At 41.4% G+C, this 57671-nt stretch carries 44 protein-coding genes (1 of these 44 running past the window's edge); 22 read left to right on the top strand and 22 right to left on the bottom strand.

The window, feature by feature from the left end:
- Positions 1–495: the start of an anthranilate synthase component 1 gene (locus KO534_RS19300; protein ID WP_215932294.1), read on the bottom strand. 1110 nt of this gene lie to the left of the window's left edge; only the first 495 of its 1605 coding nucleotides appear in the window; its start codon is at positions 493–495; the stop codon falls past the left edge of the window.
- 360 nt (positions 496–855) lie between these two features.
- Here KO534_RS19300 and rnm point away from each other — a divergent pair, with 360 nt between their 5' ends.
- From rnm to KO534_RS19265, 7 genes are all read left to right on the top strand, one after another.
- Positions 856–1695 (top strand): RNase RNM, encoded by an 840-nt coding sequence (gene rnm, locus KO534_RS19295; RefSeq protein WP_215932292.1) that lies wholly within the window; start codon positions 856–858, stop codon positions 1693–1695.
- Positions 1696–1780: 85 nt separating this feature from the next.
- A complete protein-coding gene (locus tag KO534_RS19290; protein WP_215932289.1) occupies positions 1781–2401 on the top strand; it encodes an L-threonylcarbamoyladenylate synthase in 621 nt (206 codons plus the stop codon).
- An 18-nt stretch (positions 2402–2419) separates the two neighbouring features.
- Positions 2420–3286, top strand: coding sequence for a segregation and condensation protein A (locus KO534_RS19285; protein WP_215932286.1), 867 nt, complete (start codon positions 2420–2422; stop codon positions 3284–3286).
- Entirely contained in the window at positions 3279–3950 is a 672-nt protein-coding gene (gene scpB / locus KO534_RS19280; protein WP_215932283.1) for an SMC-Scp complex subunit ScpB, read from the top strand. Before KO534_RS19285 ends, scpB begins: the two co-directional genes overlap by 8 nt.
- Positions 3950–4807 (top strand): 23S rRNA pseudouridine(2605) synthase RluB, encoded by an 858-nt coding sequence (rluB, locus tag KO534_RS19275; protein ID WP_215932281.1) that lies wholly within the window; start codon positions 3950–3952, stop codon positions 4805–4807. The genes scpB and rluB overlap by 1 nt, the downstream gene beginning before the upstream one ends.
- A 289-nt stretch (positions 4808–5096) precedes the next feature.
- Complete coding sequence (locus KO534_RS19270) at positions 5097–6734, top strand: methyl-accepting chemotaxis protein (protein WP_215932279.1); 1638 nt, start codon at positions 5097–5099, stop codon at positions 6732–6734.
- Positions 6735–6789: 55 nt separating this feature from the next.
- The gene (locus tag KO534_RS19265) at positions 6790–7350 is read left to right on the top strand and encodes an NUDIX hydrolase (protein WP_215932277.1); all 561 of its coding nucleotides are present in this window, start codon (positions 6790–6792) and stop codon (positions 7348–7350) included.
- A 139-nt stretch (positions 7351–7489) separates the two neighbouring features.
- Here KO534_RS19265 and KO534_RS19260 read toward each other — a convergent pair whose 3' ends face one another.
- Complete coding sequence (locus tag KO534_RS19260) at positions 7490–8182, bottom strand: DUF4097 family beta strand repeat-containing protein (protein ID WP_215932275.1); 693 nt, start codon at positions 8180–8182, stop codon at positions 7490–7492.
- A gap of 353 nt (positions 8183–8535) precedes the next feature.
- Between KO534_RS19260 and KO534_RS19255 the strand changes: the two genes are divergently transcribed.
- On the top strand, positions 8536–9363 hold the full coding sequence (locus tag KO534_RS19255; RefSeq protein WP_215932273.1) for a phytanoyl-CoA dioxygenase family protein: 828 nt from the start codon (positions 8536–8538) through the stop codon (positions 9361–9363).
- 6 nt (positions 9364–9369) lie between these two features.
- Here the strand turns inward: KO534_RS19255 and KO534_RS19250 are convergent, their stop codons facing one another.
- On the bottom strand, positions 9370–10476 hold the full coding sequence (locus KO534_RS19250) for a Gfo/Idh/MocA family protein (protein ID WP_215932271.1): 1107 nt from the start codon (positions 10474–10476) through the stop codon (positions 9370–9372).
- Positions 10477–10624: 148 nt separating this feature from the next.
- On the opposite strand from KO534_RS19250, the gene KO534_RS19245 reads away from it, so the two are divergent.
- Positions 10625–11392, top strand: a complete 768-nt coding sequence (locus KO534_RS19245; protein WP_215932269.1) for a class II aldolase/adducin family protein — start codon at positions 10625–10627, stop codon at positions 11390–11392.
- A 1365-nt stretch (positions 11393–12757) separates the two neighbouring features.
- Complete coding sequence (locus KO534_RS19240) at positions 12758–13933, top strand: mandelate racemase/muconate lactonizing enzyme family protein (RefSeq protein ID WP_215932267.1); 1176 nt, start codon at positions 12758–12760, stop codon at positions 13931–13933.
- Positions 13934–14027: 94 nt separating this feature from the next.
- On the opposite strand, the gene KO534_RS19235 is transcribed toward KO534_RS19240, so the two are convergent.
- The gene (locus KO534_RS19235; RefSeq protein ID WP_215932265.1) at positions 14028–16283 is read right to left on the bottom strand and encodes an acyl-CoA dehydrogenase; all 2256 of its coding nucleotides are present in this window, start codon (positions 16281–16283) and stop codon (positions 14028–14030) included.
- A 364-nt stretch (positions 16284–16647) separates the two neighbouring features.
- On the opposite strand from KO534_RS19235, the gene KO534_RS19230 reads away from it, so the two are divergent.
- Genes KO534_RS19230 through KO534_RS19220 form a run of 3 tightly spaced genes read left to right on the top strand, consistent with a single transcriptional unit; the run spans position 16648 to position 20985 of the window.
- Positions 16648–18945, top strand: coding sequence for an efflux RND transporter permease subunit (locus KO534_RS19230; RefSeq protein ID WP_215932263.1), 2298 nt, complete (start codon positions 16648–16650; stop codon positions 18943–18945).
- A 3-nt stretch (positions 18946–18948) separates the two neighbouring features.
- The gene (locus KO534_RS19225; RefSeq protein WP_215932261.1) at positions 18949–19752 is read left to right on the top strand and encodes an outer membrane lipoprotein-sorting protein; all 804 of its coding nucleotides are present in this window, start codon (positions 18949–18951) and stop codon (positions 19750–19752) included.
- Positions 19753–19803: 51 nt separating this feature from the next.
- Positions 19804–20985: a hypothetical protein gene (locus KO534_RS19220; protein ID WP_215932259.1), complete on the top strand. Its 1182-nt coding sequence runs from the start codon at positions 19804–19806 to the stop codon at positions 20983–20985.
- Positions 20986–21000: 15 nt separating this feature from the next.
- Here KO534_RS19220 and KO534_RS19215 read toward each other — a convergent pair whose 3' ends face one another.
- Genes KO534_RS19215 through KO534_RS19195 form a run of 5 tightly spaced genes read right to left on the bottom strand, consistent with a single transcriptional unit; the run spans position 21001 to position 27804 of the window.
- Positions 21001–21987: a response regulator gene (locus tag KO534_RS19215; RefSeq protein WP_215932257.1), complete on the bottom strand. Its 987-nt coding sequence runs from the start codon at positions 21985–21987 to the stop codon at positions 21001–21003.
- 24 nt (positions 21988–22011) lie between these two features.
- Complete coding sequence (locus KO534_RS19210; protein WP_215932255.1) at positions 22012–25353, bottom strand: MHYT domain-containing protein; 3342 nt, start codon at positions 25351–25353, stop codon at positions 22012–22014.
- Complete coding sequence (fghA, locus tag KO534_RS19205; RefSeq protein WP_215932253.1) at positions 25350–26225, bottom strand: S-formylglutathione hydrolase; 876 nt, start codon at positions 26223–26225, stop codon at positions 25350–25352. The genes KO534_RS19210 and fghA overlap by 4 nt, the downstream gene beginning before the upstream one ends.
- A complete protein-coding gene (locus KO534_RS19200; protein WP_215932251.1) occupies positions 26225–27343 on the bottom strand; it encodes an S-(hydroxymethyl)glutathione dehydrogenase/class III alcohol dehydrogenase in 1119 nt (372 codons plus the stop codon). The genes fghA and KO534_RS19200 overlap by 1 nt, the downstream gene beginning before the upstream one ends.
- A gap of 50 nt (positions 27344–27393) precedes the next feature.
- A complete protein-coding gene (locus tag KO534_RS19195; protein WP_215932249.1) occupies positions 27394–27804 on the bottom strand; it encodes a hypothetical protein in 411 nt (136 codons plus the stop codon).
- Positions 27805–28083: 279 nt separating this feature from the next.
- On the opposite strand from KO534_RS19195, the gene KO534_RS19190 reads away from it, so the two are divergent.
- Positions 28084–28701 carry an outer membrane beta-barrel protein gene (locus KO534_RS19190; RefSeq protein WP_215932246.1) on the top strand — a complete coding sequence of 206 codons (618 nt, stop codon included), beginning with the start codon at positions 28084–28086 and terminating at the stop codon, positions 28699–28701.
- A 193-nt stretch (positions 28702–28894) separates the two neighbouring features.
- Positions 28895–29191: a YkgJ family cysteine cluster protein gene (locus KO534_RS19185; RefSeq protein WP_215932777.1), complete on the top strand. Its 297-nt coding sequence runs from the start codon at positions 28895–28897 to the stop codon at positions 29189–29191.
- Between the two features lie 10 nt (positions 29192–29201).
- Here KO534_RS19185 and KO534_RS19180 read toward each other — a convergent pair whose 3' ends face one another.
- Entirely contained in the window at positions 29202–30071 is an 870-nt protein-coding gene (locus tag KO534_RS19180) for an amidohydrolase family protein (RefSeq protein ID WP_215932244.1), read from the bottom strand.
- Between the two features lie 12 nt (positions 30072–30083).
- A complete protein-coding gene (locus tag KO534_RS19175) occupies positions 30084–30854 on the bottom strand; it encodes an SDR family NAD(P)-dependent oxidoreductase (protein WP_215932242.1) in 771 nt (256 codons plus the stop codon).
- A gap of 312 nt (positions 30855–31166) precedes the next feature.
- On the opposite strand from KO534_RS19175, the gene KO534_RS19170 reads away from it, so the two are divergent.
- Genes KO534_RS19170 through KO534_RS19160 form a run of 3 tightly spaced genes read left to right on the top strand, consistent with a single transcriptional unit; the run spans position 31167 to position 37772 of the window.
- On the top strand, positions 31167–32912 hold the full coding sequence (locus KO534_RS19170) for an autotransporter assembly complex protein TamA (RefSeq protein ID WP_252732281.1): 1746 nt from the start codon (positions 31167–31169) through the stop codon (positions 32910–32912).
- On the top strand, positions 32909–36802 hold the full coding sequence (gene tamB / locus KO534_RS19165) for an autotransporter assembly complex protein TamB (RefSeq protein ID WP_215932240.1): 3894 nt from the start codon (positions 32909–32911) through the stop codon (positions 36800–36802). The genes KO534_RS19170 and tamB overlap by 4 nt, the downstream gene beginning before the upstream one ends.
- A gap of 34 nt (positions 36803–36836) precedes the next feature.
- Complete coding sequence (locus KO534_RS19160) at positions 36837–37772, top strand: AEC family transporter (protein ID WP_215932238.1); 936 nt, start codon at positions 36837–36839, stop codon at positions 37770–37772.
- Between the two features lie 23 nt (positions 37773–37795).
- Here KO534_RS19160 and KO534_RS19155 read toward each other — a convergent pair whose 3' ends face one another.
- The 10 genes from KO534_RS19155 to KO534_RS19110 form a co-directional block, all read right to left on the bottom strand.
- Positions 37796–38245: a DUF2721 domain-containing protein gene (locus KO534_RS19155; protein WP_215932236.1), complete on the bottom strand. Its 450-nt coding sequence runs from the start codon at positions 38243–38245 to the stop codon at positions 37796–37798.
- Positions 38246–38260: 15 nt separating this feature from the next.
- Positions 38261–39697, bottom strand: a complete 1437-nt coding sequence (rimO, locus tag KO534_RS19150) for a 30S ribosomal protein S12 methylthiotransferase RimO (protein WP_215932234.1) — start codon at positions 39695–39697, stop codon at positions 38261–38263.
- 102 nt (positions 39698–39799) lie between these two features.
- Positions 39800–41128: a sensor histidine kinase gene (locus tag KO534_RS23790; protein ID WP_215932232.1), complete on the bottom strand. Its 1329-nt coding sequence runs from the start codon at positions 41126–41128 to the stop codon at positions 39800–39802.
- Between the two features lie 15 nt (positions 41129–41143).
- On the bottom strand, positions 41144–42484 hold the full coding sequence (locus KO534_RS19140) for a sigma-54-dependent transcriptional regulator (protein WP_215932773.1): 1341 nt from the start codon (positions 42482–42484) through the stop codon (positions 41144–41146).
- A 16-nt stretch (positions 42485–42500) separates the two neighbouring features.
- Positions 42501–43718: an ABC transporter permease gene (locus KO534_RS19135; protein ID WP_215932229.1), complete on the bottom strand. Its 1218-nt coding sequence runs from the start codon at positions 43716–43718 to the stop codon at positions 42501–42503.
- A gap of 79 nt (positions 43719–43797) precedes the next feature.
- A complete protein-coding gene (locus tag KO534_RS19130) occupies positions 43798–45153 on the bottom strand; it encodes an ABC transporter permease (RefSeq protein ID WP_215932227.1) in 1356 nt (451 codons plus the stop codon).
- 9 nt (positions 45154–45162) lie between these two features.
- On the bottom strand, positions 45163–45864 hold the full coding sequence (locus KO534_RS19125; RefSeq protein ID WP_215932225.1) for an ABC transporter ATP-binding protein: 702 nt from the start codon (positions 45862–45864) through the stop codon (positions 45163–45165).
- Between the two features lie 25 nt (positions 45865–45889).
- Positions 45890–47161, bottom strand: a complete 1272-nt coding sequence (locus tag KO534_RS19120; protein WP_252732295.1) for an efflux RND transporter periplasmic adaptor subunit — start codon at positions 47159–47161, stop codon at positions 45890–45892.
- Between the two features lie 395 nt (positions 47162–47556).
- Positions 47557–50067, bottom strand: coding sequence for a TonB-dependent receptor (locus KO534_RS19115; protein ID WP_215932220.1), 2511 nt, complete (start codon positions 50065–50067; stop codon positions 47557–47559).
- A gap of 279 nt (positions 50068–50346) precedes the next feature.
- Positions 50347–52938, bottom strand: coding sequence for a TonB-dependent receptor (locus KO534_RS19110; RefSeq protein ID WP_215932217.1), 2592 nt, complete (start codon positions 52936–52938; stop codon positions 50347–50349).
- A 394-nt stretch (positions 52939–53332) separates the two neighbouring features.
- On the opposite strand from KO534_RS19110, the gene KO534_RS19105 reads away from it, so the two are divergent.
- Genes KO534_RS19105 through KO534_RS19090 form a run of 4 tightly spaced genes read left to right on the top strand, consistent with a single transcriptional unit; the run spans position 53333 to position 57329 of the window.
- Entirely contained in the window at positions 53333–54010 is a 678-nt protein-coding gene (locus KO534_RS19105; protein ID WP_215932215.1) for a histidine phosphatase family protein, read from the top strand.
- A 13-nt stretch (positions 54011–54023) separates the two neighbouring features.
- Positions 54024–55238 carry an acyl-CoA dehydrogenase family protein gene (locus KO534_RS19100; RefSeq protein WP_215932213.1) on the top strand — a complete coding sequence of 405 codons (1215 nt, stop codon included), beginning with the start codon at positions 54024–54026 and terminating at the stop codon, positions 55236–55238.
- Between the two features lie 27 nt (positions 55239–55265).
- Positions 55266–56300 carry a phosphotransferase gene (locus KO534_RS19095; RefSeq protein WP_215932211.1) on the top strand — a complete coding sequence of 345 codons (1035 nt, stop codon included), beginning with the start codon at positions 55266–55268 and terminating at the stop codon, positions 56298–56300.
- Between the two features lie 54 nt (positions 56301–56354).
- On the top strand, positions 56355–57329 hold the full coding sequence (locus KO534_RS19090; RefSeq protein WP_215932208.1) for an NADPH:quinone oxidoreductase family protein: 975 nt from the start codon (positions 56355–56357) through the stop codon (positions 57327–57329).
- Positions 57330–57465: 136 nt separating this feature from the next.
- Here KO534_RS19090 and KO534_RS19085 read toward each other — a convergent pair.
- The coding region (locus KO534_RS19085) for a DUF3718 domain-containing protein (protein WP_215932206.1) at positions 57466–57671 on the bottom strand (206 nt) is incomplete at its 5' end.

Here is a 57671-nt window from a genome sequence, read left to right as displayed (position 1 = left end):
AAAACTGGCCAACAAATCATAGGCTAACGCGCCCCCTAAAAACACTGCGTGAGGATGTTGGCGTATAGCGGTGATTTTATTGGTTATCAAGCGTAACGCGTCAAATACGGCAGGTGCTTTTAAACGGCTGTCTTCATCGAGATCGGCATCAGGTGCAGGAAAAGTCAGGGTCACTAGCCCTTTAGATTGGTCATACTTATGGGTTACGCCAACCGGGCAGTATTCATCAAACATCGGTAATACAGCATGACCATTATCTGATAATGCACGGCAAAATACTTGCTGACCATGGCATTCAATCTTGATGGCTGAATCTACCAACAGCAAACTTTTAAGGTTGTCTTTGCTATCTATTTCGGCAGATTCTAACAGCAAATTGTTGCTTCGGCCTTGGCACAAGTATTGATACGCATGTAATGGGTCGGCGACGTAATCTGCCGATACAACTAATGTTTCTACTTTGCCAAACTGCTCTGTTAACTGGGCTAAACTCATTTTTTGATTCTCTAATACAATTTATCTTGAAGAGCAGGCGTAAAAAAGCCCGCATTATACGGGCTTTTTTGAAATTTATTTGCGAATTTAAAATTCAAACACAAACACTCACAGCCCGTTAGTTCAGGATGTGCCACCACCAAATGTTGCGTGTTTGAATATTTTTCATTATTTATATAACTCGTTATCAGTTTAAATCGGTAATTTGGCTGTTATTCACACGGGGATCGGTATAATAGCGCCAAACAACAGTAATTTCGTGTGTATAGAAGAAAACAAATTTAGCTCTATGTCAACACTCAAATTGTTCTTATCCAGAAATAATAATAATTAATAACGAATTAAGAAAAGTATCATTCAATGAAAATCGATCTACATAGCCACACTCATTACTCTGATGGACACCTGTCACCAAAGGAGTTGGTTGATCGTGCGCACAATATGCAAGTTGATGTTTTAGCAATTACCGATCATGACACCATTGATGGTATTCAAACGGCTATGGATTATCAGTCGCAGCAAAAACGCGCCATGCAGATTCTTTCGGGAGTTGAAATATCAACGTCTTGGCATAACTTCGATATCCATATTTTGGGTCTCAATGTTGATCATACTAACCCACAGTTTTTAGCTCGCTTAGACGATCAAAGCCAAGAGCGTGACAGACGTGCCCAGCAGATGTCGGATAAACTAGCTAAAGTAGGCATTCTAAACGTTTTTGAAGACGCAAAAGAGTTAGCGGGGGTAGGGCAAATAACTCGAGCACATTTTGCAAGAGTACTAGTACATCGCCAAGTCGTAAGAGATTTTGATTCGGTGTTTAAAAAATACTTAGGTAAAGGCAAAAAAGCCCATGTAAAACCTAAGTGGATAAGCATTGAACAGGCCATTACGTGGATCCATGACGCCGGAGGTAAAGCGGTATTAGCGCATCCAGGCCACTATGATATGACAACCAAATGGTTAAAGCGTTTGGTTACTGAGTTTGCTAATGCGGGGGGAGATGGAATGGAGGTGATTCATTCGCACCTTAGCCCAGAGCGCAAAAAAATGTTGGCAGATTTAGCCACGGAGCATAACTTGCAAGCGTCCAGTGGATCTGATTTTCATTATCCTAACCGCTGGACCGAATTGGGCAAAAACCTTACGCTTCCTGAACAACTTGTGCCAATATGGCATGACTGGGCGTTAGTTGATTAATTTATCGTTAGTTAATGTAAATTTGGGTAACCGATAACAATACTCTACGAGCAATACTGCTGTGATAGTAGAATAGGAAACATTTATGAGTCAGTTTTTTTATATCCACCCAGATAACCCACAAGCACGTTTGATTAAACAGGCTTGTGAGCTTATTCACCAAGGTGCTGTGGTGGTGTACCCGACAGATTCGGGTTATTCCATTGGATGTCATATGAATGACAAAGCTGCCTTAGATCAACTTTGCCGCATTCGACAGATTGGTAAAGACCATAATTTCACATTGATGTGTCGTGATATGTCGGAGCTATCGGAATATGCAAGAGTCGACAACACAGCCTTTAGAATGATCAAAAATAATACTCCAGGGCCCTATACCTTTATTCTAAAGGCTACCAAAGAAGTGCCTAAGAGATTACAAAATCCTAAAAGAAGAACGATTGGTATTAGAGTGCCTGACAACAAAATTGCATTGGCACTATTAGAAGAGTTAGGTGAGCCCTTAATGTCGACCACACTCATTTTACCGGGTGCATTGGTGGCAGAGTCTAATCCTGATGACATTCGTGACGAATTAGAAAAACAAGTGGGCTTGATTATTCATGGTGGCTTTTTGGGTGAACAACCTACCACTGTGATTGATATGTCTGAGGGAGAGAATACTATTATCAGAGAAGGCAGTGGCGACACTAGCCCTTTCGTTTAGCTAAATAAGATATGCTCAATGTCTGCAGATAATCGCTCTTTTTCAGCCTCTTCCCTAGCCAGTGAACCTGTTCAACAGCCGCTACCTCTGGCATTTGTTAATGGTGAAGCCTTAGTTGAAAAACCCGAAGATTTGTATATTCCCCCTGATGCACTAGAACTGATTTTAGAAGCATTCGAAGGTCCTTTGGACTTATTATTGTATTTAATTCGTAAGCAAAAATTCGATATTGTTAACTTACCTGTATATCAAGTTACCCAGCAATACATGGAATATGTGGAGTTGATGAAAGACATTAAGCTTGAACTTGCTGGGGAATATTTATTAATGGCGGCGATTTTAGCTGAGGTTAAATCTCGACTATTATTACCTAAAAGGGCGGATGCAGAGGAAGATGAGGATGATCCACGAGCCGAACTTATTCGCCGCTTAAAAGAGTATGAACGCATCAAAAAAGCCGCCCAAGAGCTTGATAATATTCCTAGACAAGAAAGGGATGTTTTTACTGTCACTGTGGATACCGCAGACTCAGTCGAACCACTACGAATTTTACCGGTAGTGAGTTTGCAAGAACTGGTTTTAGGGTTTCAAACTGCGATGAACAGAGCACAAGCATTCGAACATCACCATATAGAAAAAGAAACCTTATCTACTCGCGAACGAATGAGTTTGATTTTAGAGCAAATTTCGTCGCAGCATTTTACCGGCTTTGATGAACTGTTTCATGCAAGCGAAGGCAAGCCCGGAGTAGTCGTTACTTTCTTAGCTATTTTAGAATTGGCCAAAGAAAGTTTAATTGAGTTAGTACAAGCTCAGCCCTATGCCAACATTCACATCAAAATGAGTGGACCGCTAAAGTATACTGAGGCTGAATTAGATGGCTAAGATATCAAGAGTACAGCTTAAACAACTAGTCGAAGCGGCAATCTTTGTGGCTGACCAACCGGTTTCAGCGGAGCAACTGCAACTTACTGTATTGGAAGGTTTGGGTGTTAGTAAAACCTTGCTCAGAGACACGCTAAAGGAGTTGCAGTTAGATTATCAAGCGAGAGGCATACAGCTAGTCGAAGTGGCATCAGGATATCGTTTTCAATCGGTTGACAGTTTAAGTCCGTGGTTGGGTAAACTGTGGCAAGAAAATGCTCCCCGCTACTCAAGGGCGATGTTGGAAACCTTATCATTAGTCGCATACAGACAACCTATAACCCGTGGCGAAATAGAGGATGTGCGGGGTGTGTCGGTAAGTAGTCAAATAATGAAAACCTTGAGTGAAAGAGGCTGGATCAAAATCATAGGCCACAAAGAAGTGCCAGGGCGTCCTTCGTTGTATGCCACAACTAAGGTGTTTCTAGATTATTTTGGGTTAAAGAGCTTAGGCGAATTACCCAGCAGTGAAGATTTTATTGGGTCTGAAGTGTCAGACGAAACAACAAACATTCTTTTAAGCGATGCCACACAAGATGTCGCAACAAAAGGTCAACCAACAGAACCTGTAGCAGGAGAGGCAACCTTGCACACTCCTCCAGATGAACCAGAGCAATTACATTAATGAGTGACAAATTACAAAAAGTACTGGCCAATGCCGGAGTCGGATCGCGCCGCGAGATGGAAAGATGGATAGAAGCCGGACGCATATCTGTTAACGGAAAGTTGGCTACCTTAGGTGACAGGGTCGAGCCAGCAGATAAAATTCGTGTTGACGGCAACCCAATTAGTACCCCAAATGACGCCCCGACTTGTCGAGTGCTGATGTACAACAAACCCGAAGGAGAATTGTGCAGCCGTAAAGATCCCGAAGGCCGACCAACTGTCTTTGATCGCTTGCCGGCGATTAAAAATGGCCGCTGGATAGCAGTAGGTCGTTTGGATATTAATACCAGTGGTTTATTATTATTCACTAATGATGGCGAGCTAGCTAATCGTTTGATGCATCCCAAGCACGAAGTAGAACGCGAATACTCGGTGCGAGTATTTGGCACCGTAGAAGATATGATGCTGAAACGTTTAACAGACGGCGTAAAACTTGAAGACGGCGAAGCTAAATTTAATGAAATAGTCAAGAAACCGGGTGATGAAGAAAGCTTAAACACTTGGTATAACGTCAGTTTGTCTGAGGGACGTAACCGCGAAGTGAGACGATTGTGGGAATCCCAAGGTTTGCAAGTTAGTCGCTTAATTAGGGTGCGTTACGGGGCGCTTGAGTTACAAAAACGTTTACCTCAAGGTGGTTGGATTGAGCTAGGGTTACCTGATTTAAATACACTACGAAAGAGTGTGCAATTACCTGCCGAAACTGAGACTTTGATTAAAATTGACCCAGGTAAATTGGATCATGTAAAGATTAGTCGTATGCGTCGTTCGGTTAAAAAACACAGAGTTAGACAAGCAAATAGTAAAAGAGATTAACAAATGAGCAAACACTTAGTTGTCTAAGTGTTTGCTCTGAATCTTTAGGCCTTTCTGGTTTACCCTAAAAAATTATCGATTACTGTTTCCGTGACATCAGTAATTTGATCACTGTATTCCCCTTCGCAATCAATAAGTTACTCTCAACAATAATTTACAACTAAACACTAAGTTATATTACTTTTTAGGGAGAAAAATGAACTGATACGCTTTATTTGTAATAAAGGTGTCATGAATTAACTGCATACTCCGCGCGGTTCGCCCCAGAGAAACCCTTAGGAGTCTAAGCTTGAAAATTATTCGCCATAACATAAGAAACAAGTTGTTATTACTTCTTTGTTCGTCATTGTTGCTATTGGTTGTTGCGTTTTGTATCGGGTTTTCTTCATTGCGGGCAGTCATCGAAGACTATAGCCATACCATTAAACAAGATGTGCATTACATGACTGAAGTGGGCGAACTGAATGTTCTGTTTAAAACTCAAGTTCAAGAGTGGAAAAACACGCTGATTAGAGGTGAGAACCCTAAACAATTAACTAAATATTGGGGCAGTTTCAATAAACACGCCGAGTTGATTCAAGAAAAGTATCGATACCTACTGTCGGTGATGCCTAAGCAGCAACCAGGGTATCAACACCTTCAGGTTTTTGCCGATGGTTATCCTCCTATGGTGGCAGCTTACCGTAAAGGTTACGATGCATTTATAGCCTCTAATATGGATATCCAATTGGCAGATGCCAGCGTAAAAGGCATTGACCGAGCGCCAACCCAAAATTTAAATCAAGCGGTGATGGCCATGAATAAACAAATAGACACAAAAAAGATCGTTATGGATGAACGTGGCTCCTCTGCCTTCACTATCACTATCATTGTGGTTTTTTTGGCAATTTTACTAACCATGGCCCTGATCACTTGGTTTTTAGATACCCGAATCCTGAAACCTCTGAATCGAGTTAATCGTGTTTCTAAAAATATTGCTCACGGCGATTTTACGGGGGCAATAAGGGCTACGACTTATGATCAAATAGGACAGGTTTCTAGTAATTTTAACTTAATACAAGATGGTTTAAGTCATGCGTTAAGTGGTATTCGAGGGGACGTCAAAACTCTTGGAGGTACCATAGAGGAGCTGATGCTTGCTTTTGGCGACGTGACCCGTGGTTTGGAATTACAGAACGACGAAACCAAAAAACTGAGTACTACTATGCATGAAATGACTCAGTCAAATGATTCGGTCAATGATGCCATTCATCAAGCTAATACTTTTGTATCTGAGTCTAATGAGTTGGCAGACGAAGGGCAGCTAATGTTCGATGAGAATGTCAAAACCAGTCAAGGCATGCTTGAGGCCACACTTTACGCTTCTGATATTATTACCGATCTAAAAAATGACTCCGATAACATTGGCAATGTAGTGAACGTTATTAATGGCATCGCCGATCAAACTAATTTGTTGGCTTTAAATGCCGCTATTGAGGCCGCAAGAGCAGGGGAAACAGGACGTGGTTTTGCAGTAGTCGCGGATGAAGTGCGCACGTTGGCCAACAAGACTCAATTGTCTACGCAACAAATTTCTCAAAATATTGCCAAGTTACAAAGTGAAGCAGACAAGGCAGTGAAGGCCATGAGCCAAGGTAAAGACCAAGCGGAAATTAGTTTAGAGCAAGCAAAACGATCCCAAGAATTTGTGGATAAATTACATGCCGCCTTTAATAAAATCAGTAGTCTTAACGTAACGATAGAAAAAGAAATGCAGGTACAAAAGCAACAAACTGACCAAATTAACCAATTCTTAAACACCCTAGATTTACAAAGTACTCAGTCGCGTCAACAAACACAAATCATGCAGCAAGCATCCAACGTATTGACTAACATATACGGCAGCATTGCATCATCTATCAAGGGGTTTAGACTTAAGCAAATATGAGGTTTGTCAGCCTCAACGATGTTAAAGTATTGCGATAGTCTCTTGGCAATCAATAATGCAACTTATAAAAACCGCTTTTCATCCCAACGTGTGTGCAGAGGATATTTTACCTTCAAGTAGCCTACAACTGATTAAGCGTCATGCTGCGCGAGCCATTGTGATCAAGGGTGATGACATTTTACTGTTATATACGCGTCGGTATCACGATTACAGTCTCCCTGGAGGAGGAATTGATAAGGGAGAGGACGCCGTGTCGGGCTTAATTCGTGAACTTCGCGAAGAAACGGGGGCGAAGGGCGTGCGAAATATTAAGCCTTTTGCACGTTATGTTGAGTACCGCCCTTGGCATAAAGATGATGCAGGTATTATTGAAATGATTTCCCATTGCTATCTATGCGATATTGATGCCGACTTAGGCGACACTGCCTTTGAATTACATGAAGTAAATAATGGAATGCGTCCCGAGTGGATAAACATTTATGAGGCGATTGCCCATAACGAAAATGTCATTTTGCATAGCGACAAAAAAGGTCTGTCGATTGAGCGGGAAACCTTTTTATTAAAATACATAGTCGAAAATATTTTGAAAGTAAATGCACCAGTAGATGTGATTTAAATGCCATTAATGAACGTTCTATTCACTTAACTATACAGCGAATATCAGCGAGTAATTTTAGGTTGCGTTTTTAGCTGCAGTGACGCGAAACCTAGGTCCAGTTTATTTTAGACACAGGTTTCACGATTTCTAAAGTGGATTATTGTTGGGCGTCGTAGCGGCGTTCTACCTTAGATAATAACGCCGGATTTTCAATTTCTAAAATCACCACTTGACGTAAAATGATTCTACCTTTGACATCGGATGATGCGTCTATAGTGAGGGTAGGGGGACTATGTTCACGAGATTTTTCACTCCACCAACCTTGGTTTTCTTGAGATTCAAATTCTATATCGCCTGTTACAACTGATGCGTCTCTTAGGGTGATACTACCGTTTTGGGTTTTGATGTCATCGCTAACAAAAGTCTGGGTTAGGTGTATGTCTCCGTTTACAGTAGCAATGTCTTTACCCACCATAGAGCCTGTACCTAAGGTGATATTGCCATTAACCGTACTAACATCATGTTTCACAGATAAATAGGATTGTGCCTTAATGTCGCCATTAACAGTTGATAATTCATAGACTTGGACGTTATCAGCAATCTCTATATTGCCATTTACCGCGTCCACATCACGAGCGCTTGCGTTATCTTCAAAAGTAATATTGCCATTAACTGAAGAAACGTTACCTACACTTTGGTTTTCGGCAACGTCTACACCACCAAATACACTGCTGTATTCGTTATCATCGCTGTGATTTTCATCGTGGCCACCTACATGGATAATGCAGCCAGAGGTGCTTAGGGTTAAAGCTGCAAGCAAGGCTGCGGTTGTTAGTTTAGAAAATCTCATAATTGCCCTTAGTGTGTAGTGAATTATTTTTTTGTTGTGTCGTTACTTTTTACAGGTACAGCAGAATGTGTGCCAAATAGGTAAGTACATGATAAATATACGTACTTTTGTTTTTATTAATAGTTAGTCGCTGATAGATCACTCAAAGTTGGTTAATTTAGCAAATAATTGGTTAATTAGATTGATTGCACTTCAGTGCATTTATTTAGTTTCCCGTAAATGTGCAGATATTGTTGCTGTGGCTAAGGACAACAAAGTTTGGATTAATCACAAAGGTACTTGTATTTGTGTATCACTTAGGCCATCTTGTTTAGCTTGCTAAAATTCACTCCTTAGGAACTCGAGACACGTAAATGCTTACAACAGAACAAAAAAAATCTTATCAACAAAATGGCTATTTGGTCCTTGAAGAGTGCTTTTCTGCCGAGCAGATGGGCGTATTAAAAAACTCGGCTAACAACATAGTGGCTGAGTTCGATCCTAATTCAACTCGCACTGTATTTTCGACTGAAGATCAAACCAAAACGCGGGATGACTATTTTTTATCCTCAGGGGACAAAGTACGTTGCTTTTTTGAAGAAGATGCCTTTGATGATAAAGGCCAACTTAAACAAGACAAGTCTTTGAGTATTAATAAGATTGGTCATGCCTTGCATCAACTAGTGCCAGAATTTAAGGGTTTTAGTCATAACGATAAAATTCGCGATATCGCATTAGATTTGGGTTTAGCTAAACCACAAATTCACCAATCTATGTACATATTCAAACAACCCAAAATTGGCGGTGTGATACGTTGGCATCAAGACGCCAGTTACTTTTTAACTACACCTATCTCTGTGGTGACTTTTTGGTTGGCCGTAGAAGATGCCACTCTTGAAAATGGTTGTTTACAGGTAGGAAAAGGCTGTGCAGAAATGCCTTTAAAAGAGCAATTTAAACGTTTTGAAGACGACACCACAGAATTAACGCAATTACATGATTTTCCTTGGCCAGATGACGATACGGCTCTTCCTTTAGAGGTAAAGGCTGGTACTTTAGTGGTGTTTAACGGTTTGCTGCCGCACTTTAGTGCCCCTAATGTATCCGACAAATCACGCCACGCTTTTACACTACATATTACTTGTGGCAATACTCTATATGCGCAGGAAAACTGGTTGCAAGCGCCGCCAAGCAAGTTGTAGACGTTATTAGAGTGAAATTGTTTTACCACTGGCCGCTGACTTAAACGCGGCCTCAACCACATGTATGTCTCGCAACCCTTCTTCGCCAGGCACTAAGATTGGTCCTTTGTTTAAAACGGCTAGCGCGTCATGGTCCATTTGTATCGCTTGTTGAAGGCCGTTAATAGCAGGGAAACGTTTGCCGTCACTTGTTATGCCTGTGACTCCGTTATATTGCGACATGGGATCCAACTGGTACCAACCTTTTTCGCAATCGATTTTTATCTGGTTGAAGCCTTTCACAACACTGGTGGCACATTCTGCGATTAATCCTTTCGGAAACTCCAGAGTAAAATAGGTGGTTTCGTCGACTTCTTTGAATATATGTGGATGAGACTTGTCATGTTTGGCTGTAATTGCAATGGGTTCAAGTCCCGTTAGAAACCTTGCTCCATTGAGTGGATAGACGCCCATGTCATACATGGCTCCACCACCCATTGCTTTTTTCATGCGCCAATTGTCTGCAGCCATACCGTTACCTGCGTAACCTGCTTGGCTAACGATATTTTGTATTTTTCCATAAGGCTGAGAATGCTTAAATTCCATTAACTTTCGAGTGTTTGGTTCATGTTGCATCCGATAACCCACAGTGAGTTGTACTTTATTTTTGTTGCAAACATCGATAATTTGTTGGCATTGGTTTGTGTTCATCGCCATGGGTTTTTCACACCAAACATGTTTGCCTGCATTGGCAGCTATTTCACAATATTTGAGGTGTAATGAGGTAGGAACAACCACGTAAACAACGTCAATATCAGGGTTGTTGGCGATTTCATGCATGTTATCGTAGGAATACACGTTTTTGTCTGGTATCTGATAACGATGCTGCCATTGGGGGATTTTGCTTGGCGTGCCAGTAACTATGCCCCGTAATTCACAGTGCTGAGTGAGCTCTAACGCTGGAGCTAATAAACCTTTGCTGTAGTTTCCTAGCCCTACTAGCGCTACACCAATCTTGCTGTTGTTTTGGCCTTGAGTATTAAAAGCCCAACTAGTGGATAAACTCGAAGCGATACCCGCACCGGCAATCTGAAGAAAGTGCCTTCTCGATAATTTAGAGGATAATTTGGACATAGTGACACCTTTAGTTTGCGGTTTTCACTTTAGGCATATGAAATATCCTTATGCCCTATGTTTTGTTTCAGGTATCAGTGTTATTTAATGTAGTATTTGAGTCAAATGTTATAACCCTGCAATTTTAAGTCAGTTGAGTAGAAGGCCAGTGTTTCAATTAGAAAAATTTAGTTTAAAAGACCAAGTGTCGAAGCAAGAGTGGCAAACTCGAGTCGATTTAGCGGCGTGTTACCGTTTGGTTGCAGCGCACGGTTGGGGGGATTTAATTTACACTCATATTTCGGCGCGTGTCCCAGGTACGGATTATTATTTGGTGAACGCCTTTGGATTAACCTTCGAGGAAGTCACCGCGTCTAACTTAGTTAAAGTAGACTTAGAGGGTAACGTGTTAGATGGCTCCCCTTACCACATTAATCCGGCTGGTTTTACGATTCACAGTGCAATTCATGCGGTGCGTCATGACGCCCAGTGTGTTATTCATTTACACACCAAAGCCACTATAAGTGTAGCCACTATTCAAGGGGGACTGAAGCCTTGGAGTCAATACGCAATGTTTTCGTTGTCGTCATTGAGTTATCACGGTTACGAAGGCTTAGCTGTTAACGATGACGAAAAAGCGCGATTGCAAAGTGACCTTGGTCAAAACAATCACATGTTATTACACAACCACGGCGGCCTAACTTTAGGTCCAAGTGTCGGTGATGCCTTTATGCGTTTTTACGACTTACAGCGTGCCTGCGAAATTCAAATGGAATTGTTACAAAGTGGCCAACCAATAATTGAAATTGAACAAGCTATAGTGGATGGCATATATCAGCAAGCCAACATAGTGCATAGTGGCGAAACTGGTGGACAAAAAGCTTGGCCTGCCATGCTTAGAAAAGCTTATAAACTGGATCCCAGTTTTTGTGAATAAAGGTTAGATTAAGGTTGTTTTCTTTTGTGGGTTGAGGGATTAGCAGACATTGAGTAAATAGATTAAAAAGGTCTGCTAATCCGACAAATCGGTTATAAGCACTAGGGATTTTATTAGAGTATTTGGCTACCAAAGCCCATCTTTAGGAACATCTTTTATTCGTCGGCCATATGCCACTAACTGCGGTTGGTGAACCACTCACTTAACGATCACAAATAGCAGAAATCAGACGGTGAGGATTTTTAAGATACTACACCTCGCTGACGGCGCAGATATTGAAGATATTACACGTCATTCCCTCGGAGGAGGGAACCCACTAACATTAACCGTGCAGCCAATTTAAATCGTTTAAATACAGTATGAAATGAGTGTATTTTAATCAATTTTATCTTTGGAAAAAAGACTTTATTGCCATCTACAGATGTTGTTGGAGGTTCCTTCCTCCGAAGGAATGACGAGGATAAACGAGTGGATGTCACCTTCTGCTTTCTCAGTATACGTTTAAATTCATTACCATCGGTATATGAATTTACAAAGTCACCCATTATAAATAGTTAGACCAAACGCGGCTCAGATATCCATTTTTATTATGGCTGTCTTCGTAAAGTGGTCCGTCTTCGTAAAGTGGTCCTACAGTGTTTTAAGTATCGCTTTTTTATGCACTTTAATAGAGCGCAAAGTTGGCTTTTGGTATGTGCTTCTTATTTGGTTTTTTGCTGGATCGTTAGGAACATTTTTTACCACGCAATTTGGTGCAGCTCCATGGAATACGGGTACAGGAGCTTCACAAGCTGCACTCGGCTTTTCTGGTTTTGGGTTATTGCTGTACCTCTTCAGGTTCAAACGAAACTATTTACTCTTAATTTGTTTACTGTTTGCTATCATTCCTGCAATGTACCTTGATTTCAAAACTGCGGGATACCCAAAATTAGGACACGCGTTAAGTTTTGTAGCTGGTATTTCATTGGCAGTATATTTTCTCTTCGGCCAACCAAGCAGAGTTCAGAGTATTGAAAGAAGTTAACAAACAATTTATGTTACTCGCTGCCGCTCGCTGGGACACAAACACGTACGCGGCTTCGCCATTATTGCACACGTGTTTGCGGCCCTTAGTAATCTAGAAACCAATGTCGAAAATGGCAAAAACCACTCCTTCGAATAAACCTGTAATTATACTGATAGCATCCATTTTATATTTTCTTGTCATTGATCCGGCAGCGACTATGCGGCACCATCAACTTTAATAAAATCTGCATTCGTCAGTTAAAAATCATCTAGTTGTACAAAAAATTGAACGACAAACGTGTTGCCCAACGACTAACGCTACATTAAACCAATTTAAAATAAGTAACAGGATCACCAAACATGAAAATTACCCGTGTTGAAATATTCGACATTCATTGTCCAAAACGGCCACCTTGGAACCCAGTATTTGTGCGTATTCACACAGATGAGGGCATTTCTGGTGTGGGTGAAGCAGGGCTTGCCTATGACTTAGGTCACAGTGCCGCTGCGCATATGGTCAAAGAAATTGCCGAAGCCATGTTGATTGGTTTTGACCCAATGAATACCGAATTGTTATGGTCGCGTATGTTACGGGAAAGTTTTTGGGGGTTAGGCGGCGGTCCAGTGTTATACGCGGCAATGAGCGCCATAGATACTGCGTTGTGGGATATAAAAGGTAAAACTTTTGGTGTGCCGGTGTACCAGTTATTAGGTGGTAAAACTAACGGTAAATTAAGAACTTATGCTAGCCAGTTACAATTTGATTGGGATAAAGAGTGTACTAAGTTGACCCAACCAGAGCAGTACGCAGAAGCCGCACTTAAAGCTGTAGCTGAAGGTTATGATGCGGTTAAGGTTGATCCAATAGTATACGACGCAGAGGGAAATTCCTCTTTTGATCGCACTAGGTTATTTACTAAACCACAAATGCGCTTATTTGGAGACAGATTACGGGCTATTCGTAGCGCAGTTGGTGAAGATGTAGATATTATATTTGAATCACATTCGTTAATGGGCGCAGCTTCAGCGATTCAGATGGGTGAAATAATTGAAGAAGTAGGCTGCATGATGTACGAAGAGCCAGTGAATTATTTAAATTCAGCGGTGCATAAAAAAGTCGCGGAAAATGTACGCGTACCTATTGCAGGTGGTGAACGCCTTTATCATCGTTGGGATGTGCGCCCTTACTTTGAAGATCAGAGTATTGATGTTTTACAACCAGACGTAGGTTTATGCGGCGGCTTTACTGAAACCAAAAAAGTCTGTGATTATGCCGATGTATATGACATCCGAATACAGGCTCATGTGTGCGGCGGGCCTGTCGCCACTGCAGCCAGTTTGCACTTAGAAACCGCTATCCCGAATTTTCTAATTCATGAGCATCATACCTATGCGATAAAAGAGTGGAATAGAGAATTATGTATGCAAGATCCTCAACCCGTTAACGGTTTTTTTGAAGTCTCGGAAGAGCCTGGTATTGGTATAGAATTGAATGACGAAATCGTTTACCGCTCACCTAATATGGAGGTGAAGTAGTTTCTACATGAATTAGCGTTTTAGATAGAAACGCTAATAAATAAAAAGGCCGTTGATGTTTTACATCAACGGCCTTTTCTATTTTTCAAACACACTAAGCAGCGTCAGCGTGTGTTGCTTCTTTCTCGTTCACTAACTCTAGATTTTCATCTAATAAATCCATATCAAAAGTAAACTCGTCAACACGGATAGCCAATTTACGTTTATCGTTGTATTCGATAACTAGCGCGACTTCTTGCGCGGTTAATTCACCGGCTTGTTGTAATTTAGCCACAGCATTTTCAAAAGAAACGTAAGGTACCACTGGGGTTTTACGCAATGCCTTTTGAATTTTCTTAAGCTGTGGCATCACAGCATGTTTCGCTTTGAATGCTTGCTCATTTATGTCGTTGCCGTCCCCAGGGATGACTTTCACTAAATGTGTTAACTGAGCTTTGATGCTGGTGTCTTGCATAGATGCTTCAGATAAGGTGCGTTTTAAATCGTCAGAAATGCCTTTCACCGCAGTGGTATAAGTATTGGTTAATACCCGCATTAAGCCTCGTACCGCTGTGTTAGGGAAATTCCCAATAAATTCGTTTAGCGCGGTTTCGCCTTTATTTAAACACCACTGAATAGCGTACTCGAAGTAAGGTAAGGCTTCGTTACGGCTTTCAACACGTTGCTCGTAAAAACGCACCACGGCCATAGCGGCATACATGTAGCTCATAACGTCACCTAGGCGTGCTGATAACATTTCCGCTTTCTTCAAGTCGCCACCTAACACTAATAATGATAAATCAGCCATTGGCGCAAGTTTCGCAGCAAGGGCGTTCATACGCTTTTCGTATTTACGGACCTCTGGTAACGCTGATTCGGCGCCACGTGTCAAAGGTAAGTAACTCTTAGACAAACTGCGGAACGCATTTTTCACGCTAAAAGCAACGGTTTTACCTAACACTTTATTGAATCGAGAGTCAGCGTCTTTTTCGCCGCTATGGATTAAATCTACCATTTCTTTTAAATGAGGATGACAACGCATAGTGCCTTGACCAAAAATCATCAAACTACGGGTGAGAATATTGGCGCCTTCTACAGTAATAGCGATAGGTAAGGAAACATAAGCACTGGCTAAGGTGTTTTGTGGTCCTCTTTGTATTGCTTTACCCGCTTGAATATCCATGGCTGTATTCACCACATCACGACCTAGTTCAGTCATATGATATTTAGCCATTGCTGTTACTACGCCTGGTTTGAGACCAAGATTAAGACCTTCGGTGGTTAATACACGCATGGCTTCTAGAATGAAGGTTTTACCCGCAATATCAGCCATTTCTTCTTGAATACCTTCAAAGCGACCAATAGGTACACCAAACTGTTCACGTACAAATGAATATTCAGCGGTAGACTTAAATGAGGTTTGTGCAGACGCCACACCCATAGCTGGCAATGAAATACCACGGCCTGCACCTAAACAAGCCACCAACATTTGCCAACCACGACCGATATTGTCTTGGCCTCCGATAATGAAGTCCATTGGAATAAATACATCCTGACCACGTGTAGTACCGTTATAAAACTTAACACCCATAGGATCATGACGATTACCCAGTTCAACACCTGGGTGCGACTTAGGAATAAGCGCACAGGTAATTCCGAGTTCTACTTGGTCACCTAATAAGCCGTCTAGGTCGAATACTTTAAAGGCCAAACCTAAAACTGTAGCGATAGGGGCTAGGGTGATATAACGCTTATCCCATGAAACTTTGAGGCCGATTACTTCTTTACCTTCCCAGATGTCTTTTGTGACTATGGCTGCATCTGGAATAGCGCCGGCATCTGAACCCGCTTCAGGGCTAGTTAAAGCGAAGCATGGAATATCTTTGCCTACTGCTAGGCGAGGTAAATAGTGATTTTGCTGCTCGGCAGTACCGTAGTGCATTAACAACTCACCCGGCCCCAATGAATTAGGTACCATTACTGTTACAGCTAAGGCACCACTTTTGGCGGCTAGTGTTGCTACTATGGTGGAGTTGGCATAAGGAGTAAATTCTAAACCGCCAAACTTTTTAGGAATGATTAACGCAAAAAATTTGTTAACAGACAAGAAATCCAAAATATCTTGTGGAAGATGTTTGGCTGTTTGTAAATCAAAGTCATCCACCATTGCCAGTACTTGTGCTACTGGACCGTCCAAAAACGCTTGTTCTTCTGAACTAAGTTTAGCGCTAGGTACATTACGTAAAGCATGCATGTCAGGTTTACCCTGATAAATAGAGGACTCTAACCATACATCGCCAGCTTCTAAGGCTTCTTGCTCAGTAATTGAAATAGGGGGTAATACTTTTTTAAGACTTGTTCTAATACTCATTTTTAGCTCATCCGCTCATCTGACCAGTTGGTGTTTATAATACTGATTTTCACAAAAAGATCAAAATTCTTTGGTATGTTGCCGCATTGATTGTTACGTAAATGTATTCGTTTACGGAATAAAAACCAGATTTATCAATGGTATAGTTAGTAATCTCAATTATTAGTTAAAACCTAATAATTTTTAAAAATAGTTGAAAAGAATTCGTTTTGAGGTGGTTGAAAAGTAATCTTTATAAGGCCGATATGCGTAATTAGGCATTGAGTTTATGGCTAACATGCTATCCTCACAGTGGTGAATTTTGTGTGCAATAACCATAAAAGCTGTAGATTATTAAATTGGAAAAATGAGGTTGGATGAATAAGTGAAAAACACTTGGCTAGACTTTGCGATTAACCGACCAAAAACGGTTCTTATTATTGGATTTTTGCTTATTTTCGCCACTGCCTTTGGTGCCAAAAATTTGTATTTTCGTGGTGACTATAAAGTGTTCTTTGAAGAGTCCAATCCGCAAAGAATGGCCTTCGAGCAGATGCAAAACACTTTTAGCAAAAATGACGGTGCTAGCATTATTATTGCCCCTAAATCAGGGGATGTTTTCAATTTGCAAACCTTATCTTTGGTCCATGAAATGACCAAAGAAGCGGAACAAACTCCTTTGTCTATTCGCGTGGATTCGTTAACCAACTTCCAGCATACCTGGGCTGAAGACGACGACATGATAGTGGAGGATTTAGTATACGACTTGGCGGATCTTGATGAACAAAAGTTTGCTGATGTTCGGAATATAGCGTTAAGTGAGCCGAATTTAGTCAATCGTATTGTTTCACCTAATGGCGATGTCACGGTAATTAACGTGTCAGTTAACCTTCCTGATGGGGACCAAACCGCGGATGTTAATTTGGTCACCCAGTCAGTTAAAGCGTTAACTGATGAGTTCAAAGTTAAATATCCAGAACATGATTTTTATCATACTGGCGTAGTATTGATGAATTACTCTTTCGCAACATTTGCTGAGCGAGATTTTGTCACTATTGTTCCTCTGATGTTTTTGACTGTTATTATCATCATGTGGTTATTGTTAAAAACAGCGGTTGGGACGTTTTCTACTATTGTGGTAATCGCGACCAGCATAGCCGCAACTATGGGAGTCGCTGGTTGGTTTGGCATGTTTATGAGCACTGCTACTGTGAATGTACCTACTATGGTTATGACACTTGCTGTTGCTGACTGTATTCATGTGATTTCGACTATGTTGTACGAAATGCGCCAAGGTAAAGATAAAAAACAAGCGTTGCTCTACAGTATTTCACTTAACAAAATGCCTATTTTCATTACCAGCGCTACAACCGGAGTTGGCTTCTTAACCCTCAACTTTTCAGCTGTGCCAATTTTGGCAGATTTGGGTAATTTAACTGCATTAGGAGTTATATTTGCCTGTATCTTTTCGCTAACGATATTGCCAGCGTTAGTGATGGTTCTCCCTATAAAAGCTCCACCTATACAGCTCTCCAACACTCAGTTGAGTTTTACCGAGAAGTTTGGTGAATGGGTGATCACGCACTATAAGAGAATTTTACCTTATACGTTATTGGTTACGGTAATCGCGATTGGTTTCTCATTCAAAAACCACTTAAATGATGTGCCAACCGCTTATTTTGATAAAAGCACAGAATTTAGACAGTCCACCGATTTTCAACAACAACACCTCAGCGGTATGACTAATTTGGATTTCACGGTATTTACTGGTGAAGATTCTGGTATTAACAAACCACAAACGCTGCAGCGCATAGAAGCGTTCAGCCAATGGCTTAGAGCACAACCTGAAATTGACCACGTTTCAACTATTACTGATACCTTTAAACGTCTGAACAAAAATATGCATGCTGATGATGCTAAGTATTATCGGATTCCAGACGATAGAGAACTGGCAGCGCAATATTTACTGTTGTACGAAATGTCGCTGCCATACGGTTTGGATTTGACAAACCAACTCGACATGAACAAATCGGCAACCCGTGTTATGACTATGGTCAAAAATGTGGGTAGTAAAGAACTCACCGCCCTTGAAAGCAAAGCGCAACAATGGTTTAAAACAAATGCGCCTGATTTAAAATTGACCGCGGCAAGCCCTGGTTTAATGTTTGCTCACATAGGTGAGGCGAACATGGCGAGCATGTTAGAAGGAACAGTGGTGGCATTGGTGCTGATATCTGGCCTTTTGGTCTTTGCTCTTAGATCTTTTAAGATGGGTGTAATAAGCCTGTTGCCTAACTTATTACCTGCTGGTATTGGTTTTGGAATTTGGGGGATTTATTCTGGCGAAGTCAATCTCGGGCTTTCTATCGTACTTAGCATGACATTAGGGATTATTGTCGATGATACTGTGCATTTTCTGAGTAAATACCGTCATGCTCGAGTAAACGGTAAAGACGCAGAACAAAGTGTACGATATGCCTTTGCAAGTGTAGGCAGGGCGTTATGGATAACTACTTTAGTGTTAGCGACTGGATTTTCCATTCTGATGCTGTCACCATTTGCGTTAAATTCAGAAATGGGCATGTTAACCAGTATTATTATTGTGGTTGCCTTGGCGGTCGATTTCTTGTTTTTACCGCCATTTTTAATGACCTTTGATAGAAAAAATATCTCCAGGAGTTGACCCATGAATAAAAATCTTCTTTCTTCCTCTACAATATTTACATTAGTTTTCGCACTTTTAACCTATTCTGTGAGTAGTTATGCCCAGTCTCCGCAAGAAAAGGGCTTAGAAATAGCAAAAGAACGTAAATTAAGAGATCAGGGCTGGGGAGACAGTACCGGTAATATGAGTATGATTTTACGCAATGCTCAAGGAGATGAAGTTGAGCGTAAAATGCGCTTGAAATCTTTAGAGTTAGTCGATGATGGTGACAAAGGTATGACTATCTTTGACCAGCCATTAGATGTAAAAGGCACAGTATTCTTAAATTTCACTCATGCCAGCGAACCAGACGACCAATGGATGTATTTACCTAAATTAAGCAAAGTAAAACGCATACGCTCTCGAAATAAATCAGGTCCGTTTATGGGAAGTGAGTTTGCCTTTGAAGACATGAGTTCTTTTGAGATTGAAAAATATGAATTTAAATATCTAAGGGATGAGACTTATGAGGGACAAGCGAGTTTTGTGTTAGAGCAAGTGCCTACAGACAAAAACTCTGGTTATTCAAAACAAATCGTTTGGGTCGACAAAGAACACTACAGAGCCTTAAAAATTGAATTTTACGACCGCAAAGGAAGTTTACTTAAAGAGCTTGTTAATCTAGATTTTGCTTTGTATTTAGACAAATATTGGCGTCCCATGCGAGTTGAAATGTTTAATGAACAAAATGGTAAAAGTACCGAACTTATTACCCACGAATTGAATTTTGATACAGGTTTAACCGACAACGATTTCAATAAGGGGACTTTGAAGAATGTTCGATAATAAACACTATGATATTGAAAATGGCTAATGAAAATTTTTAAAGGATCCACATTGAAGAGATTGCTCCCAGTTATTGCACTTTTGCCAACGTGTGTGTTCGCTGATATTGAATACACAGGCAACGCGGCTGTCGAACAGCGCTACTTTTTCCAAGATGCACTTTACTCTCAGCATGAAAGAGCAAATTTGTCAGTATATTTTGCTCCCCAGGCCTATACCTCATTTAACGATGGTAATGACAGCATAGTGTTTAAAGGTTTTTACCGGGTTGATCAGCAGGATGAAGAACGAACCCACGGTGATATTCGTGAATTTAAATGGACACATAGTGGTGACGAATGGGAAGTCCAGGCGGGAATAGGCAAGGTATTTTGGGGCCAAGCTGAATCATTGCATTTAGTAGATATAATTAATCAAACCGATGCCATAGAAGCCATTGATGGCGAAGACAAATTAGGTCAACCCATGGCAACCTTTTCTCTATTTAAAGATTGGGGAAATACCACAGTTTTTGTATTGCCTTATTTCAGAGAACGTACGTTTTCAGGCGAAGACGGCAGATTCAGGGCTGCTTTGCCAGTAGATACTGACAACCCCATTTTTGAATCACCAGACGAAGAAAAAAACCTCGATTGGGCTTTGAGGTGGCAACATACTTTGGGCGATTGGGAAGTAGGTTTGTCTTACTTTGATGGTACCTCAAGGGAGCCTGATTTCGTGCTAAACAATGAAACCTCAGAGCCAAGCTTGCGCCCGTTTTATCCGCAATTACAACAAGCTGGTATAGATGTATTAGCCTTGTTGGGTGACTGGATAGTTAAATTTGAAGGTATTCAACGTAAAGTATTAGATCAAGACTATACCGCCTTTGTTGGGGGCTTTGAGTATTCGTTTATTGGCTTGTTTGATAGTGTTTATGATATTAATTGGTTAATGGAATACCAATATGATGGTCGAGAAGATATCACTAATGTTATTTCACAAAATGATTTGATGCTTGGCACTCGACTCGTGTTTAACGATATTGACGGCACTCAAATTTTAGCTGGCGTGGTGCAAGACCTAGATTATTCAAATGTCAGGTCGGGCTTTATCGAAGCGTCGAGTAGGATTAATGATCACTGGAAGTGGCGTGTCGACGCCTGGATGTTTTCTAGTGATGAACCTGCTGAACCCAGTTTTATGTTACGCCGAGATGATTATGTTCAATTAAGCTTAGAGTATTACTTTTAGGATAGTGTTCTTTGCTCAATCATCTTGCCAACGCGCTTTTATCTCTAATATCGCTGGAAGTTGTTGTTGGAATAAATCGACTAGTTCAGGATCAAAATGTAGCCCTTTTTGCTCCTGAATGAATCCCATAGTTTTTTCAATCGACCATGCTTCTTTATAGGGGCGTTTACTCGTTAAGGCATCAAACACGTCTGCTAGGGCGACAATTCTTCCTTCAATTGGGATGTTGTTACCTTTCAATTGTTTAGGGTAGCCAGAGCCATCCCATTTTTCATGATGAGTCATGGCGACCAATTTGGCTAATTCGATTAAATCAGAGTCGGATTCGCCAAGTATTTCAGCGCCAATTTCCGGATGTTTCTTCATTATCGAAAATTCTTCGTCAGTTAATTTTCCGGGTTTTAACATAATGCTATCCGGAATGCCGATTTTTCCAATATCATGCATAGGTGCAGCGTGTAATAGGTTGTCGGCGTCTGCTTCGGTAAAACCATAGGCGAGGGCAATGACTTTGGAAAAGTGACTCATGCGCATTACATGCATACCAGTTTCGTTATCTTTGTATTCAGAGGCTCGTCCTAAGCGCTGTATTACTTGTAATCGTGTGCGTCTTAGTTCTTCAGCATCAACTAGAGATAGATGCGTTTGTACCCTAGCTTTTACTACGGCTGGTGATATTGGTTTGGTAATATAATCAACTGCGCCAACACTAAAACCTTTGGTTTCATCTGTACTATCGCTCAATGCAGAAACAAAAATCACAGGTATGGCTCTTGTTAACGCTTGGCTTTTTAGTGTTTCGCAGACTTGGTAACCTGTCATTTCAGGCATCATAACATCGAGCAATACTAAATCTGGTTGTTCGCTATCTACTAGCCTTAAGGCTTCTTTACCACTTTTAGCAAAAGTTAGACGATACTTATCGTTTAAGGTTTGATTCAACACCCTTAGGTTTGCGGGCTCGTCATCTACAATTAATATTTTGGGGCGACTATCTATCATTTTGCACTACTCGTAAATTTACTGTTATTGACTATCCGCGTTTGTCAAATGGGTTCTGAGGTCTTGAAGCATTGTTAAAGCTTGTTCAAATTCAAAGTTATTAAATGCCGAAATAATTGCATGAATTTGTTGGTTACCCACTAAATCTATTGTAGCCAAGGTGTCTAACAATTCATCATCAAACTTATTATGAGAAGCGTGTTGCTCTAAGGTTTCCAGCATTTGCAGTAATATCTGTTTGGTTATCTTAGTGTCTGGGGGATTCTTTTTCTCTGCTACTTGTGTCGCTGAGTTCGATAAAGACGCCGCCACGATAGTCAATTCTTGTTTTATTTTTTGTATCGTTATTTCGCATTCGTGACTGTTTTGTTGGCTGCAGTTTCGTTCCAAAGTAGTGAATAGTTCATGTAAAATTGGCAGCGCTAAATTGCCAGACAAACCTTTTAGCCCATGGGCTTTTTGCGCAATATTAGGCCAATCACTTTCTATTAGGAAACCGTGTAACTTTTCGATATCAACTGTCGATGTTTGCATGAAGAGGTTTAATTCATTGTAATGTGTGGTTTTTGAACCCCATAGCGCAATACCGGTATCGGTGTCTATGCTGATATTAACCGTTGCTGTAGGTTTAACCTCAGAATTTTCATGGTTGTTTAAGTTAAGTACTCTGGCTATTTCATGTCTTAACTGCGCGATGTTCACTGGTTTATTAGCAAACCCTTCCATACCCGCTAGTTCGGCCGATAATTTATCTTCCTCTAACACACTGGCAGTAAGGGCAATGATTGGCAAGCGTACTGCCGAGGTTTCTTGTTCAAATTTTCTGCGGGCTTTGGCGGCACTTAGACCGTCAAGCACTGGCATTTGGATGTCCATAAGCACAATGTCATAACGCTCAGATTTCATTCTTTCCAAGGCTTGTTCGCCATCACGGGCCGTGCAAATAGTGTGACCATCACGCTTTAGAATAATACTTAGAAGTTCGATATTTTGCTCAATATCATCAACTACTAGCACTGTTAGTGGCGGCAATGGGGTTTGTTGCGGAACCAGTTCTGGTTGCTTTTCTACATCAGTAATCCTTTTTAATGGGATTTCAAAACTAAAACTAGATCCTTTGCCTAGCTCACTCTCGACGTCAATTTTGCCCCCCATTAGCTCTACAAGTTGTTTACTAATGGTGGTGCCCAGTCCGGTACCGCCAAAACGCCTACTCATAGATTCATCGGCTTGAGTAAATGCGTCAAACACAGATTCTATTTGTTCTGGGGTCATACCAATCCCCGAGTCTTTGATTACAAACTTAAATTTTTGTGGGGTAACCTCGGTTACTGTTATCACTATCTCACCAGAATGAGTGAATTTAACCGCGTTGCCCAATAAATTGGTGAGTACTTGCCTGAGCCTGTCAGGTACGCCATTGTAATAGCCCCCAATATTAGGATCGATATTTAGTTTGATTGGCACATTTTTCTCTTGAGCTAACAACCATAAGGTTGAAACAACCGCGTCTATTTCTTCAACTAACGAAAAGTCTCGGTACTCTAATTGGAATTTGCCCTTTTCTAATTTCGCGCTGTCTAAAATATCATTGAGTATATGCATCAACGACTTAGCTGACTGATTAATAGTATTTAAATGTTTGTATTGGTCTTTATCTAATTGGCTATCAAGCAATATATCGCTGAAACCAATAATCGCATTCATCGGTGTACGAATTTCATGACTCATGTTGGCTAGAAAGGCTGAGCGGGTCGCAACGGCTTGTTCAGCAATGTCTTTTTCGATGACCAAAGCCTCTTCCATTTTTTTGCGCTGGCTAATATCCATAATAAAGCCATCCATGAATTCTTCGTTACTGTTTGTGCTTTTTATTATTCTGCCGTGGCCTAACATCCACTTTGTTTGGCCAAAACGATCAATAAGGCGAAATTCCATAACAAAACCGTCTGGAGAGGTTAGGTCGGTCTGTTCTATTAATTCAATATCCTCAGGATGGATAAAATCTGCCAAATGCCTACTTGGATTAGGTAGAACAAACTCGTCTGCGGGATAACCCGTAACATTTTCGACTTCGTCACTGATAAAAATGTGTGGCCACCCTTCGGTGTTAATTGCTCGGTAAACAATGCCTGGAATATTACTCATAAGTGAGCGAATTTTTGCCTCGTTGTCTCGAAGCGCTGTTTCCATTTCTATTCTTGCTCTTAGGTCAGAAATAAAACCAACAAATAAATGTCTACCGTTAAATTCTGCGTGTCCAATGGCTAAGCGAACTGGAATAAGTAGGCCGTCTTTAGTCAACGCTTCTACGTCTCGGCCTTTACCAATAATGCTGGCGTTTCTAGTTAGAAGATATTGTTTGATAAAATTGTCGTGGTTAGGTTTGACTGCTTCAGGAACCAACACTTTGACGTTTTGTCCGATAATTTCATCTGCTGTCCAGCCGAGCAAGGATTCTACTGCCTTATTCACACCTGTGACTATGCCAGATTCTTCGATGGTGACTATGGCGTCAATGGCGGTATCCATGGTGGCAATAAGTCTTTGTTCATTTAATTTAGCTTTTGCAGAAATGTTCTTATAACGAAACACCACATTAAGCGCCAAAACTAACATTGTAATCACTACCGTAATGAAGGTAACGGTAAACGCTAAATACATCGATATTTCGCTGGGTTGCTCTAAAGGCTCAAGGCCTTCAGGCATAACAAAACGTGCCGCAGCCATACCTGTATAGTGCATTCCTGCTATGGCAAAACCCATGACAATACTGGCTAGTGAGTTGGTCACTAACTTAGGGAAATTGATTCGTAAATTATGGGTTAAACCAAAGCGGATCCACAATGACAATATCGCCAATACCACAGCGACAACAATTGATACCGCAAACATGGTTAGGTCGTATCGCAGCAGCGGCGCCATTTCCATTGCTGCCATACCTATGTAATGCATGGTGCCTACCCCAGAACCCATCAATACACCACCGAGTATCAATTGACGGGGAGTGACTTTGGGGCGCACCAATAAATTCAGGGCTACCCAAGACGCAGCAATTGCGGGAATTAATGATAGTAAGGTTAAGCCCCAGCCGTAAGACACTGTGGTGCATAATTGAAAGGCAAGCATCCCAATAAAATGCATCGACCAAACACCGCCACCAAGAGTAATACTGCCTACCAACAAGGATATCTGTTTTCTTGATTGCGACAAACTTCTAGCGGCTTGAGCAGCCACTTGAAACGCCACAAATGAAGCCATTATTGCAATGCCTAAGGAGACAACAACCATTCCTAGGTTATATTCTCCCACTAAAAATAGACTGTCTTGTGGGTAATCAAACCACTCAGTGATAGCTGAAATCATTGTTTTGATAAATGCTCTGCGTGAAATCTAAGGTGGCTTTCAATATAGCTAGCAATGAAAAAGTAGCTATGATCATAACCTGCATGATAACGAAATTCGGCCTTATAACTCAATTCCAACGCTACCTCTTCTAATGGTTTAGTCAGTTTCTGAGTATGATAAAAGTTATCATCTAAACCTTGATCAACTAACATTGGAATATGCAAAAATTTACCTTGTTGGCGCATTAACATGCAGCTATCGTAGGCTTCCCAGTCTTTCGGATTTTCACCCAAGTAATGACTAAAGGCTTTTTGACCCCACTGGCAATCAGATGGATTAACAATAGGTGCAAATGCTGATACTGAGCAATATTGCTTCATATTTGATAAGGCTATTGTTAACGCTCCATGGCCTCCCATTGAATGCCCTGCTATGGCCGATTTGTCTTTTATCTTGAACTCTTTTTTTATCAGTGCAGGCAATTCTTCGACTATGTAGTCATACATTTGATAATGTTCGGCCCAAGGCTCTTGGGTAGCGTTAACGTAGAATCCGGCACCTAAACCCAAATCATAAGCACCATCCGCAGCGTCGGGAATATGTTCACCTCTCGGGCTTGTGTCTGGCATGATTAACATAACCCCTAGCTCAGCCGCTATCCTTTGGGCACCAGATTTGGTTGCAAAATTTTCATCAGTGCAGGTAAGTCCGCTTAGCCAGTACAACGCAGGTAGTTTTTCGTTAGGGTCCGTGATAGGCGGAATAAAAACACTAAACTGCATTTCACATTTTAGTACGTTAGATTTATGGCTATATCTTTTTTGCCAACCACCAAAACATTTATTGGCGCTAAGCTCCGCGAGTCCAGTTGTTTCTGTTGAAGTTGTCATTAAAAATTCACCACTGTGCGAATAGACTTGCCTTCATGCATCAAATCAAAAGCGGAATTAATATCTTCCAATGGCATGGTGTGGGTAATAAATGTGTCTAATTCAAATTCGCCATCTAAATATCGTTGCACGTAATCAGGCAATTGGCTGCGGCCTTTTACGCCACCAAACGCTGTGCCGCGCCACACTCTTCCTGTTACCAATTGGAATGGGCGAGTGGATATTTCTTGTCCAGAGCCTGCCACACCAATAATAATGGATTCGCCCCATCCTTTATGGCAACACTCTAAAGCTGAGCGCATTACGTTGACATTGCCGATACATTCAAAGGAATAATCGACTCCACCATCAGTCATATCTACAATGACTTCTTGGATTGGTTTATCGAAGTTTTTAGGATTGACCACATCGGTTGCGCCTAATTGTTTGGCTATTTCAAATTTGTCTTCATTGATATCAATGGCAATAATCCTTGCTGCATTGGCCATTTTCGCGCCAATCAAAACAGACAGACCTATCCCGCCTAAACCAAACACCGCTACCGTATCTCCCGGTTGTACTTTGGCGGCATTAGTCACTGCTCCCATACCAGTAGTCACGCCACACCCTAACAAGCACACCTTCTCTAGAGGAGCTTCTTTGGGGATTTTAGCTAACGCAATTTCAGGCACTACGGTATGCTCTGCAAAAGTAGATGTACCCATATAGTGATAAATGGGTTGGCCATTGATAGAGAAGCGACTTGTTCCATCAGGCATCACACCTTTTCCTTGGGTGTTGCGTATTGCTTGGCATAAATTAGTTTTGCCAGACAAACAGAATTTACATTCTCCGCATTCTGGGGTGTATAAGGGGATAACATGGTCACCTACTTCAACCAGTGAGACACCTTCGCCAACTGCCTCAACAATACCTGCTCCTTCGTGGCCTAAAATCGCCGGAAATAAACCTTCGGGATCTTCGCCTGATAAGGTAAAGGCATCAGTATGGCAAACGCCAGTTGCCACTATTCTCACTAATACTTCACCTTTTTGTGGCGGCGCTAAATCAACTTCTTCAATTTTTAATGGTTCGCCTGCAGCCCATGCAACAGCGGCGCGAGTTTTGATACTTTTCATTGCTGGTCCTCTTAACTTTTTAAAATTTTGTGTCTATTGTGCAAGTTTGCTTAAAAACAAAATCCGAGTAATCGGATACTGTCGGCCTTCCAGATCACATTGCTGATCTCATATCCTTTATCGCAAAGTTGCTCTTTGGATAATCTTTTCTTCAATGCCTCAGCTGCTTGATCTTCCAAATCTAGTTTGGTTTGGTTGTTTGCTTGCATGGCTATTCTAGACGGTGATTGCTGAGTAAAACGTTGATCTTTTTTGGGCCGCTCAATTTCGGTACGGCCATCGCGAAATAAAGACTCTTTAGAGGTGTTTTGCCAAGAAATGCCGTATACAAATTCTGTGACACCTTCTGCGGTGACTCGTGAGTCAAACTTTTCATCTGTCATGATTGGTGGTCGATTACTAGCACAACCGCCAAGCAGTATACCAATGACTAGGGTTCTAAAAAAACAATGGTTGAACAAATCACACTCCAGTTTTGTGTTCACTGATGGTAGGGATTAATGGATTTTCGTTTATTATCAATATGTGAAAACTTACTAGTCTCTTATACTAAACAGGGTCTAAGCGAATCGCAATTTGTGATCTGCGATTATAGGTTAAAATTGATCATATTTTCATAGTGGTTCATTCGAACTTAGGGAAATTTATACAACCGTATCAAGATATAAGTTCACTCGCTCTTGCAGCTAAGCATGAATGTAGTATTGTATCCTTCATAGTGTGTAATATGGAACTTTAGCGTGGCAAAGAAGCAGATCTGTTTACTGGTATTGAGCTGGATTGTTAGTATACAAACTTTAGCTGCAGATAATCTTTATTCTGTATTTTCAGTGGGTTATTCAGATGTTGAATTTATTCAAGACTCTAACAAAGGCCTTGGATACAAAATCGCGTTTGGTTACCAGTTTGAGCCCCAGTGGTACGTAGAAGCGGGTTATCAATTGCTGGTCCACGACAGTTTATACTCTACAGAATTGCCCACTGCTAACGCTGTTACTAATGCTGAAAACTTACAACAAGGTGATGCTTTATTTATTGCCTTTTTGGGTAAAGCTTCAGGTCGTACTGGAGAATTATTTTATCGCCTAGGGGTGCTCAAAACTGACGTCCGAGGCCAACAACTTTTAGCGGGTGGGCGAGAGTGTGAGTTTGGGAAAGCTAACGTCTTGGCAATCGCGGACTTTGGTGCAGCAACGCTGTGTGACTATGATGAAAGTGGAGTGGCTGGGGTAATAGGTTTAGGATTCGATTATTTTGTAGGTGCTAGAACGATGATCCGCACTGAAATAGAATATATCAAGGGGCAGGACAACTTATCAACTGCAGCGGCTACAGTGGGTTTACGATATAATTTTTAACACCTTTTGGTTCATCCGTAGATTAAAACATGGCGTTATTGGGTTGTGTCTTGTTGGTGATTTATCAATTTCCGATGAATTTTCATAAGCTTTCAAACGCAAGGATGTAATTTTAGACGTTCCGATGTAGTTAACTCGTCAACGTTGAGCGTCTGGAGTATCCTAGTTACCAGTCAAATTAGAGTTATTTGTTATCATTGATGTAAAAATTATCCCCTCCACCGAAGTCACCTGCGCAAACTGTCAAGCATGTTGTTGTCGCTTAGAAGTGATGCTTTTTAGCGATATTGGGGTACCTAAAAAACATATTCACGTAGATAAAAATGGCAGTGAAACTATGCTGCGCTTAGATGATGGTTGGTGTTCGGCTTTGGATAGAGACACCTTTATGTGTACGATTTACGAAAATCGTCCTTGGATATGTCGAGAGTTTGAGATGGGATCTTACGAATGTATTGATGAACGATTAGAGAAAAATCCGAATTCGTAGTAAAAACTTTCTAAAATTGATACCAAATTTTTGCATTATCTAAAGTTATTTTTTGTAAGCTCTGGGCACAAATGTCGGGCAGAGTCATGTAAGTGTTCCACAAATCAGCATAAGACATCGAAAAGATACACAGCGGGAAATTGCTTGCTAACATTATTCGTTCATGTCCAAAACAAGAGAGACAGTGATGCAGTAATTTTGCGACTTGCTCAGGTTGCCACGCTCTATTTGACATTTCCCAGCCAGATAATTTCATCGCTATGTTCTCGCATTGGGCAATTTTTTGTAGGTTGGTGAGCCATTTTTTTTGAGCTTTATTGTCTGCATCAGAAGGAGGCCAACCTCCGTGATTGACGATAATCCGTAACGATTTATGGCGCTTTGCCAGTGCAACTAACAATTCCAAAGCCGGAGTGTCTAACAATGATAACTGAGCATCAAAACTAAAGCTCGTGTCTGCCAATAGCGCAAAATGTCGGTCTATCAAATGAGAACTAAGGGTGGCATGGGCTTGTTCATCGAGAATATGTCGGATACCTACTACTGAGGAGCGTAGCTGCAATTGGCGCAGATGTTCCCCAAAAATATTGGTAGTAAGGTCTGCAAAGGCCACACTTCTAAAGGGCAAAGTGCAGTGCTGCTGTAACCAGTCAATTTCTCGCCAGGGTTGCTGGTTATCAAAGCCAGCTTCAATGTGGACAAATCCAGCTAGGTACATTGGCACAGGTAAGCAAAGGTCCGTTTCTATAAAACTTCTATTTATCTTGTTTTTATCTGGCCAAAAAGGAGGGTTTTGAGGTTTTAACCACTGATAACCGCCCTGTTGTAAATTGAACAAATGCAGATGAGGATCGATTATTTTTAGCAAGGGTTGCGTCATAATTATTGAATCTTACTGTGTGGTATAACCACCATCAATCACCTGCAAACTGCCAGTGATAAATTGCGCTGCGTCTGACGCTAAGAAATACGCCAATGCGGCAACTTCATCGGCTTTTCCGAGGCGCCCTAATGGCTGCAGAGCGGCTTCTTCGGCATGTACTTGGTCAATGTCGGCGCCAGATTGAGCAACGTAATTATTGATCGCTTTGTGATAAAGCGGAGTCTCTATAGTGCCTGGGCAAATAGCATTAGATCTAACCTGATATTTGGCATAATCCAAGGCAGTGGTTTTGGCCATTGAAGCCAACGCCGCTTTACTCATGTTGTAGACAAATGAGTTGTGTTTGGCAATTAGTGCTTGGTCGGAAGCCATATATAAAATCACCCCACTTTTCTGGGATTTCATTTGTGGTAGTACAGCTTTAGTAGCGGCTATTGCACCTTTTACATTGAGTCCAAATACCCGTTCAAACTCTTCTTCAGTGGTGTCTTCTATGTTAGCAGAAAAATGCATACCAGCATTTGAAACCAAACAATCTATTCTGCCGTATTGCTCTACAATATTTTGAATGTTAGTTGATACTTCGGTCGAAACAGAGACATCACACTTTAGCCAAACTATCGCTTTAGATTGTGTTGGATTAGCTTGTATGTCTAGGTTAATAACCTGGTAGTTTTGCGAGTTGAATTTTTCGCAAACAGCATCACCTATGCCATAGCTGCCGCCAGTCACAATACAAACTGGTTTATCAAACTTATGTGGGGTCGAAGGGGTTAACATGTGAACTTATTTTTAATTAACTTATCAGACAAGGGTAAAGCAAGATTATGCCAATCACCATAAATAATACCATTACTAGTTAACAACTCGTTAATGAAAAGCTCAGCGTTTCATGTTTGGTTTGCTAACACTAACCTAATAGTTGCTTAGATCAATCTTTATGAAAACAGCTGAAGTATCGGTCCAAAGGTAAGGGTAAGTAGGTATTTTGTGCAATACACTTGTAGTGGCGTATTGTAGAATAGCCACAATGTATTTTGAGGGGTTAGGCGTTTGTTTTTATATATCAGCCTAGGTTAAAAGCGAGATGTTTTGTCACTAAATATTCCATTGTTAAAATCACTGAACCTACTCATCATTATGTTGCTTATGTGCTGCAAAGTGCATGCAGCAGAAATTGACATTAAAGGGCTTGAAGACCCCCGAATTTTAAAAAATGTAAAAGCGCATATTGAAACTTTAGAGGTTCCTAGTGCGATTTATCAGTTTTCACAATACCAAGAAAGTTTGCAATCAAAAGTCTCAACGGCAACCCAAGTCTTTGGTTATTACCAAACAACCACAACGATAACCCCTCCTAGCACCGTCAACAAAAACTGGCAAATGTTGATTGACTTAGGTGCCGTTACTCGTTTACGAGAGGTTTCAATTCGCCTTAATGGGCAAGGTGAACAGGACAGTAAAATTCAATCTTTACTTAGTTCGATTAAGCTAAAGCAGGGACAACCTCTAGAGCACTCAATTTACGAAAATGCCAAAAAAGACCTACAAAGCTTAGCGCTTTCATTGGGGTACTTTGATTTTGAGTTTGAAGAAAATAGTATCAAAGTGTTTGAGTCGTCGCGTAGTGCAGATATTAGTTTGCAGATTAACACTGGTGAACGATATAAATTTGCTGAATTGCGATTTGGTAATGATGTTCGCTCGCAACAATTGATAAAAAACCTTGCGCCATTTAAGGCCGGGGATTTATATCAAGCCAGTCAACTTGGATTACTGAGTCAAAGGCTTAAACAAACCCAATATTTTCGACAAGTAGTTGTTAGGCCTTTAGTTGCAGAAGCGGTTGATACTGCTGTGCCTGTTCAAGTGATATTAACCCATAAAGCCAAAGATAATTTCGACGTGGGAGTGGGGTTCTCATCTGATGTTGGCCCGCGTTTTACTGGAAAATGGAAACGACCATGGGTAAACGCTAGTGGCCATTCGATTGGTGCAGAAGTGTTCGTGTCATCTCCTGAACAATATGTAACTTTGGATTATAGAGTGCCCTTGGAAGATGCCATTCAAAACTACTTAAGTTATCAGGCTGGTTATCAAGCGCAAAATGATAATGATACTAGTAGCCATAAGTGGTCGGTGTCAGCCACTCGACATTGGACAGTTGAAAATTCAGATTGGCAACGCTCCGCTTTTATTAGGCTTGAACAGGAAACCTTTATTCAAGGGTTAGAGTCTGAGCAAACCACACGTTTGCTTACCCCAGGATTGTCTTTAAGCAGGCTTCGCAGTAGAGGCGGCCTAGATATCTATTGGGGGGATAAACAAAGTATCACAACAGAGTTTGCTTCAGAGTCACTGTTATCAGATATCAATATGGTTAGAGTAACGGCCGCAACTAAATGGGTGAGAAGTATTCAAGAACATCGTTTTTTATGGCGTGCGGAAATTGGAGGGATAGTCACCAATGATTTTAGTCAAGTGCCCTCTAGTTTACGATTTTTTACTGGTGGAGACCAAAGTGTGCGGGGCTTTGATTACAAAACCTTATCCCCATTCGAGTTGGATTCTGATGGAGAGCGAGAACTCATTGGTGGGCAATACTTAGCGGTGGCTAGTTTAGAATATTCGTACCCTGTCGCCGAAAACTGGCGAGCTGCTGCTTTTGTAGATGCTGGTAATGCCAACGACGAATTATTTGAAGATCCTGCCATTGGAATCGGGGTGGGCGCCATTTGGAGCTCTCCTATTGGGCCGGTTCGTTTGTACTTAGCCAAAGGTGAGAGCGATTTTGGAAGTACCCGGTATTTACACATCTCCATGGGACCTTCGCTATGAGTGATGTCTCTAATAAACCAAACTCGGATCAACAAGAAGTTAAATCCGGCTTTAGTCGTACAGTTGGCAAAACTGCAGTCAAACTTGCCATAACGATAATAATACTGTTGAGTGTTTTAGTTGGGTTTGTGCTGACTCCTTGGGGAGCCAAAGTGGCGATTGATTCGGCCAATAACATGCTTGATGAATTAACTATCGAATATGCTAGCGGCGGCTTAGGCTCTGAATTAACCCTGTCTTCGGTTACATGGGAGCAACATCTTAACCAAGTTGAGATCGTTGATTTACGTTTATCGTTGCAGTTATCTTGCTTATTGAGATTAGGGCTGTGTATCGACTCTGTCAGTAGTGACAAAATGGCGGTTCAAGTTCAATCAAACCAAGCCGAGAATGATTTCGAGTCCGATATCTCAACCTTTACTTTACCTTTTCCCGTTTCAGTCAAGAATATCACTCTCAGTGAGTTTTCGTTAACAGTCCATGATGAGTTTAAAGGTGAGCGCCAAAAACGCGCAGACATCACTTGGCAGAATTTAACCGCTAAACTGGATTTTTATCAGCGGCTTCGCATCGAAATGCTGCAGATAGAAGGGTTTAACTTAAAAACATATGATTTAAAAGACGAACCAGTGGCCTCCCAGGCCGACGCTTTTGATTGGATAACATGGCAGTATCAAGGGATTTCGCCGCTACCTATAGTGTTACCGCTGCATTTTGATGTGTTGGCTCTTGATATGTTTGACTCCGAAATACAGTTAGCGGGCCAAGAACAAGTCCAACTCAACAAAGTCACGCTACAAGCCAAAGGAAACGCAAAGAAAATTCAATTGCTTGGGTTATCGATAGAGCATGAGTTTGGGCAATTAACAGCCAAAGGTAATGTGCAGTTAGATGGTTATTTTGCTCACCAATTATCTGTCAATGTCAACGCCCTATTGCAGCAGTACCCGCCTTTAAATCTTACTCTACGATCTTCTGGCGACATCAATTCAGTCACTACTCAACTTGAATTGCGTGAATCATCCCAATCAGCCGTAAGTCGCTCACAAACTCAAACTCCTAAGTTAGAAGTAGAAATCACAGCGCAACCAACAAAGCCATTGTTGCCCCTTGACTTACGTGTAGATTGGCAGCATCTATTTTGGCCTTTATTTACAGAGCCTAAGGTAAAGTCTGATGCGGGCTCTGCAGCCATTAGTGGTGATCTCAGTGCGCTTAAAATGAGTCTAAAAACAAGGTTGTCGGGGCAGGGTGTGCCAGATGCGCACATCAACCTAAAGGCTAATGCAATAGCAACTGCTCAACAAAAAGCACTCGAGATAAATGAACTGTTGCTAGAAACCTTAGGCGGTCAGCTGCAAAGTCAAGGAAGTTTGAATGTAACTGATTATATTCACTGGCAAGGTTTAACCCGCATACAACACCTAGACCCCAGTATTTTTTGGCCAGAGTTGGTGGCGGATATCAACGGTGAATTATCGACTCAGCTTGATAATAAAGAAGGGGTTTGGAAGGCTAAGTTAGGCAAACTCAATATTGATGGACAGTGGCAAGGCTATCCACTGAGTATGTCAGGTAGCGTTGACTACCATCAAAGCCGTGGTTTGCAATTAAACGCAATGACGTTAAAAAATGCCGACAATACTTTGCTGTTAGACGGAAAGATCTCTGAGCAACAACAACTTAATATTAAGCTTTCCTTAGACGCTGCTGAGTTAGCTAACTCACTGCCACAACTTGGCGGTTCGTTGAATGTATTCGGGAGTTTAACGGGAAAGCTTGAACAGCCTGAATTCAGCTATGAGCTTTCAGGTAAAGATTTACTGTTTTCTGAAGTGCTTGTAAAGCAAGTCGAAGGAAAAGGTGCAATTAAATGGGACCAGCGAAAGGCTGTAGATGTGAACTTGGCGCTAACCGGTATTCAAGGTATTAATAACCAGTTAGACAGTGCGCAGTTGGTGTTAAAGGGGGATGCAAGTGCACATCAACTAGATGTCACTACTAACGGGCAAAGCAAGGTTAACTTGGGTATTCAAGGGCAACTAAAGCAGTCGTCTTGGGAAGGCAAGTGGTTAACGGGTGATGTGCAGACAACTTATGCGAATCTAGCTTTGTCCAAGCCGTTTGATATTTCTGCAGATTGGAGCAACCACAGTTACGTTGTTGCTCCCCATTGCTGGGAACATAGCAACAACAAATTGTGCGTTAAATTGGCTGAATTTAAGAGCAATATTTTATCTTGGGATGTGTCACTACGAGAGTTTGACGTACTTTCTGTTATCAGTCGCTTAATGCCAGAAATTCCTGACATTAACACTAAGAGTCGCTTAAATTTGGAAATGACAGGTAACTGGAATAGTGAGTCTTTACCCAATGTTGATTTAAGTGCCAGATTAAGCGCCGCAGATTGGGTGTTCAGCAGACAGAACAACCTCAAATTGAGTCTAGACGAAACCTTAATCAAGGCGCAGCTCACCCCCAAAAACATTGTGGCAAACATCAAGGTATCTGGTAGCGAAGTTGGCACATTGAGCGCAAACATAGAGGGGCAATCAGGCGTATACACTGATCCAATGGCTAGGCCGATACAAGGTGAGTTAATGATTGAAAGACTTGACCTAGCAGCTTTAAAAGCACTGCTGCCACAATTAGATGTGTTACAAGGAAGTATTAATGGCCAAGCGAACATTGACGGTACATTAGGAATGCCTTTACTAACTGGAGAATTAAATCTCGCCAATGGCGCTTTAAAGGATGAAACCTTGCCTGTTGCACTCAGTGCGATACAACAGAATATTAAACTACAAGGCCAAAAAGCTGACTTTGCTGGCAGTTATAAGCTTGGTAAAGGTCAAGGTCAGATGGACGGTGAAATCAGTTGGACACCGAAATTGAAAGGTAAATTGAATATAGTAGGGGAAGCATTGGAGTTTGATTATCAGAGCATGCTCAAAGCAAGTGTTAGCCCCGATATTAGCATTATATTTGAACCTAATAATTTAGAGTTAAAAGGGGAGGTGACAGTCCCTTATGCGCGGATAAAAGTCCGCGAACTACCGAAAGATACAATCTCACCATCAAAAGACGTGATATTGGTTGAACAACAAGCGCAGCGCACGGCCACTCAGCAAAGACTGGCACTTAACCTTTTGTTAAAAGTGGATCCTCTTAGCAGCAACAACGTCAAGCTGGATGCTTTTGGCTTAACAACAGACTTGCGTGGACAGCTAAGGTTGCAAAATAATAAGGCTGATATATTTGGCAGTGGCGAAGTGCAATTGGTGAACGGACGTTATCGTGCATATGGTCAAAACTTGATTATACGTGAGGGAGACATTTTATTTACTAACTCCCTTGAAAGGCCGTTTTTGAATATTGAAGCGGTTCGCGATCCTGAATTAACCTCAGACGATGTTATTGCCGGTTTGCGAGTTGAAGGTGTGGCGCAAAATCCAAGTATCAGCGTCTTTTCTGAACCTGTGATGGAACAGCAACAAATTTTGTCGTATATGTTCACCGGTAGAGGCATGGGAGAGTCGAGTGGCGACAGTCAAGATACTATCCTTGCTAATGCTTTATTGTCTTTGGGTCTAGGTCAAAGCGAAAACCTCATAAGTAAAGTTGGCAATAAATTGGGTTTCGAAGACGTGAACCTAGATACCACAGGTCAAGGAGACGAGACTCAATTATCGTTAACTGGCACAATAGCCCCCGGCGTTCAATTGCGATATGGAGTGGGGGTGTTTGACTCTATCTCTGAAGTTGCAATTCGATATGAGCTACTACCCAAATTGTATATTGAAGCGGTAAGTGGAGTCAGCAATGCCATTGATATCTACTATCAATTTAGTATTGAGGGTAATCAAGACAAACAACAAGATAATGATTAAGCCAATTTGTATAGTGACTAAAAGGTAAAAATAGATGTTTGATTCATTGGCTTACGCGTTAGACGTGACTTTGCCTATTAGTTTGATTATTGGTTTGGGGATCCTGTTAAAACGAATTGGTTGGATCAGCGACGAATTTGCTAAATCGGGCTCTGAATTAGTTTTTAACCTTACGCTACCTTGCTTATTGTTTGTGAGTATTGCGACTACTAACTTAACCGATCATTTTCCAACCTTTTTGATGGTGTTCGCTGGCATAGTCATGACAGCGGCTTTTGGCTTCTTTCATTTTATGGCTTATGGCATAACTAACAAATTAGCCAGAGGTGCCTTTGTGCAAGGAGCATGCAGAGGTAACATGGCGATAATTGGTTTAGCGCTATCTGTGAATGCCTTTGGTGAGTCAGCTTTGGCTATTGCATCAATGTATTTAGCTGTGCTGGTGGTACCTTTAAATATTTTTTCGATATTAACTTTGTATTATCACCAAGAAAAAGCACCTAATGTTAAAGAAGTGGCGAGAAGTGTGTTTACAAACCCTCTAGCTATTGCCATTTTCTTGGCAATAATAGTGGCCTTGTTACCACTACAACTTCCTAAACTAATATTAGATACGGGCAACTATTTAGCAAAAATGACCCTGCCTTTGGCGTTGTTATGTGTGGGTGCAACTATTCGATGGCAAGAGTTTCGTTCATCAAAATTACTGTATTGGGCAATAAGCAGTAAAATAGTGTTTATTCCAGTGGTAGCCACTGTGTTGGGTTTCTATTTGGGACTTAGAGATGTGCAACTTGGAGTACTTTTTATGATGACCGCTGCACCCACCGCTGCAGCGGCTTATCCTATGGTTAGAAGTATTGGAGGGGATTATCATCTAACTGCCGCCATTATCGCTGGCAGCACACTGATGTCGATTGTTAGTTCAACTCTTGGTCTATTTTTATTACGAGAATTACAATGGGTTTAATGTGTCGTTATTGATTGATGGGGTTAATCATCAAACATTTCTTTACCTATTTGTAAGGTTCTAGTGGCGAGTTGCACTTCTTTTAAGAATGTTAACAATGCAAATATCAGTAAAAATAATGCCACTATAAAAAGAGTGACTATGATTTCGCTCAAACTGTAGGTCCAAAAATCCCCTAAGAATAAAAAAACGACTACCGCACAAACAAACAATGCTGATGCCGTACACAGACCAATCGAACGATTGATTAAGGTGATCCTGCGCCACAGGTTCTTAAGTTCTTTTTCTGATTGCTCGAGAAACTCTGGATTTTTGATTGTATGAACGCGACGTTCCATGATCCTAGCGCGGTCAACTATTCGACCTAGACGCCCAGACATAACATTTAAGAAACCAGCGATGCCGGTTAACATAAAAATCGGTGCCACCACAATTTGTATGGTTTGGGCTAAATCGGTAACAGTCGCGTCCATAGTTATCGTCCCTTTTTAAGCTGATTCGATATCGTCTTTATCTTCATCTTCATCTTCGACTTTTACTGCCCACAAATCATATTCGTTACTGTGAATGATTTGCGCCCAGATAATATCGCCTGGCGCTACGTCAAATTCGTCGGTTAAATGTACATTGCCATCTATTTCGGGAGCGTCGGCGTAACAACGACCTACTGCACCTTCTGGGGTGACTTCGTCGATAATGACTTGGTATTCTAAGCCAATTTTTGACTTTAATTTGTCAGTACTAATTTGTGATTGCTTTTGCATAAAACGGTCGTAACGTTGTTGTTTTACTTCTTCACTGACCGGGTCGGGTAAGTTGTTGGCTTTAGCACCTTCCACATCTGAGTATTTAAAACAGCCAACCCGTTCAAGCTGGGCTTCATCTAAAAAGTCCAACAACATTTGAAAGTCTTCTTCGGTTTCTCCAGGGAAACCGACAATAAAGGTCGAACGAATAACAATGTTTGGGCATACCTTGCGCCATGCCTTAATGCGTTCCATAGTGCGTTCTGCGGCAGCTGGGCGTTTCATTAGTTTCAAAATTCGCGGACTGGCATGTTGAAACGGAATATCCAAGTAGGGCAAGATTTTACCTTCGGCCATCATTGGCATGATCTTGTCAACAGAAGGGTAGGGGTAGACATAATGTAAGCGCACCCACATCCCCATTTCACCGAGTTTCTCACATAGGGTTTTCATATCGGTTTTGACCGGCATGCCATCCCAAAAATCAGTCTTGTTTTTTACGTCTACGCCGTAAGCGCTGGTATCTTGCGAAATCACCAATAATTCTTTTACACCGGCATTCTTAAGTCTTTTAGCTTCATCCAAAATACTGCCAATTGGACGACTGACTAAATCGCCGCGCATTGAAGGAATAATACAAAAAGTACATCTGTGATTGCAGCCTTCTGATATTTTCAAATAAGCGTAATGACGGGGGGTAAGTTTAACCCCAATATCTGGTACCAAATTTAAGTACGGATTATGTTCAGGCTGCGGTAAATGTTCATGTACTTGATTCACCACTTCTTCGTATGCATGAGGGCCAGTAATAGCTAATACGTTGGGGTGAACTTCACGTATTTCGTCCTCCTTAATACCCAAACAACCGGTAACTATGACTTTACCGTTTTCATTTAACGCTTCGCCAATAGTGTACAATGACTCTTGTACGGCAGAATCGATAAACCCACAAGTGTTCACAATCACTAAATCTGAATCGTTGTAGGTCGGCACAACGTCGTAACCTTCAGTGCGCAGTTGCGTCAAAATACGCTCTGAGTCTACTAGGTTTTTAGGGCAGCCGAGGCTAACAAAACCAATTTTAGTGCCGTTGGCTTTGTTAACAGGGCTGTCTTCCAATACTTTAACGGGTGTTTCTAAGGTAGTGGTATTGTTTGGGGTATAGGTTTCTACTGTCATGATGTTGTCTTAAACGCTTTAATTGCCGCAATTATACGTTAACTAAGGCGTTGAAGGCAGGGGAAGTGCTGTTTTATTTGGAGGTACATAAAATCTGTGAATTTAGGCTTGGCTTTTAGTTGCAAGGGCCAAGGTGAAAGCGACTTTTAAACCCCCTTGTTTTTGATTCTCGAGTTTGAGTTTACCGCCGTGGGCAATGACTATCTCGTTACAAAGTGCTAACCCTACGCCCGTTCCTTTAGATTTTGTGGTGTAAAAAGGTAATATTGCTTGTAGAAGTTGTTGTTCCGTCATGCCTTTACCTTGGTCGCTGACAGCGAAGGTAAGGTGCTGAGAAGATTGATATATTTCCAGCAAAACCCCATTTAAAGCTGAACCTGATTCTTTGGCATTTTTAATCAGGTTTATCAATACTTGTTCAATCTGTGCTGGGTCGCAAAACAAGTTATCCGCTTCAAATCGAGTAACGGTTTCAACGGCACATAATTGTGAAATAGTTTGAATAAAAGGTCTGAGTTCTACCTGTATTTTATGTGGCTTGGGTAATCGAGCAAAGTGAGCATACTGTTCAATAAATTGATGTAGGTGCGCGCTGCGCCTTGAGATGGTGTCTAACATATCGGGCAACATATGTAGATTGTCGCCAGAGACAATAATTTTTTTGGCAGAGTTGGTCAGTGAACTAATTGGTGCCAGTGAGTTGTTTAGTTCGTGACTGATTAAACGGATCACTTGTTTCCAAATCTCACTTTCTTTACGTGACATGTCAGAGGTGAGGTTTTTGTATAAATACAGATTGTGTTGCTGTTTATTTAAAGTGAATGCCTGATAATTCAAGTGGTATACAATGGTTTCGTCGTTTAGTTTTTCAGTGACCAGGCCGTCTTGTTTATTGGCTGTCGCTTCCATCAGCGCTTGTGGCATATGTTGATATATATCCACAAAACTCATGCCTTCTAAGCTTTTCTTCTGATTTAGCAGCGTTTTTGCGGCGTGGTTACTATAAACAATATGATCATGATTATCGGTTAATATGAGTGCGACAGGCGTAGATTGAATCACGGTGTCGAGCAACAATTCTCTTTGGTAAATCGCCATACGTTCATCACGCATGATTTTTGCTAAATCATTATAGATGTTAATTATTGAGCTAAATTCAGTGTATTGTTGTTTTTCAATGGTGATACTGAAGTCTTTGTCATTAAAGGAGTTCACACCAATATCTAGTGCGTGTAATACTTCACTGATGGGTTTTAACGCGTTGACCACCACCCAGAGGATCACGGCATTTCCAATTATTAGAAGCCCTGATATCCATAGGTTAGGGTTGGACATAGTTTGCCACACAAATACCAGTAAAATTAGCTGGATCACCATCACCAACAATACATTGCTGACTAAGTGTTTTCTGAGGCTAGTATGTTTTTTCACTGTGTTCGAATGCCTTTATACATCTTTTATATCAAACTTCTTCATACGTCTATAAAACGCGGAGCGGCTTAAACCTAGTGATTTGGCTGCATCTGAAATGACACCACTTGATGATCTAATTGCGGTCACTACGTCTTGTTCGGTGACGTCTTCTTTGGGGCTAAGTTTGTTTGTTTTTATTAACTCTATGCCTAAATGTTGTTCGGTTATGATGCCGTCGACACATAAAAGCTGCGCACGTTTTATAGTGTTCAATAACTCCCTTATATTGCCAGGCCAATCATGGATTAATAACATCTCTCGGCTTGCTGAGCTGAGTTGATAATCACCTTGGAGTAAAGTGTCAACTAAAGGGAAAATATCCTCTTTACGTTCATTTAATGGTGCTAACTTTAAGTTGATGACATTGAGTCTGTAGTACAAATCTTCTCTGAAACTACCGTTTTGTATCGCTTTTGGAATATCAGTATTGGTGGCGCTGATGATCCTGACTGACACCTTAATGCTTTGACTGCCACCAATACGTTCAAATTCACCGGTTTCTAATACTCGCAATAACTTGGCTTGGCCTTGTATGGACAAATTACCTATTTCATCCAAAAACAATGTTCCGCCATTGGCCCTCTCAAAGCGACCGATTCGTGTTTTGTTGGCACCCGTATAACTACCAGCTTCAGCACCAAAAAGTTCGGCTTCGAGCAGGTCTTGGGACAGGGCGCCTACGTTGACCTTTATAAAAGGCCCATTTTTACAGCTAGAGTTAGCTTGAACTACTTCAGCTATTTTTTCTTTACCCGAGCCATTAGGTCCGGTTATTAATATCGGCACATCTGCTGCGGCAACTTGGGTGGCCATTTGTAATAGTTGTAGCATGGCGTCGCTGCGAAATTGCATGCCACATAAGTTGTACTGCTGTTCTAACTGTATTTGTTGGTTTTGTTTGCGTTTTGCACTTTGCCGTTGCTGGTCTTGAAGTTCATTTAGTTCCAGTAAATTATTCACTGTGATTAATAATTTGTCATCATTCCAAGGTTTGGCTAGGTAGTCGGCAGCACCTGATTTAACTAGTTCGACGGCTGTTTCAAGATGCGTCCACGCAGTGATTAATATAATCGGAATATCTGGATTGATTTGGCGTATATCGTTAAACAACTGCATGCCTTCTTCACCTGACGTGGTATCAGCAGTAAAGTTCATGTCTTGGATGATCAAATCAAAATGATGTTGTTGCAGCATTGCTAAGCCGTCTTGTGGCGAATAGGCCAAGCCGCATTGCATGTTATTGATAGTAAACAATACCTGCAATGCTTGGACAATATCTTGATTGTCGTCGATGATGAGAATGTTGGCTTTCATGTCTTTACGGATACTCTTATGCTGATCTAGTGACAATCGCAGGCGCCACGTTGGCTGCTTTTTTTGCCGGTAGATATACAGCTAACTGATTGACCAATATGATAAAAAATGCAGTGGCGAAAATATAACTCATATCAAGAATATTGACACCACTATCTTCAGTCAGCACAAATGCAAATGCAATACTCAACACTAAACCTATCACTATTCCTATCGTGGTGAGTACCCCGTTTTCTAACATGAAATAACGAACCACATCCCATTTTTTGGCGCCTAATGCGCGCCTAGTACCAATTTGTTTTTGTCTTTGAGTGACTAAAAACGAAACCAGTCCAGCCATGCCAAATGCGGTAATGAGTAACAATACTGAGCTTATCACCAACAACATAATTGCATGGCTACCGCGGCCATCATACATGCGTTTTTGCGTGCGTGTTAATACCTCTACGCGATTAACATAACGCCCGTCCACTTTGTAGAGTTGATTACGTATGGTTTCGAGCAATCCATCGGCCATGCCATCTTCGACTCGTATTAGATAACTAGGATCGGCACGGTTTTGCCAAGTTACAAGTGGTTGTAATATGGTTCGATAGGACTGACCAAAATAGTTGAGGTTTTCACCATTCATAAAGTTGCTATATATGCCTATTATTTCTGCGGGGGCCGCACCTTTTTCCAACCAAATGGTTTGACCGAGGGCGTTGTTATCCGGAAATAACACCTTTGCCATAGCTTCGCTAATCATGACTATAGGTGGCATGGCAGGTAGTTCATCTCGCTGACCTACTACAATTTCATCTTCCCTAAAAAAGCGTCCTTCAATTAGCGATAGCTGCAATACTTCAGGTAAATTGGCATCTCCAGTAAATATATTCGTTTCGTATTCTTGGGCTTCGGCTGATGCTTCAAGATAGATTGTTTGGATACCTTGAGCGTCAAAAGGCCGCTGAGTAACGGGACTGACATTGATTACCTCTGTTATTGCTTCTATTCGTGCTAAGTCGTCTACCAAACTTTGACGAACGTCAACCTCCAAGTCATAAAACTCCGGGACTGCAGAGATAATATTATTGTGAGGAATACCTGAAGGTAAGTTCCATTCTTTTAGGGTTGAAGTTGTCATTAATAGCGATCCGCTCAACACGGTAAGTGTGATTGCTACTTGGATAATCACTAACATTGCTATGGCTTTGTTGTGTTTGATACTTAAAAATATGGGTTTAATTTCCATTTTGTTCACCTAATTTTTGTTGCTGCTAGTGAATCAACTAGCAGTCTGTATAAAGAGGAAAAGTAAAGAGATAAATCAATCATTGAGCTTTTAGTTGACTGGCTGGCGAAACATTACAAATGCGCCATATCGGATATAAACCCACTAGTAGGGTACAGCTAACTGATACAGTAAATGCCATCATTATCATTTCCCAGTCCATCTGGTGATAAGGCATGAGGTCTGCGGCAGTGCGTACGTAATCACTTGCGTACAAACTGACTCGCAACATGGCTTGCAAACCAATGTAGCTGAACAAAATGCCGAATAATCCGCCAATGATGCCAATAAAAACTACTTCGATTAGATGCTGCTGCAAAATAGTGCGCTTTTTAGCGCCTAACGCTCTACGTAAGCTGACTTCTTTGGTACGACGCATAAACTTGGCCAGTAAGATACTGACCGCGTTAATTAGACACACTGCGAAAAACATATAACTGATTACACCGAGCATTTGCTCTCTTCCGATCATGTTACTAATCACCTCAAGTTGATCGTTTATGTTGGTTAAAAAATATTGGTTTTCCCGGGGAAAACGACCTAGACGTTTTTGGGAGTCGATATATTGACCAAGCTGGGTTTTATAGTCCTCCAAATTATGGTTGGGAAGTTTCGCCCAGAAGGTGATCCATGCACATTCAGAGGTTTTTAATTCAGTTAGGTAGTTAGTGCGAAATTTACCTGGATTAGTGGTAGTTGACCAACAGTCAAATCGGGCGTTACGGGGTAAGTCGCTATCAAACGCAAAATTACTGGGAATAAATGCTTGGTCGGGCCAAGCTTGATAATAACTGCGGTCATAGAATTTTCTCGCTAAAAACCAGTCGTCTAGTACACCTATAACGGTTAACACATGAGTGTTTAGTCGCACTTGTTTACCTACACTGTTGATGCCACCAAACAAATAGTCGTTGCTTTTTTTACTTAATACAATGACCGCTTGAGAAAATTGATCAGCATCGCTATCCCAACCTTCGCCATATAAAAATGGCACTTCGAACATGGTAAAAAACGCCTGATTTGTTGCCACTACTGACGAACGTTGTGGCTGAATTTCTTGCTCTTCGACATTTAAAATACCATTGGTATTCCATGCTAAAGTTTGTTCTACACCTGCGCTAGGTAGCTTGAGTAAATTTTGAGTATCTTGGTAGGTGAGATCTACCATCTGGTTGAAATTTTCCGCTTCATCCGCTGTCACTTCGCGATTGTCTAATTGCACCAAATGAATCTGTTTACTGATGTGTGGCATGGGTATTTTCCCAGCTTGGTGACTTAAGGTTAACATAGTCATAAATAAACCCAGACCGACGGCTATGGCCGCTACCATCAGAATAGTCAAGGAAGGTCTATCGTTGAGGCTTTTAAAAGCCAACTTTAGATTATAGGCAAACATTTTAGGCTCCTATTCTGATTTAATTAATACGTCGGTTTGATCTTGGGCTAAGTCACTAACCTGACCGTCAAATATCTGGATATTGCGATGTGCTCTGCGGGCAAGTTGATCATCATGAGTCACCATAATAATGGTGGTGCCTTGTTGATTAATTTTTTCTAGCAGCTCCATAACTTGCTGCGCCATCAATGAGTCCAAATTACCGGTCGGTTCATCTGCAAGCAAAAATTTGGGTTGCCCTGCAATAGCCCTAGCGATGGCAACACGTTGTTGTTGCCCTCCTGAAAGTTGCGTAGGAAGGTGTTGCATACGTGACGATAAACCAACAATTTCTAGGGCATTTTCGATACGGTCTTTGCGTTCTTTGGCGTTAAAACCTCGATAACGTAGTGGGACATCTACATTGTCAAATAGAGGTAATTCTTGCAAAAGGTTAAAACTTTGAAAAATGAAGCCTATTTTTTCATTTCTTAGCTCTGAAAGTTGATTGTCGTTTAAACCTTTAACGTTTTGACCATCTAAATAAAAGTCGCCTTCTTCAAAGGTTTCTAGCAAGCCCGCTAAGTTCAAAAAAGTGGTTTTACCTGACCCTGAAGGTCCGGTTACTGACACAAATTCGCCGGCTCCGATGTGCAAGTCAACTTTACGCAACGCATGGGTTTCGATTAAGTTGGTACGATAAATTTTGCTAACGTTTTCCATTTTTAACATGTAAGTTCTCCTGCCATCATTGTGATTAATTAGTAATATTGATTAATTCGCTTGCGTTAAATTGGGAAATACTCGATATGATGATTTCATCTCCCTGTTCGAGGCCGCTTAACACTTCCACTTCGCCTATGCTTCTGGCGCCTAGCTGAATACTGCGTTTGCGGGCACTTTGATTGTTGACGACATATGCGATACGTCCGCCACCTGATTCAACAAATGCGCCTCGTTTTACCTTAAGTACGTTTTCTTTCGATTCAATTAACACCCTGGCCGTGACTCTTTGATTTTGGCGTAACCCTGCTACGTCAGATTTTTCGAAACGGATACGGCCAACTACCTGTCCTTCAAATACTTCTGGTGAAATAGCGGTCACCTCACCTAGGTGAGTTTGGCCGTTGAAATTTATTTCTGTTTTAAGACCAATGCCTAAATCATCTGCATAGTTTTCGGGGATCATGACTTCCACTTCAAAAATGCTCAGGTCAATAATGGTAAGAAGGGGCGCATTGAGCGCAACCGTGTCTTTTTCACGTATGTTGACACTACCGATGATTCCACTGGTAGGAGAGGTGATAGACAAATTTTTCACTTGCCTACGTAGGTCTGTTACTACAAATTCCTGACGTTCGAGTTGGGATTGTTTGCTTTTGAGGTCGAACTCCATGGTTTCTTTTTGTAATTGATGATTTTGTAATGCGTGGCGATACGCAAGGTCGGCACGTTTAAACACCGCAACTTTTTCTTCTAGTTCTCGTTGACTGATCAACGAGTCCTGAATACTTAATTCCGCGCGATTTTTTTCTACTTTGGATGCTTCTAAATTGACTAACGCAAGTTCTATGGCTTGTTGATTGTTAAGTAGCGAACTCTTAATTTGAATTTTATGACGGCCTACCTCTATGCCTAATTGTTCATAGGTTGATTCTTCTTGTGAGAGTTGGTTTGTCAATTCGGGGCTGTAAATTGAAGCCAATACTTGCCCTTGTTGTACTTTATCTCCCGCTTTAATTTCTAAGCTCACAATACCAGATGAAGGGGCGAATACTGTTGGGCTATTGGCTGCAATGACTTTTCCTTGTACTGAAACGTCACGCTGTAAGTCGCCGATTTGCACTTTAGCAAAGCGTAATTGTGATTGAGATATGGTTTGGTCAGCGTTAAAAAGCCGAGACAAACTAGGCCACACATAAACCAATGCGATAACAACTACTAGCAACAAAGCAATGCTCACTATTGTTTTTTTATAAGGCATAGTGGCTTTTTCTATGACTCTATCTTGTCCCGATGTACTTCGCATATTCACTGTATTGCCCTCAAACTTTTTATCAGTTACCGATGTTTTTCATAAATTTTTATGCTCTAAGTCATGTTTTGCAAAAGCCTTGCCAACTAAAAATAGTCATTTATAACAATGGTTTGCGTTTTTTTTGTGGGCGTTAGTGGCGACCGGACACTTGGCGAACACATAGCGAACAAGTAGTAAATACAAAAGAGGCAGTGTGATAGACAATGCGCTAGTTTAGATGCTTATATGCAGGGAGAGAGGACGGCATTAATTGAACGCTGTTTAGTGTTATCTAAACAAGGGGTGATGGTTTATAACTTAAGTTGTTGAAAGTTTAAATATGTAGTACAAACGAAAAAGCCGGCAAAATGCCGGCTTAGGCTTTTCTAGTTTTTCTGTTTGGGTACTTATTCAAACATGTAAGAGATACTTGCGCCAAATGTTCTTGGCTGATTTGGATAAACTTGTATGCTTCCAGTTTGAATTGGACGTGGGAACGCTGAAAGGAAATATTCATCATTCGTTACGTTACGCACGTAAAACTGCAGAGTGACGCCGTTTTCAAAGTTCAGACCCGTACTAAGGTTTAGGGTGTTAACTTCACGGGTAACATCTGGGTTTATATTACCTACCACTCGAGTTTCGCTTTCATAGATATAATCGGCACGCACATATCCGTACATTCCGTTGTCAAACTCAAAGTCATATTTAGCACCAGCAACAATACTTTGCTCATGAATACCTGGAACTTGGGTACCAGATAAATCAGCCGGGCCATTTTCATCCTGTCCACCAACAAATGATACATATTCGGGGTCTAAGAAAGTACCCGCTAGCGTTAAGGTTATTTCATCTGTCGCTCGGAAAGTTGAGTCGAATTCGATGCCTCGAGTATTTTGTTCACCCGCATTAGACAACACATAACCTGTTCCTAAGAAGGTACTTGATTGGAAACCTTCGATAGTTTGGTCAAAAATTGTGGCGTTAAACGATACGTTTGAGAAGTTAGATTTTATACCTAATTCATATACAGTTGCTTCTTCAGGAGCAGCATAACGTGTACCGTAAGATTGGTTAGGTAATTGTAAGCTAGGGATAGCTTCTATTGCGGCTTGGTCAGAAGGGAACGGACGTGAGTCTCGAGACAAATTCCATGATGAGGCTTTAAAACCCGTAGCTGCGGTAGCGAAGACGTTCACATTTTTGTTAATAGTATAGGCACCACGAAGCGACCAAGTGATTTTGTCATCACTAGTAGAATTGGCTTCGGCGTCATTTGGTAGTTCTAACATTTGCGGTTGAAATTGGTAGGCTTTTAACGCTTCAACTGTACCTAAAGCAACTGCTTCGGACATTCCTTGGCCCATAAATACTTGGTAAAGTGGCACACCATAAACAGTCAGGTCATTGTTGAAATCAACCTGCGAAAGCGCGTCGGTATTTTCTGACTCAAGGGTAATGTCTTTTTCATCTTTGGTGTAACTTACTCCTAAAGTCGCAGTAAAGTCGTCGGTGATGTGATAATCAAAGTTAACAAATAATGAATAGGCTTCGTTCTTTTGGATAAAGTCATTACCTATTGTACTGCCTGCGCCCAAAATATCCCCTGAGTTAAGTGCAGGGTACAGTGCTTCTAAGGTATCAAATAGTCCGTTTGTTGAAGGCGTAAATGAATTCAACACATCAAAATAAGGTCTGGCCATAGTGCCGTATGTTAATACGTCACCAGTGGTATCTACGTTTTCGTCGAAGTAAAACGCACCCACCATCCAATCCAGTTTACTATCACCTGTAGAGGTTAAACGGAATTCTTGAGTAAAGGTGTCAATTTCAACGTTGGCTTCTTCTACAAGTATGTCCAAAGAAGTAAAATCAACATCATTTTTGAATCCAGAATCGTTGATTCGGTAGGCTGAAATTGATGTGAATGTAAATCCATCAAAATCAATATCTGCTTGCAACGAAACTCCACTGTCTTCTACAAAGTTTGTTGGATCGTTATTTAGCGCAGATTCATAAGAAAATGGGTCCTCATCAGAGGTAACTAATCCGCCAAGCGCCTGAACAGCAGCGGCTGTTGGTCCATTTTCATAACCAGCTGTGGTACAGCAAGATTCGTCAATTTCACTGTAATCAGCAATAAAACGGAAGGTTGCGTCTTCGGTTGGTTCAAACAAAAGTTGACCACGAAGATTCCAACGATCTCGATCATTAATTTTTCCAAGTCCAGAAATACTGTCGGTATAACCATCACGGGTATTCATACCGCCAGAGACACTGAATGCTAAATTGTCAGTGATACCATTTGAAAAGTAACCACGAACCAGTTGTTGGTTGTAATTGCCAATGCTGGCTTCCACTTTGCCTTCCATATCATACGATGGTCCGCCAGTACGCACACTGATTACACCAGCAGAGGCATTCTTACCAAATAAAGTGCTTTGTGGGCCACTTAATACTTCAATCTGTTGTAATTTAGGTAAGTCACCAATTAAAGCGGCGGCACGTGAACGATAAACACCGTCAATGAATACGCCTACTGAAGGCTCTATACCTGTGTTATTAGTTCCGTTACCAAAGCCACGAATAGAAAAACCTGTGTTTATTGAACGCTGCAGTGGTGTCACTCTTAAGGTAGGCACTAACACTTGTAAATCACCAATATCCAACACCTTGGCTTGTTCTACAGTTTCGCCACTGGTTACCGAGACGGCTATTGGAGTTTGTTGTAAACCTGTTTGACGTTTTGAGGCCGTGACAAAAATTCGCTCAATGCCTCCCTCGTCTGCCTCAGCAGTGTCACTTTCTTGGGCATGAATGCTAGTGGTACCTAGAGCACCTAAAATCGCAGACATTAATAGTGTTTTTTTGAATACTCTACTTGCACGCGGGAGATTATTGTTGGAATTTTTATTCATTGACGTTTCTCTATTTTGACTTTCTTGTTAAAAAAAATGACAAACAGTGAATCCCGAAACAGCTTTGAAGCCAAAGGTCCACTCATCAGACCTGTAACTTTAGCAAGAATATAAGATGAAAGTAAATGATTGGTTATGTAAATGTTAATGGAAAAACGTGATTGAACAATATAGGTCACATTTATGCATTGGAATTTACAGGTTGTTAAGTCCCGCAATGGGTAAATAAAAAAGCCGGCTAAAGCCGGCTTGGTGATAATGCATATTATTTAGCGTGATCTAAAAACGTTTTTTCACGGTCACACCAAAGGTAGCTGGCTCAGCCATATAAGCGTTTAACTTCCCGGATTGCAACGGGGCGTTAAAGTTAGTGCGGTTGATGTATTCTTCGTCAAGAAGATTACGGGCCCAAACGATGACATCCATATCCGATTCTTCAAAGTTCATAAAGAACCTTAAATTTACTATATTGTATGCATCTTGAATCGCGTATGGATCGTTACTGCCGTCTAACACTACCTCACTGGTGTGGCTAACGTCGCCTTGCAAATAACTATATACACCATCAGCTATTTCGAAGTCTTTCTTGACACTTATGACTGCATAGTTTTCGGGCTCGCCACCGGGTCGGTCACCTGAACGATCACAAAATTGATCCGTTGGGTTTTGGCGACCTGGGTCGTCAATGCCAGTATGGAAGGTATAAGCTACCCAACAGTTTCCACCTTTAAAGGTTTTATACTCAGCATCAACAAAGGCCCATGCGAAATTGACTTCAAGGCTATCTATCGGTACCCAAGTGGCTTCAACTTCGAAACCAGAAATTTCATAATCCCCGGCGTTTTGTAGATTAAAGCCATTACCTGTAAAGGTATTTGCTTGGAAATCTTCAACAGTTGTGTAATGAGCTGCAGCATTTACGCGTAAATCGTAATCACGAATATCTTTCTTAATACCTACTTCAAAGGATTCAGAGGTCTCAGCGTTAAATACAGGGTCAAAACCATCGGAAATCCGGTCAGTATTGGTGCCGCCAGATTTGTAACCTGTACCGAACGAGCCATATACTAAGGTATCGCGATTTGGCTGCCAGCTTAATTTAACTGTTCCCGTAACTTGGTCATCAGCTAATGTTTCTACAATATTAGGGCGAGCTGCAGTGGTTGTGCCTAAAGCATTAAATCCCCAACCTAGAGTCTGAAATGGTCTGATTGCTTCTAAATCAGCTGACGTCGGCGCTTCTCCTGCGGTTAAAGCTGCTGCTATGTTACCTAACGCGGCACCTGCGGCTGCGCCGCCTATGGCTAGTTCAGTTGTGGATGAAAAGAAAGTAGGGAAGTCTTCACCGTTTGCTAGGTTTTCACTGAATTCAGTTGCTAAGTCTTTAGATTCATCTGTGTAACGAATACCAGCAGTAAGTGTCAGTTCATCGGTAAACTGATAGTCAAACTGTGCAAATACCGCGTAACTCTCGTGCTCTTGCGCCGCAACGTGGTCAAACCCTGTACCTGCTGGTGCCGCCTCAGCAGCAGGAGCAATAAATCCACCGGTTAACGCACTTAAGTCGTTTAAACCAGCAAATAATGGGTCAAGTGCTCCGCCTAATGAGGACATGAAAAATGCGTTAAATAAGGAATCTGTATATAAGCTGTAATTTAAATCCAATTCTTGAGTGAAGTAGTAGGCGCCTAAAATGTAATTGACTTTATCGCCAGTATAATCCAATCGTATTTCTTGGGAAAAAGACTCTTGAGTTGAATCGTTAATGGTTCCGAATAAATCTGCATCTGTAAAATCAGCATCGATATTGTCGAAAGACTCAAAATTGCGGTAGGCCGAGATTGAAACAAGGGTAAAGTTGTCATCAAGATCCCAGTCGATCTCGGCAGATAGACCTTTGTCTGTCATCGTTGAAACAGGTAAAAATGATACCGCTACTTCGCGGTCGTAAAATGCATCCCCACCTGGGAATACTGTACCCCCTAGGCTAGGTAAAGCAGCGTCAGAACCATATACTCCTGGTAATTCTGTGGCTTCAAAGTTGCTTAATTGCACCGGCGCACCACAACATATTTCGTCTATTTCTGAATAATCAGCAATGACACGGACAGATACTTCATCAGAAGGCGTATACAAGGCTTGCACCCGAGCGCCCCAACGGTTTCTATCATTAAGTGTATCTTCACCTAAATTAACATCGCTAATTGTACCATCTCGCTGGCTTCCAAAAGCTGTGACACGAAAAGCTAAAACGTCTTCAATTGCGGAAATTGACGCCGCCCCCGCCAAGTTTACCAAACCGTAGTTGCCAACTGTAGCTTCAACAAAACCGTCACCACCGTCATGACTAGGCTTAACTGTATTGACAAGAATGGCGCCAGAGGGAGTGTTTTTGCCAAAAAGTGTGCCTTGGGGGCCACGTAATACCTCTACAGTGGCAACATCAACAAGGTTATTGATCATCGAATTTTGACGAGCACGATAAACGCCGTCAACATACAGACCCACGGATGACTCCAAGCCAAAGTTTTGCGATGAAGTGCCTACACCACGGATAGAGAAGCTTGAGTTAGTTGCACTTTGGCTTTGAAACGCTCCTAAACCAGGTACATTGGTTTGAAGGTCGTACATATCTTTGATGACCGCTTCGGCCATCTCATCTCCGGTAAAAGCCGTAACAGAAACCGGCACTTCTTGTAGATTTTGTGCTCTTTTTTGCGCGGTAACAGTAATGGTTTCTAAGCGTCCTTCTTGTTCTGCTGCTTGTTCCACTTCTTGTGCAAATGCCGCAGAGTTTGCCAAAGCAAAGGATAATGTAACCATGCTTGATAGGGCAGAAAGTGTAAAACGTTTTGGGAGTGTCTGTTGCATTATGGCATCTCTTTTTAGCTAGTGTTACTAGTCTATATTGGGTTTTTATACTATTGGGTAATATGGATCTAAGTGCAGTGTTCAAACCCTAAGGTTTAACTCATCAGACCTGTAACTTTATCAAGAATATTGGTTAAAAGTAAACTGCTGGTACGTTATTTGTTAATAACGTAATCTAATTGCAATAAATCGTTGTAATCGCTTTCTCAAATTTAACATTTATGCCGATGAATTAAGTCATTAAAATAGGATTGAGTAGCAAATGATGAAAGAAATATGGTCGATGATTTCACCGATATAATTACAGGAAATGTAAATTAATTAAAATAATAAATTCAACTAATAGATCTATTGGTAATACTATCGCAGCGGTTATCAAATTATCGGAGAGTACGTGTCTGAGTTCTATTTGGTCCGACATGGACAGGCTTCTTTTGGAGCTAAAAATTACGACAAATTAAGCGAGCTTGGTCATCAACAAGCACGTTGGTTGGGTGAATACTTCACATCACGAAGTATTTCGTTTTCACATGCATTTATGGGGGACATGGTCCGTCATAAAGAAACCGCAGAAGGTATTATATTGGGGTTAAATCAAGCGCCAATTGTTAGGGTAGATACCGGTTTCAATGAATTTAATTTTAAAAATATTGGTGATAGTTATCTCTCATCCAACCCACAAAGTAACTTACCAGACAACCCTAAACCCGCAGACTTTTATCGATTATTGAAACTAGCTATGTATGCATGGTCAGAAGGCTTATTGCATGAAGCATCTCTAGATGAAAGCTGGACAGATTTTAGAGAGAGAGTGCATAGCGCGCTGCATAAAGTGTGTCAGCAGGAGAGTGACAAACCTATTTTGATTGTCAGTTCTGGTGGTGCGATTTCGATGTTAATGAGTTTGGTCTTAGGGTTAGATGCCAAACAAGTAATAGAGCTTAATATGCAAGTCCGTAATACCAGCATCAGCCATTTTTACTTCAACAAAAACACAATACGTTTAGCAAGTTTTAACAATATCCCTCATTTAGACAGTCCAGATAGACTGGACTCCATCACCTTTAGCTAAAGGAAATACAACTATGAATTTTGATTACTCTGACAAATCCCAAAACCTTATTGACCGCTTACAGGCATTTATGGATGAGCATATATATCCAGTTGAACAAGAATATATTGACGCGGTGCATAATAACCCAAACCGCTGGTCAACCCCTCCAATGATCGAGGCTCTTAAGCAGAAGGCAAAGGACGCAGGACTATGGAATCTGTTTTTACCAGAAGAATATTTACCCTATGGTGCCGGACTCAGCAACCTAGAATACGCGCCACTATGTGAATTGATGGGACGAGTCATGTGGAGCAGTGAAGTCTTTAACTGCAGCGCTCCAGATACTGGCAATATGGAAGTATTGGCCCGATACGGTTCAGAAGAAGATAAGAAAAAATGGTTAGTCCCTCTATTAGAAGGTGAAATTCGTTCCGCTTTTGCTATGACTGAGCCAGCTGTAGCCTCATCTGATGCAACAAATATTGAAACTTCAATCACCCGTGATGGTGACGAATATGTCATCAACGGTGTGAAGTGGTATACCAGTGGTGCGATGAATGCTAACTGCAAAATTATGGTAGTTATGGGTAAAACAGACACGTCTGCTCCCCGTCACCAACAACAATCGCAGATATTGGTTCCTATGGATACTAAAGGTGTCACAGTCATTCGACCTATGGCCGCAATGGGGCATTATGATGAGCCTGTTGGACATGCTGAAGTTTCATTTGATAACGTTCGTGTTCCTGCTGCCAATTTATTAGTTGGAGAAGGGGAAGGTTTTGCTATCGCCCAAGGTCGTTTAGGGCCTGGCAGAATACACCACTGTATGCGTTTAATAGGTTGTGCTCAGCGAGCTTTAGATTTGGCATGTGAAAGAGTAGAAAACCGTATCGCGTTTGGTCAGCCTTTGAGTAAACAGCAGTCAATTCGGGAACGAATTGCTCAAATGCATTGTGACATCGAGCAAGCTCGTTTGTTGACACTAAAAGCGGCCGACAACATGGACAGATACGGTAATAAAGTAAGCAAAAATATCATCGCTGCGATCAAAATTGTAGCACCTAAAATGGCGTGTAACGTAATCGATCAAGCCATTCAGATGCACGGTGCAGCAGGCACTAGCCAAGATTTCATTTTGGCGGCGACTTATGCCTATGCTCGAACCATTCGATTAGCTGACGGCCCTGATGAAGTGCACATGATGCAACTAGGCCGAAACTTAATTAAAGATGCCAATGCTTAGTATGAATTTGTTAAAGAGGAAAATGTTATGACTGATAGAGGCTCAGTTGATCAACTAGACGAGCAACTTCTGGCAGATTACTTGACTCAACATGTTGCAGGTTTTAAAGGGCCTGTAACTGCTACAAAATTTGCAGGTGGGCAGTCAAACCCTACCTTTAAACTACAGACTGCGAATCAGTCTTATGTATTGCGCCGACAACCACCGGGTAAGTTACTCAAGTCAGCACATGCGGTTGATCGAGAATACAAAGTGTTGGCTGCATTAGAAAACTCTAACGTACCAGTCGCCAAGGTCTATCATCTTTGTGAAGACACAACTGTAATTGGCAGCATGTTTTACATCATGGAATATGTCGAAGGGCGAGTTTTTTGGGATAGTGCATTACCAACTATTACAGATAAACAAATTCGCGGCCAAATGTATCAGGAAATGGTTGAAGTAATGGCCGCGTTGCATAGTGTTGATATCGAAAAAGTTGGTCTGAGCGATTACGGCAAACCTGGCAATTATTATGAGCGCCAATTTAGTCGCTGGAGTAAGCAATATAAGTTGTCAGAGACTCAAGATATTCCTGAAATGGAACAATTAATTGCTTGGCTAGAAAAACACTTGCCTGAAGATGATGGCAAAGTATCCCTAGTGCATGGTGATTATCGTATGGACAATTTAATGTTCCATCCAACGGAGCCTAAAATATTAGCCGTTTTAGATTGGGAATTGTCGACTTTAGGTCATCCATATGCCGACTTAGCCTATCAATGTATGCAATTAAGGTTGCCTGAAAATGTCGGTAAAGCGACTGGGTTAGGTGGTGTTGAAAGAGCACCGTTGGGGATCCCAGAAGAACAAGAATACGTTGACGCTTATTGTAAGTTGGTGGGCATCGACAAAATCGATAATTGGAATTTCTATTTAGCTTTTAGTTTCTTCCGCTTAGCTGCTATTGCTCAAGGTGTAGCAAAACGAGCAGAAGACGGTAATGCGTCGAACAAAGAAGCCCAAGCCGTTGGAGCTATTGTTAAACCTTTGGCTCAATACGCCTTAAAACTTACTCAATAAAACAGCAAGCCTAAAAGGGCTTGCTGAAATACTAGATATTTCACGGAGAATGTAATGAAAGCTATAGTATGTGAAGAATTTGCCCCTGTTGAACAATTACAATATAAAGATATACCCGATCCTGTTGCTAAGAAAGGTCATGTAGTGGTAGACGTAACCGCATGTGGGGTGAACTTTCCAGATGGGTTATTGGTACAAGGTTTGTATCAAATGAAGCCTCCTTTTCCATTTGTACCAGGCAATGAAGTTGCAGGCGTCATTAGTGAAATAGGCGAAGGCGTACCACACCTTAAAGTGGGTATGCGAGTTATTGCTATGTGTATGTTGGGGGGATATGCCGAAAAAGTGCTGTGCCCAGCCACGCACATTATGCCTATTCCTGATGAAATTCCTGATGATGAAGCTGCGGCACTAGTCACAGCCCACGCTACAGCTCATCATGCGCTTAAACAGCGCGCACAGATTCAACCCGGTGAAACTCTATTGGTAACAGGAGCTGCTGGCGGAACAGGTCTAGCGGCGGTTCAAATAGGTAAAGAAATGGGAGCCACTGTAATTGCCGTTTGCTCAACCCAAGAAAAGTTGGATATGGCCAAAGCAAATGGTGCGGATATTCTCATTAACTACACCGAAACTGACTTAAAAACGGCAATCAAAGAAGTGACCGACGGTAAAGGTGTTGATGTGGTATATGAATGTGTAGGCGGAGATACATTTCACGCGTGCTCACGAAGCATGGCTTGGAACGGTCGTTTACTAGTGGTTGGTTTCGCTGGTGGCACTATCCCAGAGTTTCCAGTCAATTTGGCTTTGGTTAAAGGTTACTCGGTTATGGGGATTTTCTGGGGCTCGTTTACCCAACATCAGCCTAAGGATTTTGCCGATAATATGAAAGAGTTATTAACTTGGTATGTGCAAGGTAAAGTCAAAGTAATAGTAGACGAAGTGGTTCCTTTGGAAAATGCTAAGGATGCGTTAAACAAAGTTATGAATCGTGAAGTCAAAGGAAAAATGACACTCAAGCCCTAGTAACAGCTCTTTCTGAACATAAAAAAACGGCCTCAAAGAGGCCGTCTTTCTATGGTAAGTAACCTTCTGTTTAAAAAGATTGCTACTCACCCACCATGTTGAACGTTTAGTTCGTTCTAGAACAATTCTTTTAAGCCTATATTCTGTCGTTTAATGCAGCCACGATAGGAGAAGCATCTAAGCCATTTTCAGACGCCCAAGCTAGTACAGTTTTACCGTCTTTTTCTGGAGAGCTTAAGTCACCCTTAGGCATTTTTTTGACCATCAAGGTACCTGTTTCTACTGCATTGTTTAGCATCGCAGTACGAATAAGGCTGTTACCGCCACAAGATACACCAGTGT

Source organism: Paraglaciecola arctica (assembly GCF_018861065.1).
In the GTDB taxonomy this organism is placed as follows: Bacteria; Pseudomonadota; Gammaproteobacteria; order Enterobacterales; family Alteromonadaceae; genus Paraglaciecola; species Paraglaciecola arctica_B.
This window is presented reverse-complemented; position numbering and strand designations above follow the sequence as displayed.

Excerpts from the sequence above, each read along its gene's own strand:
- rnm (WP_215932292.1), top strand. The coding sequence starts at position 856 with ATGAAAATCGATCTACATAGCCACACTCATTACTCTGATGGACACCTG.
- KO534_RS19290 (WP_215932289.1), top strand. The coding sequence starts at position 1,781 with ATGAGTCAGTTTTTTTATATCCACCCAGATAACCCACAAGCACGTTTG.
- KO534_RS19285 (WP_215932286.1), top strand. The coding sequence starts at position 2,420 with ATGTCTGCAGATAATCGCTCTTTTTCAGCCTCTTCCCTAGCCAGTGAA.
- scpB (WP_215932283.1), top strand. The coding sequence starts at position 3,279 with ATGGCTAAGATATCAAGAGTACAGCTTAAACAACTAGTCGAAGCGGCA.
- rluB (WP_215932281.1), top strand. The coding sequence starts at position 3,950 with ATGAGTGACAAATTACAAAAAGTACTGGCCAATGCCGGAGTCGGATCG.
- KO534_RS19265 (WP_215932277.1), top strand. The coding sequence starts at position 6,790 with ATGCAACTTATAAAAACCGCTTTTCATCCCAACGTGTGTGCAGAGGAT.
- KO534_RS19260 (WP_215932275.1), bottom strand. The coding sequence starts at position 8,182 with ATGAGATTTTCTAAACTAACAACCGCAGCCTTGCTTGCAGCTTTAACC.
- KO534_RS19255 (WP_215932273.1), top strand. The coding sequence starts at position 8,536 with ATGCTTACAACAGAACAAAAAAAATCTTATCAACAAAATGGCTATTTG.
- KO534_RS19250 (WP_215932271.1), bottom strand. The coding sequence starts at position 10,476 with ATGTCCAAATTATCCTCTAAATTATCGAGAAGGCACTTTCTTCAGATT.
- KO534_RS19240 (WP_215932267.1), top strand. The coding sequence starts at position 12,758 with ATGAAAATTACCCGTGTTGAAATATTCGACATTCATTGTCCAAAACGG.
- KO534_RS19235 (WP_215932265.1), bottom strand. The coding sequence starts at position 16,283 with ATGAGTATTAGAACAAGTCTTAAAAAAGTATTACCCCCTATTTCAATT.
- KO534_RS19225 (WP_215932261.1), top strand. The coding sequence starts at position 18,949 with ATGAATAAAAATCTTCTTTCTTCCTCTACAATATTTACATTAGTTTTC.
- KO534_RS19215 (WP_215932257.1), bottom strand. The coding sequence starts at position 21,987 with ATGATAGATAGTCGCCCCAAAATATTAATTGTAGATGACGAGCCCGCA.
- KO534_RS19210 (WP_215932255.1), bottom strand. The coding sequence starts at position 25,353 with ATGATTTCAGCTATCACTGAGTGGTTTGATTACCCACAAGACAGTCTA.
- fghA (WP_215932253.1), bottom strand. The coding sequence starts at position 26,225 with ATGACAACTTCAACAGAAACAACTGGACTCGCGGAGCTTAGCGCCAAT.
- KO534_RS19200 (WP_215932251.1), bottom strand. The coding sequence starts at position 27,343 with ATGAAAAGTATCAAAACTCGCGCCGCTGTTGCATGGGCTGCAGGCGAA.
- KO534_RS19180 (WP_215932244.1), bottom strand. The coding sequence starts at position 30,071 with ATGACGCAACCCTTGCTAAAAATAATCGATCCTCATCTGCATTTGTTC.
- KO534_RS19175 (WP_215932242.1), bottom strand. The coding sequence starts at position 30,854 with ATGTTAACCCCTTCGACCCCACATAAGTTTGATAAACCAGTTTGTATT.
- tamB (WP_215932240.1), top strand. The coding sequence starts at position 32,909 with ATGAGTGATGTCTCTAATAAACCAAACTCGGATCAACAAGAAGTTAAA.
- KO534_RS19160 (WP_215932238.1), top strand. The coding sequence starts at position 36,837 with ATGTTTGATTCATTGGCTTACGCGTTAGACGTGACTTTGCCTATTAGT.
- KO534_RS19155 (WP_215932236.1), bottom strand. The coding sequence starts at position 38,245 with ATGGACGCGACTGTTACCGATTTAGCCCAAACCATACAAATTGTGGTG.
- rimO (WP_215932234.1), bottom strand. The coding sequence starts at position 39,697 with ATGACAGTAGAAACCTATACCCCAAACAATACCACTACCTTAGAAACA.
- KO534_RS19140 (WP_215932773.1), bottom strand. The coding sequence starts at position 42,484 with ATGAAAGCCAACATTCTCATCATCGACGACAATCAAGATATTGTCCAA.
- KO534_RS19135 (WP_215932229.1), bottom strand. The coding sequence starts at position 43,718 with ATGGAAATTAAACCCATATTTTTAAGTATCAAACACAACAAAGCCATA.
- KO534_RS19130 (WP_215932227.1), bottom strand. The coding sequence starts at position 45,153 with ATGTTTGCCTATAATCTAAAGTTGGCTTTTAAAAGCCTCAACGATAGA.
- KO534_RS19125 (WP_215932225.1), bottom strand. The coding sequence starts at position 45,864 with ATGTTAAAAATGGAAAACGTTAGCAAAATTTATCGTACCAACTTAATC.
- KO534_RS19120 (WP_252732295.1), bottom strand. The coding sequence starts at position 47,161 with ATGCGAAGTACATCGGGACAAGATAGAGTCATAGAAAAAGCCACTATG.
- KO534_RS19115 (WP_215932220.1), bottom strand. The coding sequence starts at position 50,067 with ATGAATAAAAATTCCAACAATAATCTCCCGCGTGCAAGTAGAGTATTC.
- KO534_RS19110 (WP_215932217.1), bottom strand. The coding sequence starts at position 52,938 with ATGCAACAGACACTCCCAAAACGTTTTACACTTTCTGCCCTATCAAGC.
- KO534_RS19100 (WP_215932213.1), top strand. The coding sequence starts at position 54,024 with ATGAATTTTGATTACTCTGACAAATCCCAAAACCTTATTGACCGCTTA.
- KO534_RS19095 (WP_215932211.1), top strand. The coding sequence starts at position 55,266 with ATGACTGATAGAGGCTCAGTTGATCAACTAGACGAGCAACTTCTGGCA.
- KO534_RS19090 (WP_215932208.1), top strand. The coding sequence starts at position 56,355 with ATGAAAGCTATAGTATGTGAAGAATTTGCCCCTGTTGAACAATTACAA.